Origin of the sequence: Pseudomonas sp. DD1 (assembly GCF_044510355.1) — a bacterium.
Lineage (GTDB): Bacteria > Pseudomonadota > Gammaproteobacteria > Pseudomonadales > Pseudomonadaceae > Aquipseudomonas > Aquipseudomonas shahriarae.
Genome location: NZ_MSAJ01000037.1, coordinates 230,686 through 288,356 on the forward strand (window position 1 = coordinate 230,686; position 57,671 = coordinate 288,356).

At 61.7% G+C, this 57,671-nt stretch carries 27 protein-coding genes (2 of these 27 only partly in view); 13 read left to right on the forward strand and 14 right to left on the reverse strand.

The genetic code is table 11. From position 1 onward, the window contains the following. Positions 1–9,318, forward strand: partial view of a non-ribosomal peptide synthase/polyketide synthase gene (locus PSFL_RS24105; protein ID WP_397470572.1) — the 3' portion only. It extends 2,490 nt beyond the left edge of the window; 9,318 of the gene's 11,808 nt are visible here — the last part of the coding sequence; its start codon lies off the left edge, out of view; its stop codon occupies positions 9,316–9,318. Positions 9,319–9,375: 57 nt separating this feature from the next. Next, positions 9,376–10,338, forward strand: a complete 963-nt coding sequence (locus PSFL_RS24110) for an alpha/beta hydrolase (protein WP_057439093.1) — start codon at positions 9,376–9,378, stop codon at positions 10,336–10,338. A 76-nt stretch (positions 10,339–10,414) separates the two neighbouring features. Here PSFL_RS24110 and PSFL_RS24115 read toward each other — a convergent pair whose 3' ends face one another. The 7 genes from PSFL_RS24115 to PSFL_RS24145 all read right to left on the reverse strand — a co-directional run bounded on the left by PSFL_RS24115 (position 10,415) and on the right by PSFL_RS24145 (position 38,678). Then, positions 10,415–12,949 carry a TonB-dependent siderophore receptor gene (locus PSFL_RS24115; protein WP_397470573.1) on the reverse strand — a complete coding sequence of 845 codons (2,535 nt, stop codon included), beginning with the start codon at positions 12,947–12,949 and terminating at the stop codon, positions 10,415–10,417. 310 nt (positions 12,950–13,259) lie between these two features. Then, the gene (locus PSFL_RS24120; protein ID WP_181818292.1) at positions 13,260–15,785 is read right to left on the reverse strand and encodes a TonB-dependent siderophore receptor; all 2,526 of its coding nucleotides are present in this window, start codon (positions 15,783–15,785) and stop codon (positions 13,260–13,262) included. Between the two features lie 107 nt (positions 15,786–15,892). Further along, a complete protein-coding gene (locus PSFL_RS24125; RefSeq protein WP_397470574.1) occupies positions 15,893–16,837 on the reverse strand; it encodes a FecR family protein in 945 nt (314 codons plus the stop codon). Beyond that, complete coding sequence (locus PSFL_RS24130; RefSeq protein WP_225923851.1) at positions 16,834–17,340, reverse strand: RNA polymerase sigma factor; 507 nt, start codon at positions 17,338–17,340, stop codon at positions 16,834–16,836. Before PSFL_RS24130 ends, PSFL_RS24125 begins: the two co-directional genes overlap by 4 nt. A gap of 125 nt (positions 17,341–17,465) precedes the next feature. Then, positions 17,466–20,636 carry an amino acid adenylation domain-containing protein gene (locus tag PSFL_RS24135; RefSeq protein WP_397470575.1) on the reverse strand — a complete coding sequence of 1,057 codons (3,171 nt, stop codon included), beginning with the start codon at positions 20,634–20,636 and terminating at the stop codon, positions 17,466–17,468. After that, positions 20,633–26,425, reverse strand: coding sequence for an amino acid adenylation domain-containing protein (locus PSFL_RS24140; protein WP_397470576.1), 5,793 nt, complete (start codon positions 26,423–26,425; stop codon positions 20,633–20,635). Before PSFL_RS24140 ends, PSFL_RS24135 begins: the two co-directional genes overlap by 4 nt. Next, a complete protein-coding gene (locus PSFL_RS24145) occupies positions 26,376–38,678 on the reverse strand; it encodes a non-ribosomal peptide synthase/polyketide synthase (protein WP_397470577.1) in 12,303 nt (4,100 codons plus the stop codon). Before PSFL_RS24145 ends, PSFL_RS24140 begins: the two co-directional genes overlap by 50 nt. A gap of 196 nt (positions 38,679–38,874) precedes the next feature. Between PSFL_RS24145 and PSFL_RS24150 the strand changes: the two genes are divergently transcribed. Next, positions 38,875–39,126: a type II toxin-antitoxin system HicA family toxin gene (locus PSFL_RS24150; protein ID WP_169990413.1), complete on the forward strand. Its 252-nt coding sequence runs from the start codon at positions 38,875–38,877 to the stop codon at positions 39,124–39,126. Continuing rightward, a complete protein-coding gene (locus tag PSFL_RS24155; protein WP_057439100.1) occupies positions 39,123–39,488 on the forward strand; it encodes a type II toxin-antitoxin system HicB family antitoxin in 366 nt (121 codons plus the stop codon). Before PSFL_RS24150 ends, PSFL_RS24155 begins: the two co-directional genes overlap by 4 nt. Position 39,489: 1 nt before the next feature. On the opposite strand, the gene PSFL_RS24160 is transcribed toward PSFL_RS24155, so the two are convergent. Then, positions 39,490–40,662: an MFS transporter gene (locus PSFL_RS24160; protein ID WP_057439101.1), complete on the reverse strand. Its 1,173-nt coding sequence runs from the start codon at positions 40,660–40,662 to the stop codon at positions 39,490–39,492. A 142-nt stretch (positions 40,663–40,804) separates the two neighbouring features. Between PSFL_RS24160 and PSFL_RS24165 the strand changes: the two genes are divergently transcribed. Further along, positions 40,805–41,389 carry a TetR/AcrR family transcriptional regulator gene (locus PSFL_RS24165; RefSeq protein ID WP_170045250.1) on the forward strand — a complete coding sequence of 195 codons (585 nt, stop codon included), beginning with the start codon at positions 40,805–40,807 and terminating at the stop codon, positions 41,387–41,389. Between the two features lie 33 nt (positions 41,390–41,422). Here the strand turns inward: PSFL_RS24165 and PSFL_RS24170 are convergent, their stop codons facing one another. The 4 genes from PSFL_RS24170 to PSFL_RS24185 all read right to left on the reverse strand — a co-directional run bounded on the left by PSFL_RS24170 (position 41,423) and on the right by PSFL_RS24185 (position 46,420). Continuing rightward, positions 41,423–42,943: an MDR family MFS transporter gene (locus PSFL_RS24170; RefSeq protein WP_397470578.1), complete on the reverse strand. Its 1,521-nt coding sequence runs from the start codon at positions 42,941–42,943 to the stop codon at positions 41,423–41,425. Continuing rightward, positions 42,933–44,084 carry an HlyD family secretion protein gene (locus PSFL_RS24175; protein WP_057439103.1) on the reverse strand — a complete coding sequence of 384 codons (1,152 nt, stop codon included), beginning with the start codon at positions 44,082–44,084 and terminating at the stop codon, positions 42,933–42,935. Before PSFL_RS24175 ends, PSFL_RS24170 begins: the two co-directional genes overlap by 11 nt. After that, a complete protein-coding gene (locus tag PSFL_RS24180) occupies positions 44,081–45,559 on the reverse strand; it encodes an efflux transporter outer membrane subunit (protein ID WP_397470579.1) in 1,479 nt (492 codons plus the stop codon). Before PSFL_RS24180 ends, PSFL_RS24175 begins: the two co-directional genes overlap by 4 nt. A 114-nt stretch (positions 45,560–45,673) precedes the next feature. After that, positions 45,674–46,420 (reverse strand): helix-turn-helix transcriptional regulator, encoded by a 747-nt coding sequence (locus tag PSFL_RS24185; RefSeq protein WP_057439104.1) that lies wholly within the window; start codon positions 46,418–46,420, stop codon positions 45,674–45,676. Between the two features lie 162 nt (positions 46,421–46,582). Between PSFL_RS24185 and PSFL_RS24190 the strand changes: the two genes are divergently transcribed. The 4 genes from PSFL_RS24190 (at position 46,583) to PSFL_RS24205 (ending at position 50,952) form a co-directional block, all read left to right on the forward strand. After that, entirely contained in the window at positions 46,583–47,383 is an 801-nt protein-coding gene (locus PSFL_RS24190; protein WP_057439105.1) for a glucose 1-dehydrogenase, read from the forward strand. Continuing rightward, a complete protein-coding gene (locus PSFL_RS24195) occupies positions 47,376–49,202 on the forward strand; it encodes a glycoside hydrolase family 15 protein (protein WP_170045254.1) in 1,827 nt (608 codons plus the stop codon). The genes PSFL_RS24190 and PSFL_RS24195 overlap by 8 nt, the downstream gene beginning before the upstream one ends. Positions 49,203–49,409: 207 nt before the next feature. Next, positions 49,410–49,982 (forward strand): GNAT family N-acetyltransferase, encoded by a 573-nt coding sequence (locus PSFL_RS24200; protein ID WP_397470580.1) that lies wholly within the window; start codon positions 49,410–49,412, stop codon positions 49,980–49,982. A gap of 37 nt (positions 49,983–50,019) precedes the next feature. Then, entirely contained in the window at positions 50,020–50,952 is a 933-nt protein-coding gene (locus tag PSFL_RS24205; RefSeq protein WP_397470581.1) for an alpha/beta fold hydrolase, read from the forward strand. Here PSFL_RS24205 and PSFL_RS24210 read toward each other — a convergent pair. Beyond that, positions 50,922–51,890, reverse strand: a complete 969-nt coding sequence (locus PSFL_RS24210) for a GlxA family transcriptional regulator (protein WP_115127916.1) — start codon at positions 51,888–51,890, stop codon at positions 50,922–50,924. The two genes, PSFL_RS24205 and PSFL_RS24210, sit on opposite strands and share 31 nt — an antisense overlap. A 90-nt stretch (positions 51,891–51,980) precedes the next feature. On the opposite strand from PSFL_RS24210, the gene inhA reads away from it, so the two are divergent. Continuing rightward, on the forward strand, positions 51,981–52,661 hold the full coding sequence (gene inhA / locus PSFL_RS24215; protein ID WP_115127915.1) for an isonitrile hydratase: 681 nt from the start codon (positions 51,981–51,983) through the stop codon (positions 52,659–52,661). A gap of 263 nt (positions 52,662–52,924) precedes the next feature. Here the strand turns inward: inhA and PSFL_RS24220 are convergent, their stop codons facing one another. Continuing rightward, the gene (locus tag PSFL_RS24220) at positions 52,925–53,554 is read right to left on the reverse strand and encodes a LysE family translocator (RefSeq protein WP_057959064.1); all 630 of its coding nucleotides are present in this window, start codon (positions 53,552–53,554) and stop codon (positions 52,925–52,927) included. A gap of 159 nt (positions 53,555–53,713) precedes the next feature. On the opposite strand from PSFL_RS24220, the gene PSFL_RS24225 reads away from it, so the two are divergent. The 3 genes from PSFL_RS24225 to PSFL_RS24235 form a co-directional block, all read left to right on the forward strand. Then, positions 53,714–54,229, forward strand: coding sequence for a sigma-70 family RNA polymerase sigma factor (locus PSFL_RS24225; protein WP_057959063.1), 516 nt, complete (start codon positions 53,714–53,716; stop codon positions 54,227–54,229). After that, a complete protein-coding gene (locus tag PSFL_RS24230; RefSeq protein WP_397470582.1) occupies positions 54,216–55,184 on the forward strand; it encodes a FecR domain-containing protein in 969 nt (322 codons plus the stop codon). The genes PSFL_RS24225 and PSFL_RS24230 overlap by 14 nt, the downstream gene beginning before the upstream one ends. A 98-nt stretch (positions 55,185–55,282) precedes the next feature. Further along, positions 55,283–57,671, forward strand: partial view of a TonB-dependent siderophore receptor gene (locus PSFL_RS24235; protein WP_397470583.1) — the 5' portion only. Its footprint extends 95 nt past the window's final position; the window shows 2,389 of its 2,484 coding nt (coding positions 1–2,389); its start codon is at positions 55,283–55,285; its stop codon lies off the right edge, out of view.

A 57,671-nucleotide genomic window follows, 5' to 3' on the forward strand; every position in this document is an offset into this window, starting at 1 on the left:
GCCAACACCGTACTGTTTCTGCTGGACGATGATCTGGGTACAGTGCCCATAGGCGTAGGGGCCGAACTGTTGATCGGTGGTGAAGGTTTGGCTCGCGGTTACTTCCAGCGGCCGGCACTGACCGCAGAGCGCTTCGTGCCCAATCCATTCGGGGCTCCAGGAGAACGCCTGTACCGCACCGGAGACCTGACACGTTACCGTAACGACGGCATTATCGAATACATAAGCCGCCTCGATCACCAAGTGAAAATCCGGGGCTTTCGTATCGAACTAGGCGAGATCGAAGCGAGATTACTCGAGCACCATGACGTTCGCGAAGCCGCTGTTCTGGCACAGGAGGGGCCGGGCGGGACTCAACTGGTGGCTTACCTCGTCCCCAATTCGCTGTCGGTTGAAAGCGAGCTGCGTCAAACCCTCAAGTTGCATCTCAAGCATGGCCTGGCGGATTACATGGTCCCGCCTCATTGGGTATTTTTACCAACCCTGCCACTCACCCCCAACGGCAAGCTTGATCGCAAGGCTCTGCCTAGCCCTGACGCAGATCAACTGCGAAAAAACTATATAGCACCGCAAAACGAAGTAGAACGAACGGTGGCCAATATCTGGGCAGAAGTGTTGAAGCTCAACCAAGTCGATATGACGGATGACTTCTTCGAATTGGGCGGCCACTCATTATTAGCGACCCGGGTAGTTTCCCGTGTCCGTCGGGCGCTCAAGTGCGATGTATCCCTGAAAAGCCTGTTCGAACACAGTGAGCTACAGGCCTTCGTGACAGCGCTTGAGGCTTCATCCTCTGATCACTCCCAACTGATACCACAAGAGCGCGGCAGTTCTCTGCCATTGTCATACGCCCAAGAACGTCAATGGTTCCTCTGGCAGTTGGACCCTGATAGTGCGGCCTATCATATTCCCGCAGCGTTGCGTCTGAAGGGTGAGCTCGACATCCCGGCTCTGGAACGCAGTTTCAGCTCGCTGATCGAGCGCCATGAGTCCTTGCGCACCACATTTATACTTGAGGGCGAACACGCCGTCCAAGTCATCGCCCAGGCCACACCACTGAGCATCAAGCTGGATACGTTGGTATCCATCAACGAGCCAGAACAAGCTATCAGGAAGTACGTTGAAACGCAGATTCAAGAACTCTTCGACCTGCAGTCAGGACCACTACTGCGGGTGAAACTGCTGCAATTGGCTACGGACGACCATGTGCTGATTATCGTTCAGCATCATATCGTCTCCGACGCCTGGTCGATGCAAGTCATGGTGCGTGAGTTGATTGAGCTGTATGCCGGACAGAGCCTGGGGCTGAATGTAACGCTGCCAGCATTGCCGGTGCAGTATGCCGACTACGCGATCTGGCAGCGCCAATGGATGAACGCCGGTGAGCGCGAACGTCAACTCGCGTATTGGTCACAGCAACTGGGAGGTGAACAAACACTGCTGGAACTACCACTAGACCATCCTCGCCCGATGGAGCAGAGCTTTCGTGGCGCGAAGGTGGAGTTTGCCTTATCCGACACCCTGAGTTTGTCACTCAAACAGCTCGCCAAACAACTGAACGTGACGCCGTTCATGCTATTGCTCGCGTCGTTCCAGACGCTATTGCATCGCTATAGTCGACAATCCGAAATTTGCGTTGGGGTGCCTATCGCCAATCGCAATCGCCTGGAAATAGAAGGACTCATCGGCTTCTTCGTTAATACCCAGGTACTTAAAGCCATTATTGATGGCCAGTTGCCGTTTAGCGAGTTCGTGCAACAGGTCAAGCGCACGGCGTTGCAGGCACAAGCACATCAAGATCTGCCTTTCGAGCACTTGGTCGAGGCATTGCGCCCGGAACGGGCCCTGAGTCACAGCCCGTTGTTCCAGGTTCTATTCAATCATCAAAACAGCGGACAATTATCCAAGGAACACCTGACGAAACTCTCCGTTGAAAGCCTCCCATGGGAGACCCAGACCGCGCAGTTTGATCTGACCCTCAATACCTTCGAGTCGGTTGATGGCTTTTCCGCTGCACTAACTTACGCCACCGACCTGTTTGAGCCGGCAACCATCGAGCGTATGGTCAACCATTGGCAAACATTGTTACACGCTATTGTCAAATCGCCCCAAAAGCGTATCGGCGAGCTGATGCTATACACTGCCAGCGACCTGCAACTGACGCTTGAAGAATGGAACCCTGGCATCACGCAATATCCGGCGACTGGCTGCCTGCATCAGCTCATCGAAACTCATGCCGCGCATGCCCCGCACGCCATAGCGCTGACGTTGGGCACGCACCAGTTAAGCTACGAACAACTCAACACCCGCGCGAATCAGTTGGCCCATCAACTGATCGAGCAGGGCGTAGGTCCCGATGTCATGGTAGGGCTTGCTAGCGAGCGCAGTCTTGAGATGGTCGTAGGTTTGCTGGCAATTCTCAAGGCAGGCGGTGCCTATGTGCCACTTGACCCGGCTTACCCAACTGATCGGCTTGCCTACATGATCCAGGATAGCGGCCTGACATTGGTACTTATGCAGGCGGTCCTGCGTGAACAGATCCCTGTTCCGTCCAATGTCCGCACCCTGCTGCTGGAGTCTGACAAGCTCATTCACTACAGTGTGGAAAACCCACGGATCAAGATAGAGGCAGAAAATCTCGCCTACGTCATCTACACCTCGGGCTCTACCGGTCACCCTAAGGGCGCCCTACTTGCCCACCACAATGTGCTGCGACTCTTCAGCGCCTGCGAGAGCGAGTTTTCCTTCAGCGCCCAGGATGTCTGGTGTCTGTTCCATTCCTACGCCTTCGATTTTTCGGTTTGGGAGATTTTTGGCGCGTTGCTGTATGGAGGACGACTGGTAATAGTGCCCCATGAGGTCAGCCGCTCACCGGAGGACTTCCATGCACTGTTGTGCGAACAGCAGGTCAGCGTACTCAACCAAACACCTTCGGCGTTCAAGCAATTGATGCAAAGCGCCTGTGAAACACAGGCCACAGACAAAAAACTGGCACTACGTTACGTCATATTTGGCGGTGAGGCGCTCGAAATCCAGAGCCTGCGCCCTTGGTTCGAGAAGTTCGGTGATCGCTCACCGCAATTGATCAACATGTACGGCATTACCGAAACCACAGTGCATGTGACCTATCGACCTATCAACCTGGCCGACCTGTCGAACGACACCACCAGCCCAATTGGGCGGCCACTGCGTGACCTGTCTTGGTATTTGCTGGATGCCGACCTCAATCCTGTAGCCAAAGGCTGCATCGGCGAGCTGTACGTAGGCGGCGCAGGACTGGCGCGTGGCTATCTCAACCGTACGGACCTGAGTGCAACGCGTTTTATCGCTGATCCGTTTTCCCACGACGGCGCGCGCCTCTACCGCACCGGAGACTTGGCTCGCTACCGGGCGGATGGGGTGATCGAATACATCGGGCGTATTGACCACCAGGTAAAAATTCGCGGTTTCCGTATTGAGCTTGGGGAAATCGAAGCCGTCTTATCGAGCCTGGAGGCTGTACGTCAAGTTGTCGTTCTGGCGCAAAAGGGTCAAAGCGGACAGGTGCAACTCGTTGCCTATATCGTCCCAAGCCACACAACAACCCAGGACATCATGCGTGAAACCTTAAAGGTGCACCTGAAAGAGAACTTGCCTGATTACATGGTGCCAAGCCACCTGCTGTTCTTGCCGCAGTTGCCGCTGACGGCCAACGGAAAACTCGACCGCAAGGCCCTGCCCTCGCCGGATAGCGGCCTGCTGCAACAAACCTACATCGCGCCACGAAGCGAGATGGAGCAACGTATTGCTGCGATTTGGCAGGATGTCCTCAAGCTCGAAAGAATCGGCATGAGCGACAACTTCTTCGAGCTAGGCGGTGACTCGATCATCTCCATCCAGGTCGTCAGTCGCGCCCGCCAGGCAGGTATTGGCTTTACTCCAAAAGAGCTGTTCCAGCATCAGACTATCGAGGGCTTGGCTCGGGTAGCAAAGGTTGGCACCCAGGCTGTATCGGTCGACCAAGGAGCCGTCAGCGGACCTGCACTGCTGCTACCGATTCAACAAATGTTCTTCGAGACCGAAATACCCGAACGCCATCATTGGAACCAGTCGGTATTGCTCAAACCGAACACTTCACTGCAGGTTGGTTTGCTGGAAAGTGCCCTACAAGTGCTGATCGAGCATCACGATGCGCTTCGCCTAGTTTTCCTGGAAAACAATCAGGGTTGGCAAGCAAGCTTCCTGAACAGTGGCGAAGTCCCGGCGGTGCTTCGACAGGTAGTTGCACGGGATCCTGATGAGATTGACCGGATCTGCACCGAGGCGCAGCGTAGCCTGGACCTAAGCAAAGGCCCGCTGCTGCGTGCGCTGTTGATTGATCTGAACGATGGCAGTCAGCGTTTGCTATTGGCAGTTCACCATCTGGTGGTTGACGGTGTTTCCTGGCGCATCCTGTTTGAGGATCTGCAATCCACCTACCAACAACTGCAAAACGCACAACCGCTGACATTACCCAGCAGAACCAGTTCGGTGCAATCCTGGGGCGAGCGACTACGCAAGCATGCCCACAGCGATGCCTTGCGCCAACAACTGCCCTACTGGCAAGAACAACTTTCCGACGCCGCTGTGGCCTTACCTTGCCATGACGACACTGGCAGCCTGGAGCGCACTCATAGCCGGGGGGTACAGACCCGATTGGACGCTCAACTCACGCGTCGATTACTGCAAGATGCCCCGGCTGCGTATCGTACCCAGATCAATGATCTACTACTTACTGCACTGGCCCGCGTCATTGCACGGTGGACCGCGCGTCCCGACTGCGTGATCCAACTTGAAGGCCATGGTCGTGAAGATTTGTTTGACGACATCGACCTGACCCGTACTGTCGGCTGGTTCACCAGTATTTTCCCGGTAAGACTATCTACGACCGACGACTTGGGTGAGTCCATTATCGGTGTCAAAGAACAACTGCGCCGCATTCCCGACAAGGGTACTGGCTACTCCGCACTACGTTATCTCGGTGATGAGCGGACACGTCTATCGTTGAGCGCACTGCCTACTCCGCGACTCACCTTCAACTACCTGGGGCAGTTCGACAGTAGTTTTGACAACACTGAAGGTGCGCTTTTTGCACCATGCAATGACAGCGCTGGCGCAGAACGCAGTCCAAAGGCCCCACTGGATAACTGGTTGAGCATCAACGGCCAAGTGTATGGCGGTGAACTAAGTCTTAACTGGGGCTTCAGCGTAAAGATGTTCAATGAAAGCACTATTAAGCACTTGGCAGATGATTACGCCGACGAGCTGAAAGCCATCATTGAGTATTGCTGCAATGGTATCCATTCAGGCGTCACGCCATCTGATTTCCCACTCGCAGAGCTCAGCCAGCAGCAACTGAATGCATTACCTGTACCCTCGCAAGACGTCGAGGACATCTATCCCCTCTCCCCGATGCAGCAAGGGATACTGTTCCATACACAAGAGTCGCCGGAAGCTGCACTTTACATCAACCAAATGTCGGTCCCTGTCGAAGGTCTGGACAGTAGCCGTTTCATCAATGCCTGGAACAGTGTGATCCAGCACCATGAAATCCTGCGAACCGGTTTCTGGTCCTCCAGCGATTTGGCTGAACCGCTGCAAATTATTTACCGCCAGGCTAGTTTGCCCGCTCAGATCATTGATTGGCAGAATCTAGCCGTCTCGCCGCAAGACCTTGAGCAATTAGCCAAGGCCGATCTAGAAAAAGGCTTTGATTTATTACACGCACCACTGATCAGACTGACATTGATCAAGCTCGATGAAAAACGGATGCATCTTATCTGGACCAGTCATCACATATTGATGGACGGCTGGAGCAGTTCTCGTCTGCTGGGTGAAGTGTTCCAGATCTATAATGGCCAGACTCCAGCCGCCAAGCGCGGAAGCTATCGGGATTACATCCAGTGGTTGAGAACTCAGTCCCAGGCCAACCTGGAAACCTTCTGGAGAGGCAAGCTCCAAGGGTTCAGCGGCCCGACGAGCCTGACCAACAGCATCGCGCCGCGCGCACAATCGGACCTCGAAGGTCATGCGGCGCTATATATGATTTGGGACACGGAGCGGACCCAGCACCTGCGGGAGTACGCGCAGCGCCTGCGTGTTACGCCCAACACGCTAATCCAGGCCACGTGGTTGTTACTCTTGCAGCGCTACACCGGACAAGCCACCGTATGCTTCGGCGCCACCGTCGCTGGCAGACCAGCGAGTTTGCGCGGAGCCGATGAAATGCTCGGGTTGTTCATCAATACCCTTCCTATTATCCAGACTCCAGAGCCAACGTCATCCGTCTGGCAGTGGCTACAAGCGCTGCAAAACTACAATCTAGAGATACGCGATCACGAACATGCTTCTCTCGCCGACGCGCAGCGCTGGTTGGGCCAGGGCGGAACGCCGCTGTTCGACAGCATCGTGGTGTTCGAGAACTACCCGGTGGATGAGCGCTTGCAAGAGGCCGAGCACAACCAGTTACGTTTCGGCAAAATCAGCACCCGCGACGTCACCAACTTTGCAATGGACTTGGCCATCAATCTGGGCAACACCCTCACAATCGAGTTCCTGTACCTGCGCAATCGTTTCACCCCAGAAGCTACGGAACAGATCCGCACAAGCTTCGAAACCCTGCTATGCGCGATGCTCGACAACCCGGATGCAACGCTGGGCAGCCTGAACATGCTCAGCAACAACGAGCAGCAACGCCTCAGCCAACGCAACACCCTGGCGCCTTTGCAGGAGACGCTGCCGCTGCTGGCCGAAGTCATCCGAAACCACGCAGTGGCCACCCCAGGCGCCGTCGCGGTGGTGTGCGCCGAAACCCAGTTGAGCTATGGGCAACTGGAGTCCCGCGCGAACCGACTCGCCCATCACCTGATCGCCCAAGGGATAGGCCCGGAGAGTTTTGTCGGGATTGCCCTGGAGCGTTCGGTGGACGTCATCGTCGCGTTCTACGCGGTCATGAAAACCGGTGGTGCCTATGTACCACTGGATATCGACTATCCCCAGGAGCGCGTGCAATGGATCGTCGAAGACTCCGCCATGAGTTTGTTGATCACCCACGAAAGCCTGCATTCGCGCTTCAATCAACCGTGGGCTCCGACACTGATAGCACTCGACGGCCTGAGCCTGGACAGTCAGCCCGACCACTGCCCTGCCAGCGCCGTACTGGATGACAATCTTGCCTACCTGATCTACACCTCCGGCTCCACCGGTAAGCCCAAAGGTGTGGCGGTCAGCCACGGGCAGATCCGCATGCATTGCCAAGCCATTGCCCGGCGCTACGACATGGATGCCAGTACCCGCGAATTGCTGTTTATGTCGTTTGCCTTCGACGGTGCTCAGGAGCGTTGGCTCTCGACGTTGGCCAGCGGCGCTCGTTTGGTAGTGCGCGACAATCGGCTGTGGACCCCTGAAGAAACCTGGCAAGCCCTGCATCAGCACGCCATCAGCATCGCCTGCTTCCCACCGGCCTATCTGCAACAACTCGCTGAGTTTGCCCAGACTCAGGAACAGGCCCCACCACCGGTACGTATCTACTGCTTTGGCGGTGATGCGGTAGCCGACGCCAACTTCGAACTGGTCAAGCGCGCACTCAAGCCGCAGTACTTAACCAACGGTTACGGGCCGACTGAAACCGTGGTGACCCCACTGCTGTGGAAAGTCCCGGTAGACGCCGTGTGTGGCGCGGTTTATGCGCCGATCGGCAAGCGTGTCGGCGAACGTACCCTGTATGTGCTGGACGATGCCCTCAATGCTGTGCCGGACGGCATAGCCGGTGAGCTGTATATCGGCGGCGAAGGCGTCGCGCGCGGTTATCACCAACGGCCCGGATTGAGCGCCGAGCGTTTTGTCGCCGACCCGTTCTCAACCACCGGCGCACGCCTGTACCGCACCGGCGACCTGGTGCGCCAGCGTGCAGACGGGGTGATTGATTACCTCGGTCGCTTGGACAATCAGGTAAAAATCCGTGGTTTTCGCATCGAAATGGGAGAGATCGAAGCGCGTCTGCGTGATCTTTCCGATGTTCAGGACGCTGTAGTGGTTGCCCGGGAAACTGCCGGTGGCAAACAACTGATCGGCTATGTGGTCGCCAGCGACGTGGCCGGCCTCGGTGAGCGCCTGCGTGGCGAACTGCAACAGGATCTGCCGGACTATATGGTGCCTGTGCAAATCCTCGTACTGGAGCGCTTCCCACTCAACCCCAACGGCAAACTAGATCGCCATGCCCTGCCCGACCCGGACTTCAAGGGACGCCAGTTCATCGCCCCGCGCAACGCGCTGGAAAAAGCCTTGGCAGCGATCTGGCAAGAGGTGTTGGAGGTAGAGCAAGTCGGGATCACCGACAACTTCTTCGAGCTGGGCGGCGACTCGCTACGGGTGCTTAAAGTGTTGTCCAAAGTGCGTAGTCAACCGGAACTGGGGCTGAGCCTCAAGCTGCGCGACATGATGGGCAAACCGACCATTGCCGAACTGTCGGGCTACACCCCGAGCGAGCAGAACCTAGACCCGCTGTTGCTGCTCAACAATCGTGTGGCCAATGCTGCGCCGCTGTTCTGCCTGCACGCCGGTTTCGGCACGGTATTCGACTACGAGCCCCTGGCACGGCGTCTGGACGGCCAGCGCAGTGTCTATGGCCTGCAATGCCGAATGCTGCTGGACCGCGATTGGGAGGATGAATCCTTGCAGGCCATGGCCATCGACTACGCCCAGTACATCCGGCAGAAACAGGCCGATGGTCCGTACCACCTATTGGGCTGGTCCCTCGGTGGCCCATTGGCGTTACTGGTGGCGCAGGAGCTGGAAAGCCAGGGCCAAGTCGTGGAGTTCGTAGGGTTGGTCGATGCCTTCACCCCGACTGCAGAACAGACGCAGCCTGAGGACGACTGGAGCGATGACTTGCGCGGTTTCCTCGCAGTCATCTTCGATGTGGCTGGCGAGCGTTTACCGGCGATTGAAATTCCGGCGGGCAGCGACATTGCGCGCCTGGAACAGTTGATCGCCTCGGTGCAAAGCAATGTCGCTGGCGACTCGGCATACAGTAGCATCAGCACCGAAGAGTTGGCCCATACGTTTATCGTGGCGATGAAACTCAAGGCGTTGTCCGCACAATTGCAGATCCTGCCAGATACCAGCTGCCGTCCCCATTGCTGGTGGGCCAGCACGCCGCAAGCGGACTTCATCAGCCCGGTGCCTGGAGCACTGAGCGACGAACTGATTGCCGCTGGTCACTACGACATCCTGAAAAACCCGGACTGGCTCCATGACCTGCTGCAGCAACTGCCGCAAAACGAAGCCGTGACCAACTGAACCCAACGCCGCCCCTGCACAGGGGCGGCACTGTATTGAATCAATAAGGAACACGTAATGCCCCTGGACCCCGATCTCGAAGGTTTTCTGGAGTTGGCTGAAATGGGCCGCCTGAGTGGCAAGAGTCAGCCCATGCATGCCTTGAGTGTGAGTCAGGCACGGCAGGAGTTCGAGATGAGCTCGCAGATCCTCGACCCTTCGCCGCCCGCCAGCCTGACGATTACAACCTTGCACATCCCGACACGCGACGGCGCAAAGATAGAAGCCCGGCTATATCGCTCGGCACATCATGCCCAACCTTCACAACCGAGCATTCTGTATTTCCACGGCGGCGGCTACGTGGTCGGCAGCCTTGACTCCCATGACTCGATTTGCCGCCGCCTGGCATCAAGCGGACGCCATGCGGTCCTGGCCCCGGCTTATCGGCTGGCTCCGGAGCATCCGTTCCCCACGGCCGTCAACGATGCCCTGGATTGCGCCAACTGGCTGGCTCGCGAGGCGCACACCCTGAATCTGGACCCGGACAATGTCAGTGTCGCCGGCGACAGTGCCGGCGCCACCCTGGCCACGGTACTGGCCATCAGCGCCGTGCAGACACCCGAACACCTTGCGCTAAAACCCAAGACCCAGTTGCTGTTTTACCCGGTGGCCGACACTCAGCGTACGCGTCCTTCCCACCAGTTGTATGCCGAAGGCTACCTGCTGGAAAGCGATACCTTGCAGTGGTTCTATCGACATTACACTCCCGACGCTGAGCAACGCGGTGACTGGCGTACATCACCGTTGTTGGCAAAAGGCCTTGGGCCGCTGGCACCGGCCTACGTTAGCCTGGCCGAATATGACCCGTTGTATGACGAAGGCTTGGAGTATGCGCAGTTGCTACGCGCCACTGGGACGGATGTCACCTTGTTGACCCAGGGTGGGTTGACCCATGACTTTCTGCGGATGTCTGGAATCAGTACTGACATCGGCGTGATTTACATGGCTGTCGAAGGTTGGTTGGAAGAGCACACGGCCTGAACGTATGACCTTACTGTGGACACAAGGCACAAAAAAGGGACATCTCGCGATGTCCCTTTTTCGTTTCAAACCGCGCTTACCAGAAGGTACCGCGCAGGGTCAGCATGTGGTTGCGCTCGTCACCGTACCAGTTGCCCGATGCCGAAGATCCCAGTTTGCTGTAGTACTTCTTATCAAAGAGGTTGTTGGCGTTGTAGATCACACTCCAGTTCTCATTGACACGATATTCGGCCATGGAGTCCCATACGGCGTAACCCGCCTGAACGTACTTATAGTTCTGCTCCACATCGTTCACGAAGGTAGTCCCACTGACGTAGGTAGCGCTTTGCAAGTTAACACCACCTCCGACTTTCACGTCGTTGAATATGCCCGGCAAACGGTAGGTTGACCACAGTTTGATCTGATGTTTTGGCGTAATGCTGCTGAATACCTTCGCCGCAGTGCGGTTACGATTGTGGTTATACGTATAGCCCGCCAGAACGTTCCAGTCCGGCAGGACTTCACCGGTAAACTCCATGTCGACGCCTTTGCTGACGACCTTGCCCTGAGGCAAGTAGCAGCAGTTGCCGCCAAACAGAACACTAGACTCTTCGTAGCGAGGATCCAACACTGCCTCGTTGTTACGCGAGGTGTAGTACAACGCAAAGGAAGTATTGATGGCTCCGCCCCACAACTCGCCCTTGACGCCGGTCTCGTAGGTCTTGCCGGTTATAGGCTCCATCGAACTGCCCGGCAATGGTCCCTGCATCGTGCTTTGTTGGGGCTTGAAGATTTCGGAGTAGCTGGCATAGGTCGACCATTCATCCGTCAGGTCATAGACGATACCGCCATAAGGAACCAGTTTGGTTGCTTCGCGGGTCGATACATCCGACTGCACCTTCCAGGCTCCATTTTCGATCGCCTGGTACAACTGATCAAATTTGTACCGCTGCGCACGAGCACCGATGATCAAGTGAAGTGGGTCCGCCAGTTGCAAGCGCAACGTCGAGTACAGGCCATACTGGGTCTGACTGTTGGGACTGTAGTTACGAATAAAGTTCTTGTCTGTTCCTGGTTGTGGCCAGGGTGTCGCATCCGGGTCAAATACATTGACCGGATTACCCGCCCCGTTGGACGAGGCAGTCCCCTCCCACTGGCTGGTGATTTTCTGATGATCCATGCCGACCAGCAGCTCGTGCTCCAAGCCTGCGTACACGAATTTCCCTGCTAGGTTTACATCGAGAAGCTTCTGATCGCTGCGATACTGATTGTTGGTACCTCCGGTTTTAGGCCCCGTGAGTGTTACCGGATCGACAGCACCAAAGCTGAAAGCCGCCTTCGAAAACCCGGAATCCAGCGTTTGGGTATATGAAACATTAAGCTTCCAGTCATCGTTAAGCTCATGGTCGACCTTGGCAAAAATTTCTTGGGATCGCCCGTCCAGATACGACCATTTTTGGGTCAAGCTAGTACTTCTGGACAGACCAAGGTCCTTGCCATTCACATCGCGCGGCAAACCGATCCCCGATCCCGTTTCATGAATACGCTCCGAGCGTCCACCCAAGGTCAATCGTGTATCCGGGAGGATATCGGCTTCCAGAATCCCGTAGAAAATCGGCTTCTCTGTACCACGATCATCCACCATGTACTGACGATCCGTGTAAGCCGCGACCATCCGGCCACGCAGCTTGCCATCAAAGCCCAATGGCCCTGTGACATCCATTTGGGTGCGGTAGTTGTCCCAACTGCCCGCCGACATATCGACTTTCAACTGATAGGCATCCAGCGGACGTTTGCGCACCAGGTTGATCATGCCGCCCGGATCGCCCGTACCGCCAAAGAGACCGGAAGCACCACGCAGGACCTCAACATGGTCGAACTCAACCAGATCGTAGTTTTTGTTGGAATAGAAACTGCCCGACGTAGTGCCTAATGCCATCGGGGCAGCACCGTCGATTTGAATGTTTTCAATCTTGAAACCGCGCGACGAGAAATCCGACAAACGGAAGTTGTTGTTAGTGACCGTGATACCCGGCGTCACTTTCATGGCTTCAGCCAGGTCAGTCATGCGTTTTTCGTCAATAACCTGCGACGTCACCACCGACACCGACTGTGGCGTCTGCCGCAGACTGGTCGGGGTCTTCGAACCGATACTGGTCAAGCCGGTGGTGTAGGAGCCGGAGTTTTCCGTCATCTCCCCCATGCCCTGGCCCTGGATGGTGGTGGCACCCAGTTCAAGGGCTGAACTCGTACCATTTTCGGGACCGAGAATGACCGTATTGTTTTCAACCCGGAAAGTCAGGCCCGCGCCTTTCAGCAATGCTTCAAGAGCGGCCTCGGGCTCCAGGGTGCCTTTGACGGCAGTGGACTTCTTGTCCGCGACCATCTCCGGCCCAAAAAGTACTTGCAGGCCGGTCTGCTTACCTAGCTCGGTCAGAGCCTTGTCCAGGGACTGGGCTGGCACATTGACCTGGATTGGTTGAGCGAACGCTCCAGTGGAGACACTGAGTGCCAACCCCAGGACCGCCACCGATACGCCATTGCGGCAGGAAGCCAGGGGGGTGTGGAAGAGTTTTTGCCTGAACCTTGTACTTGCGCGCGTCATTGTTTTGTTTAACCCCAGAGATGTCATTAATGTCGAAGGCCTCCCACTCTTCGGGCGGAATGGCCTGAATATAGTTAAACCGTCCGGACTCCACTCCCTGTTGCAGAGGGACGGTTTTGACTTGAATCGGTGTCGAGCCATTAATGAACGTTTGGGAGAAAAATAATTTAGAAGGATTCTCAATCACTTTGTAACAGCAGCAAAAACCTTGCCTTCGGCCGACACTTTATCTTGTCAGGCACCCTGGGAAACTCTCACCTTTAAATCATTCGAGAGCCTGGCGCACGCAAAAAAAATCACCTCAGGTGAGGTGATTTTTTACGGCGACGGAGAAAGCCTAGAACGTACCCCGCACAGTCAGCATGTAGTTGCGCGGCTCACCGTAGTAATTGCCGTACTCGGAAGTTTTCAGGGTCTCGAAGTACTTGCGGTCAAACAGGTTGTTGCCATTGAGGGCGACGGTCCAGTTCTCATCGACTTTGTATTCGACCATGGCGTCCCATACGGCGTAGCCGCCTTGAGCAAAGTCAAAAGGCGTCTCACGGGAAACGTCATAGTAGTTACCTGTAGGATTCTTTCCATCAATCCGATAAGCAGTACCGCTGGCATAACTGGCGCTCTGCACATTGACACCACCGCCGACCTTCCAGTCGGAAAGGCGATCAGGCAGGGTATAGACGGTCCACAATTTGGCCAAATGCTTAGGAGTAACCGTCGTGAGGAAAGTATCTTTGGTGCCATTCTCGATAAGGTTCAGGGTATATCCCCCCATCACCATCCAACCAGGTGCTATCTCGCCGTTCGCCTCAAGCTCGACACCCTTACTGATAATCTCGCCTTCAGCCAAGTAACAGCAACTGCCGCCATATAGAACGGCCTGTCGTGGATACCTCGGGTCCTCAATCGCTTCTTTTTCACGCTTGGTGTAGAACACCGCGGCTGAAACGTTCAGCGTCCCGCCGTAGAGCTCACCTTTAATACCTGTCTCGTATGTCTTGCCAACCATCGGTTCCAGTACTGTGCCGGAAGTCACTGGGCCTTGCAGTTGATGAGCCTGGGGCTTGAAGATTTCCGAATAGCTGGCGTACACCGACCATTCATCATCGAGGGCATATACCAAACCACCGAAGGGCACCAGTTTAGTGGGTTCACGATGATTACTCTGGGACTCAAGGCCCCATGCGCCCGTATCAGCATTTACGGCCATGTAGGTCTGTTCGAACTTATAGCGCTGCACCCTGGCCCCGATTATCAGCTTAAGCGGATCCGTCAGCTGTAAACGCAAGGTCGAGTACAGACCATATTGCCTACGGGTATTGGGGCTGTAATCACGCTCAAGCTTGTTGCCAATGCTGTCGGAAGGTAAAGGCGTGAGGTCTGGATTGTAGACATCAATAGGATAGAAGCCCTGCATAGCTTTCGTTGAGCGCCAGCGACTGGTCACCTTCTGCACATCAGCACCGATTAGCAGTTCATGCTCACGATTGAACGCCGTAAATTTCCCGGACACGTTGCCATCGAACAGCGTCTGCTCACTCCAGCTTTTAATGTAACTCCCTCCCCAGGTCGCACCTTCAAGCGTTACCGGATCAGGTGAGCCCCACAGGAACGCACCTTTGGTCTCGGATTTATCAAAGGTACTGGTCAAGGACACATTGAGCTTCCAGTCGTCAGCCAGTTCCTGGTCGTACTTGGCGAAGATTTCTTGGGAACTGTTATCGCTATAGGCCCAGTTCGGCGAGTACCAAGTGCTGCGGCTGAGCTTCAAGTCCTGCCCGGTGCTGAAGCGCGGCAGCCCGTCGCCAGTACCATTTTCATGAATCTTCTCGTAGCGCCCCCCAACGGTAACCCGGACCGTATCCGATACATCGGCCTCCAACACCCCGTAGATGAAAGGCTTCTCGGTACTACGGTGATCCATGAAGTACTGCCGGTCGGTATTGGCGACCACAACACGTCCGCGAAGCTTGCCATCAAAGGCCATTGGCCCCGTCACGTCGACTTCAGTACGGTAGTTGTCCCACGAACCTGCCGACGTATTGAACTTGAGCTGGAAGTAATCCAGCGGGCGCTTACGCACGGCGTTGATGATGCCGCCCGGATCGCCGGTGCCGCCAAACAGGCCAGATGCCCCCTTCAAAATTTCGATATGGTCGAACTCAGCCATGTCATACGTTTTGTTGGCGTAGAAGGTACCGATACCAGAACCGATATCCATCGGCGAGGCACCATCAATCTGAATGTTATCAATACGAAAACCACGAGAGATGAACTGCGGTAGACGATAATTGGCGTTTTTGACGGTGATGCCCGGAGTGCGTCGCATCGCATCGGACAGATCGACAATGCGCCGGTCTTCCAGAAGCTGCTGGGTGATGACAGACACCGACTGCGGCGTGTCCTTCAAACTCGTAGGCGTTTTGGAACCGGCGCTGACAAGGCCGCTGGTATAAGACCCCGAATTCTCCGTCATCTCCCCCATCCCCTGCCCCTGAATGGTGGTAGCCCCCAACTCCAACGCCCCACCCTGTACCGGTGCCTTCTCAATCAAAATCACATCATCACTCAATCGGGCGACCAAGCCGCTGTTCAGCAACAACCGATCAAGCCCCTGCTGCACCGGGTAGTTCCCCCTCAACCCGTCCGACTGCTGACCGGCCACCAATTCGCTGACAACCATCAACCGCAACCCGGACTGCTCGGCAAAGCGCGTCAATACCTGGTCAAGTTGACCGGCCTCGATAGCGTAGGTCCGGCTGTCGCTCTTCTGCTGCTGCGCCGCCTGTGCCGGCAGGCTCATACCCACGGCACTGGCCGTGGCAAGTGCCAGGCTCAAGGCGGTGTGCCTGATCAGATGCTGCATAACGCTCCCCTTGCTGAAATCAGCCAAATAAAAATCAATCTCAACAGGAAAGACGTCAACCCTCTGAAACCCGACAGCGGCGGCAAGTGTATTTTTTGCAAGCTGAGTTACTGTCGCGGCGAGTCGTCGCGCTCGATCACGGTCAGCCACGGCAGCAAGCGCACCCGCAGCGGCAAGGTGCGTTGCAGCAGTTTCAATTGGGCGTCGGTGTCGTCGGTGGCGATGATGCCGGTCACGGGCAGGTCGCGCAGGCCGCTGTCACGGACCCAGATTACGCCGCGATGGTAGCGGCCAAGTTGCTCCAGCACATCACCCAGGGGCTGGCGGTTGAACACCAGTTTGTCGCGGCGCCAGGCCGTGGCGGTGCCGACGTCGACTGGCTGGGTACGCGAGAGACCTTCCGGGCCGTATTGCACGGCCTGACCGGCCTCGACATCGGTGGTCTGTGGATCGTCGTCCAATGTCACGCGCACCGTGTGTTCGGTGACGACCATCCGCACCTGCTCGCCTTCGCGCCGCACGTCGAAGCCGGTGCCCAGCGCACGCAGGCTGCCACGGCCGGCGCGTACTTCGAATGGACGCTGGGCATCGAGGGCGACCTGGACAAAGAGCTCCCCGGTATAGAGATGCAGCACACGACGATTACCGTGCATTTCGATATCCACACGCGTGCGTGGCGCCAGTTCCAGGTGTGAGCCGTCGGCCAGTGTCACACGGCGGTGCTCACCCAGGCCGGTCACCTGGTCCGCCATCCAGCCTTGTTGCTCCGCCTGCCAGGACAAACCGCCTGCCAGGCTCAACGCGACGACAAGTCCCAGTTGCAGCAAGCGGCGTGACGACGCGGGCGGACGCTCCAGTGCGCTGCCCAGGCTCTCCCACAACCGCTCCGCCGCCTGGGCGGCGCGTTGGTGCTCCGCGGAGGTTTCGCACCACTGCAGGTAGGCGTCCCAAGACGGTGCCTCGGCACTGCCCGAATGCAGGTCGACCAGCCACTGCAACGCTTGCTCGGTCAGCAGCGGCGAAGGTTTACTCGGGGCAGGGTCGCGTGTCACTCGGTCATCCCGAGGCGACGGGCACAGTGCAGCACGGCACTCATGATGTATTTGCTGACCATGCTGGGGGAAACCCCAAGCTGCTGGGCGATGGCGGCATGGCCCAATCCATCGAGGCGATTGAGTAACAAGGCCTGGCGGCTGTTCTCGGACAATTCACTCAACGCCTGATGCAACAGTTGCAACTGCTGGCGCATTTCCACCAGTGCCGCAGGCCCCGGGCACGGATCCAGCAGTTCGTGCTGCACATCCTCCAGCGAGTCCATCGGCCCGCGCCGCGTACGGCTGCGCCCAAGGTCAATGATCAGGTTGCGCAACACGCGAATCAGGAAAAACCGTGGGTTGATGATCGTATGGGTGCGCTGCTGTCGATCCAGGCCAACGTAACGCACGAATGCGTCCTGAGCGAGATCGGCAGCCATCTCCCTGTCGCCCAGGCGACGGTAGGCAATCTGCTGCAGTTCGCGATGATAGAGGCGAAACAACCGGTCCAGATTATCCAACGCACACTCCATGAGCATCCGTGTGCAGGGCACACATAGGGGGCGCTAGACTACAATTTATGAGAATCGTTCGCAACAGCATAAAACTTGCGAGCGCTGACTGACTGGCAGCGCCCGCAACCGTTTTAGCTCTGCACCGCCGCCTGTTGGCGCGCCTTCTCCAGCAGCGCGGCCTTTTCCTCTGGACTCATTGCGTCCAGCCGCAAACGTGCCTGGGCCAGTTTCTCCAACTGGCCTGGGCTATCTTCCTGGGCGCGCAAGGCCTGGGCCAGTGCGCCGGGACTTGGGTGATCGAACACGATGCCGGGGTGGACTTCGCAGTGCAGCAGTTTGCGAATCCCGGCGACCAGCTTGATCACCAGCAGCGAATGGCCACCGGCGGCGAAGAAGTCGCGGTCGCGGCTCAAGCGTTCGCGCCCCAGCAACTGGGCCATGCGACTGGCCAGCAAGGTTTCAAGGGCGTCCATGGGCTCGATGAAGGTGTCGTCTTCTTCGACCAACTCCAGATTCTGCAAGGCCTGGCGGTCGACTTTGCCGTTGCCCAGGCGCGGCATGTGCTGCACCACCTGGTACTGGTGCGGCACCATCACCGCCGGCAAGCGCTCAGCCATTTGCTGCTTGAGGGTTTGCAGCCAATCCGCAGGCGCGTCCTGGCTCGGCAGTACAAAGGCGACCGGCTCATCGTGCGCCAGCAGCACCACGGCTTCGCTCACGCCTGGCACGCGCAGCAGTTGTTGTTCGATTTCTGCCAGTTCGATACGGAACCCGCGCACCTTAACCTGATGGTCACGCCGGCCATACAGCGCGATACCGCCTTGTGGCAGGTAGCGGGCCAGGTCGCCGCTGCGGTACAACCGTTCGCCAGGGTTAAACGGACTGTTGATAAACGCTGCATCGGTCTGCGCCGGGTCATTCAGGTAGCCACGGCACAATTGCTGGCCGCCGATATACAGCTCACCCAGTTCGCCGCAGGCCACCAGTTGCAGGCCCTCGTTGAGGACGAACAACTGGTTGTTGGGCAATACCCGAGTCAGGGGAATGGCCAGGTCTTGCAAGTCGTCCGGGCTGATTGTATGCACGGCGACGCCAACGGTGGTTTCGGTGGGCCCGTAGTGATTGAACAGACGGCAATCGGCGCGCAGGTTGAAGATGCGCGCAACCGTCCCCTGACCGATGGCTTCGCCGCCGAGGATCAGGGTGGCCGGCACCTTCGGCTGCGGTGCTTCGAGCAAGGCGGCAAGATGGGACGGCACGATTTTCAGGCAATCAATGCCCTGGGTGTCGATGAAGGCTGCGAAGGCTTCGGGATCCTGCATCGTCACCTCGTCAGCGATATGCAAGGTGGCGCCGTTGTACAGCGCACCAAACAGGCTGGTGTTACCCAGGTCCGCCGCGACAGTGGAGCCTTGGGCGAAGTGCCGGCAAGCAGCCAGCTCCAGTTCACTGCTGACGCCCGCGACGTAATTGAGCAATTGCCGATGCTCGACCACCACGCCCTTGGGCACCCCGGTGGTGCCGGAGGTAAACAGTACATAAGCGGCGTCCTGGCCTTGCAGGGTTGCACTAGGTCCTTGCGCCAGCGGTTGCTGCACCTTTTGATCGAGGTCCAGTACTGCGCAACCGACTGCATCCAAAGCCACACCCTGGGTGACCAGTAGTTGCGCACCGGCCTGTTCCACCAGTTGGGCCTGGCGCGCCACTGGCCAGTTCGGGTCCAGCGGCAGATAGGCAGCGCCTGTGCGCCAGGTCGCAAGAATAGTCAGCACCTGGGCCACGCCGGGCGGCAAGGCCAGGGCGACGATGCTGCCGGGGGCTACACCCTTTTGACGCAGACGGCTGGATAATTGACGCACGCCGGCATCCAACTCGGCGTAGGTCAGCGACTGCTGCCCCGCGACCAATGCCAACGCGTCCGGGGTGATTTCGGCCCAATTGAGAATATGCTCAGGCAACAGCACCCGCTCTTCCAGCACTTGCGGCGCGGGATTGAACGCCAGCAGGCGTTGGCGTTCCGCCTCACCCAACAGGCTCAGGGTTGCGATGGCCGCGTCCGGCTGCTCCAGCAGACTGCCCAATAGCACTTGATACTGCGCCAGCAGCGTCTGCATCGCGGCCTGGCTATAAACGGCAGCGGCATAGTCCAGCGACAGGCCGGAGACAGCGCCGCCCTCCTCCATATCGACATTCAGCGCGAGTTCAAACAGCGGCCGAAGATCAGCACTGTAGGCGCCGCTCCAGGTGCATGTCCCCACTGTGCGCGCTGCCGGTTCCTGCCGCACACCAAAACCATGGGTCAGCGGCAGGCCGGCGTCGAGCGGCGCATATTCTTGCCAGGTGCCATGGGTCTCCAGCACACCGGTCAGCTCAGCCAACACACGCGTGAACGATGCTGTCGGCGCCAGGTTCAGGTTCAACGGCAGGGTTCTTTCCAGCAGGCCCACGGTGGGTGCGAAGAACTCATAGTCCTGGCGCGCGTCATGCCGCAGGCCCGCGACAAAACCTTCGCGCCCACTGACGCGCGCCAGCAGCACCCACCAGGCTGCTTGCAATAGCGTGGTCACCGGCGTGTTGTGCTGGGCTGCCAGTTGGCTCAGGCGCTCCAGCATACGTGGGTCGAGGGCGGCAGTCAGTGTCTGCCCACCGGCCTTGCCCGGCGCAGTGTCCGCGTAGCGCACCGGCAACTCCGGTGCCAGCACCCCAGTGCTCGGCAGGCAGGCTTGCCAATAGGCCTTGGCAGTATCGGCATCTTCGTCGAGCACTACTTCGGCATGCCACTCCAGGTACTGGGCAAACTGCCCCAGCTCCTCATCCACGGCGCAACTGCCCTGCTCATACGCCGTACACAGGTCTTGATAAAGAATCCCCAGGCTCGCCTGATCCCCCACAAAACCCGCCAAGCCCAGGGTCAATTGCCAGTGTTGCGCGTCGATACGCTGCAACAGACCCTCGAAAAACACCCCGGACGCCAGGCTCACCGGGCGTTGGCACCACTGCACCAAGACCTGCGCGGTGTCGCTGGACTCATCCACCGCCAATGCCACATTCGCCGCACCGGCCTCAAAGAACTGCCGCAGGCCACGATAACCGGGCGCCGTCGCCAATCGGGTGAGCAGCGCGGTGTGACGCTGGCTCAAACCGTTTAAAGCCGCTTGCAGGCGTGAAACGTCGAGCGCGCCCTTGATCTGGATATGCAACAGGTGCGCGATATCACCCCAGCTCGCACCGTCCTGTGCGTCCAGCACCCGCTGTTGTTGTTCCGGGAGCAGCGCCAGGCCTGCATCGTTAAGCGTACTCATGCCTCAGTCCCTTCAGTTTGCATACGTGTAGAGGGCGTTACCGTTTCCAGGTCGCGCCGCTCGATCATTTCACCCATGGCCACGACGATTTTGCGTGGGCCTTCAAAGGGGTCGCGGGCGTGGGCGGCAAGCATGTTGTCCAGCAGGATCACATCGCCCTTGCGCCAGTCAAAACGCACCGCACAGGCCTCGTAGAGTTCGCCCAGGAGTTGCATCACCGCGTCTTCAATCGGGCTGCCATCGCCGTAGTACACGTGGCGCGGCATCCGCTCGGGACCGAACAGGCCCAGCAGGTCGTCGCGCACGTCAGGGTCCAGGCAGTAGATGTGGTGCAGTTGCACCTGGTTGAAGAAGGTTTTCTCGCCCGTGGTCGGGTGGGTGATGATCGCCGGGCACGGGGTGCGGATTTGCAGTTCGTCGTTGTCCAGCCAGGTCCATTGAATGCCAGCCAGCGCGCAGCGCTGCTCGACCTGGGCGCGGTCTTCGGTCTTGAAAAAATGCTGCCAGGACACGTCGAGCTTATCGGCGAAGGTGCGCACATACAGCAGGCCCTTGCTTTCGAATGTATCGCGCAACGCTTGCGGCAAACGCAGGTACATCTGCCGGCAATCGACCACCGGCGTGGCACCGCCCACGGGCGACGGTTGCTCGCAGAAGAACAGTTGCTTGCGCGGCCAGCGATCCTGATGCGAGCTCTCGTTGTGGAACAGGATCATTTTCTTTTCCGGGTACGGCGTAGAGCGGTAGGTGTTCTTGCCGCCCTCTTTCTTCGGCAAGTCGCCGTACTGGCCGTACAGGCCCGGCTGGACTGCTTCGGCAAAGGCCTCGAAATCGTGGATATCACGCATGGCAAAGCCTCGGAACAGGATCCCCGCATGCCGCGCCAACTTCTCCTCGACCAAGGCGCGATTGGCCTGGACCCACGTCACCAGGTCGAGCCCCGGATCATTGGGCTCCATCAGCAACGGGAACACCTGGTCGGCGTTCAACAGCGATTCACGCATCGCCGGCAGCGGGGCTCTGGCCACCGGGCTCGACGGTTTCTTGAGGAACTTGCCCAGTTTGTCGGCTTTCGGGCTGGCAGGTGCGGCAGGAGCAACAGCGGTATTCGACGGCATGATGATGTCCCCTAATCGGATGTCTGGATCCATGACAATCTGTTGAAGAATTCCCATCCAGGCGCTCACAAGCTCGGTAATGCGCTCTTGTTTGAATAAGTCATTGGCGTACTGCCAGGTGCCTTGCCACTGCCCGGCTTCTTCGTCGATGAACAACGCCATGTCGAACTTGGAATAGCCGCCCAGGCTGGGCACCACCTCCACGGCAATGTCCGCCAGGCCAGCGCTGTGCACCGGCAGGTTGTTCATCACAAACAGCACTTGCACCAAGGGGTTGAAGCCCCGGTGCCGGGGCACGTTGCTGGCTTCGGCGATCATGTCCAGGGGCAGGTCCTGATGCTCGAATGCCGTGAGGGAGGTTTCCCGCGCAGCAGCGAGGAAATCACTGAACCGGGCCTTTGCGTCGAAGCGCGAACGCAGGGGCAGGATATTCACGAAGAAACCAATCAAGCTTTCCAGCTCGGCATGCTGGCGCCCCGCGACATCAGCGCCCACCAGCAAGTCGTCGCTGGTGCCCAGGCGATGCAGCAACACCTGGAATGCCGCCAGCAAGGTGGTGTAAGGCGTAACGCCGTGGCGGCCGGACAAGCCTTTGAGTGCCTCGCCCAATGCCGGCGGCACGCTGAACGACTCGCTGGAGCCTTCAAAAGACGGTACTGGCGGCCGTGGAAAATCAGTGGGTAACAGGAGTTGGCCGGGATGACCGGCCAGGGCGTCCTTCCAGTAGCGGGCCTGTTGCTGCAAGACCCCGGCCTGCTCCAGCGCCAGTTGCCATTGGGCATAGTCGCTGTATTGCACCGGCAGCGGCGGCAAGTCGATGCCACGGCCGTGCTTGAGCGCGGCGTAGTGTTGCACCAGTTCACCCACCAGCACCGCCATCGACCAACCATCGGAAATGATGTGGTGCATCGAATACAGCAGCACATGCTCATGGGCACCCAGGCGCAGGATCTGCCCACGCAACAGCGGCGCTTGTGCCAGGTTGATCGGGTGTCGGGTGTTGTCCAGCGTGGCCTGGGCGACCTGGGCTTCCTGTTCGATACGGTCCAGGTGCGACAGGTCGACCAGGGCGAAGTCCAGTGCCACCTCTGGCGAAATCACCGCCAATGGATCGCCGTCATCGTCTGCGACATAGGCGGTGCGCAGCACTTCATGACGCTGCACCACGCACTTGAGGCTTTCGATCAGCAACGGCACCGAGACTTCGCCACGCAAGCGCAACGCCAGCGGCATGCCGTACGCGCCGTTGCCGGCCGAAAACTGTTCGGCCACCCACAAGCGGCGCTGGGCCAGGGACAAGGGCGCAGTGCTGCGCGGCCCATGGGCGCGCAAGGCGATCTGCGCCGGTTGCGCGGCCGAGCGGCCCGCCAACACGGCGGCAAAGTCTTCCAACACCGGAGCATTGAACAGGTCCCGCAAGCCAGGGTCGCTGGCCAGGGTTTGCTTGAGCCGCGCAATCACCTGGGTGGCCAGCAGCGAGTGCCCGCCCAGTTCGAAGAAGTTGTCGCTCACCCCCACCTGCGCCAGACCCAGCACCTGTTGCCAGACCTCGGCAATCTGCTGCTCCAAGACATTGCGCGGCGCGATATAGTGCTGCTGCAAGGCACTGGCATCCGGCGCGGGCAACGCCTTGCGATCGAGCTTGCCGTTGGGAGTCAGCGGCAGGCTGGCGAGGAATACCCAATGGCTGGGCACCATGTACTCCGGCAGGTCGCCCTTGAGCTGACGCTTGCACGCCTCACGCAGCGCCTGTTCATCGCTGACCGCTTGCACGGCAACCACGTACGCCACCAACTGCGAATGGCCAGCGACGTCCCGCACCACCACGGCGGCTTCGCGCACTTGCGGTTGCTCCAACAGCCGCGCCTCGATTTCCCCCAGTTCGATCCGCAACCCACGGATTTTTACCTGGTGATCCACGCGGCCGATGTACTCGATCACCCCGTCCGCGCGGTAGCGCGCCAGGTCGCCGGTGCGGTACAGGCGCGTACCGGGAGCGCCAAATGGATCGGGCAGGAAGCGTTCGGCGGTGAGTGCCGGGCGCTGGAAGTAACCCCGCGCCAGGCCATCGCCGCCAATCAACAATTCACCCGCCACCCCGACCGGCACCGGCGCCAGGTTATCGTCGAGGATATACAGGCTGGTATTGGCAATCGGCCCGCCCAGCCACGGCTGAGGCTGGGTTGGCGTGAGCGGGTACTGCGCCGACCAGATGGTGGTCTCGGTCGGCCCGTAGAGGTTCCACACCTGGGGCGAAAGCGCCAAAAGGCGGGTCGCCAGTTCCAGGGGTAGCGCCTCACCGCCGCACAGCAGTTTGCAACCCTTGAGCTCATCGGCCTGCGGGTGATCGAGCAGCATGCGCCAGGTCGAGGGCGTGGCCTGCAACACGCTGATGCGCTGCTGTTTGACCAGGGCAAGCAAGGCTTGCGGGTCGAGGTTGATGTCCTGCCCGGTCAGCACCAGGGTTGCGCCAGCCAACAGTGGCCCATAGATTTCCAGGCCGAAAATATCGAACGAAAAGGTGGTCAGCGACAGCAGCCGGTCATTGGCATCCAGGCCCGGCTGGCGGGCCATGCTGCACACAAAGTTGGTCAGGGCGCCATGGCGCACCATCACGCCTTTGGGCTTGCCGGTGGAGCCGGAGGTGTAGATCACGTAGGCCAGGTGTTCGGCCGTGGTGCGCGGCAGCGGGTTTTCGCAGCTGTAGCCATCGAGCCACGCATCCGGTTGGTCCAGGGCCAGGGCACTGACCCCGGCCGGGATCGGCAAGCGCGCCAGCAACGGTGCCTGGGTCAGCAGCAGGGCCAGGCCGCTGTCTTGCATCATGTAGGCCAGGCGTTCCTCGGGGTACGCCGGGTCCAGCGGCACATAGGCGCCACCGGCCTTGAGAATCGCCAGCAGCCCGACCACCAGGTCAACGCTGCGTTGCACCGCAATTCCCACCAGTACATCAGGGCCGACACCGGCCGCGATCAGGCGATGGGCCAGGCGGTTGGCCTGCTGGTTGAGTCGGGCAAAGGTCAATGACTGGGTGTCGAAGACCAATGCTACGGCATCCGGGGTGCGGGCGGCCTGGGCTTCGATCAGGTGGTGGATGGCGCTGTCGCGAGGGTAGTCGGCAGTGCTGGCGTTCCAGGTTTGCAACGCCAGGCGCTGTTCAGTGGCGTTGAGCATCGGCAGTTGACCGATGCGCTGCCGTGGATCATCGACCATGCCCTGCAACAATCTCTGCCAATGCCGCGCCATGCGTTCGACGGTCGAGGCGTCAAAGATATCGGTGGCATAGGTGAGGACCGCCGACAGGCCATCAGGGCCGTCGAAGGTATTGAGGGTCAGGTCAAACGGCGCACTGAGGTTCTCCGAGTCGACTGGCGTGCACAGCAATCCGCCCAGGGGTTGGCCATCGGCAAACCGGCCAGTTTCCATCTGATGGTTAAACATCACCTGGAACAGCGGAGTGTGCAGGCTGTTGCGCTCGGGCTGCAGCGCCTCCACCAACTGCTCGAACGGCAGGTCTTGCCAGGTCTGGGCCTCGTGGGCCGCCGCCTTGACCGTCTGCACAAAGTCCGCAAAGGGCTGCTGGCTGTCGAGCGTGGCCTGCATCACCTGGGTATTGACGAAAAAGCCGATGACCCGCTCGGTCTCGGCCCGGTTGCGGTTGGCGGTGGGTACGCCGACGCGAATGTCAGACTGGCCGCTGTAGCGGTGCAACAGCACCTGGAACGACGCCAGCAACAACATGAACGGGCTCACCCCTTGCTGCTGCGCCAGGCCCTTGAGGCCGTCGCTCAAGGCACGATCCAACGCCAGCGGCAGCGTCGCCCCACGCTGGTCCGGTGGCCCCAGGCGTGGGCGATCCACCGGTAGTTCAAGCAAGACGTGCTCGCTGCCCAATTTACCGCGCCAGTAATCCAGTTGCCGGCGCCCTTCCCCGGCCTCCAGCCATTGCCGTTGCCAGGCGGCATAGTCAGCGTATTGAATGATCGGTGCCGGCAACGCGCAAGGCGTGCCCGTGACCTGGGCAATGTACAGCGCCAGCAGCTCATCGATCATGATCTGCATCGACCAGCCATCGGTGATGATGTGGTGCAACGTCAGTACCAACACGTGCTCATCGTCCGCCAGGCGCAACACTGCGGCGCGCAGCAGCAGATCGTGTTCCAGATCGAACGGCTGGCTGCTCTGCACCCGGACAAACGCCTTGATTACGGACTCGGGGTCGCCTGCCGGGGCAGCCTGCACCGCAAGCTCCACGGCTTCGATGGGCCGCATGATGCATCGCACCTGCTCGCCTTGCTGCACAAATCCGGCGCGCAGCCCTTCATGGCGCGCCAGCACCTGCGACAGGCTGCGTTGCAGCGCCTCGACATCCAGCTCCCCCTTCAAATGCAGCGCCGTACAGATGTTGTAGGCACTGCCCGTTGGGTCGAACTGCCAGAGAAACCATTGCCGCTGCTGGGCATACGACAGTTGCTGGGGCCCGGCTTCGCTAGCCGGCACAATCGGGAAACGCGCGACGTTGACGCCCTGCTGCTCCAGCTTGCGGAACAGTTGCGCACGCTTGGGTGCGCTCAAGTCCTTGATGCGCGCCACCAGTTCTGCGGTTTTGGCCCCGCCTTGCTTAAGCATTGGTTTCCTCCAGGTTTTCCTGCTCCAGCTCATCAAGGGCATCGAAGATCAGGTCAAAGTCATCATCCAGGCCATCGTCCCGGGTCGCATCGACCAGCGATTGGGCCAAGGCCCCGAGGCTGTCCTGCGCGTAAAAGTCCTTCACGGCCACGTCTACCCCAAGCACTGCCCGCACACGGGACAGCATCACCACCACTTGCAGGGAGTGCCCGCCCAGGTCGAAGAAGTTGTCGCCAAGCCCCACGCGCTCGACCTTGAGCACCTCTTGCCAGATCCCGGCCAGTTGCTGCTCAAGTTCCGAAACCGGCGCCACATAGGCTTTTTGCGTCTGGCTGACATCCGGTGCCGGCAAGGCCTTGCGGTCCAGTTTGCCGTTGGGGGTCAAGGGCATCTGCGCAACGAACACCAGGTGCGCAGGGATCATGTAGTCGGCCAGATGCTGCTTGAGCCCGGCCTTGATCGACTCGCGCAACGCCGTATGTTGCTCGGTGCTGTCCGTCGATTCGGCGAGCACTACGTAACCCACCAGTTGCGGGCCGCTGGGTCCATCGAGGGCCACCACGGCCGCTTCGCGCACAGCATCCTGGGCCTGGATGCGCGCTTCGATTTCCCCCAGTTCGATCCGGAAGCCGCGAATTTTCACCTGGTGGTCCAAGCGCCCGAGGTATTCGATCACCCCTTCGGCGCGATAGCGCGCCAGGTCGCCGGTGCGGTACAAGCGCTGGCCGGGCGCACCGAACGGGTCGGGCAGGAAACGTTCGGCAGTCAGGCCTGGGCGCTGGAAGTAGCCGCGCGCCAGGCCATCACCGCCGATCAACAGCTCGCCGGGCACGCCGACCGGGGCCAAGGCACCGTCCTGGCTGACGATGTACAGGCCGGTGTTGTCGATCGGCCGCCCCAGCCATGGCTGGCCGTCGAGACGATGGGCGGCTGACCAAATGGTGGTTTCGGTTGGCCCATAGAGGTTCCATACCGCTCCACCGAGGGCGAGCATGCGTGCCGCCAGTTCATCGGCCAGGGCTTCGCCACCGCAGAGCAAGGTGCAGCCCTGCAACGCCGCCACCTGCGGGCTGTCGAGCAACATGCGCCAGGTCGAGGGCGTGGCTTGCAGGGTGTTGACACGCTGGGTAGCCACGGTGGCGAGGATCGCGTCCGGGTCGAGGGTGGTGTCTTTGTCCACCAACACCGCACAGGCGCCAACGGTCAGCGGCAGGTAGATCTCCAGGCCGAAGATATCGAACGAGAAGGTGGTCAGAGACAGGATCCGCTCTCCCACCGCAAGCCCCGGCTGGCGGGCCATGCTCGCAATGAAGTTGCCCAGGGCGCCATGGGGCACCATTACCCCTTTGGGCTTGCCGGTTGAACCGGAGGTGTAGATTGCATAGGCAAGGTTGCCCGGCCCGGCCGATGGCTGCGGGTTGTGGCTCGGATAGCCCGCGAACCAGCCCGCCTCACCCTCCAGCACCAGCGCCTGGACACCGCCTGGAATTGGCAGCGCCCCCAGCAGTGGCGCCTGGGTAATCAGCAACATCAGGCCGCTGTCTTGCATCATGTACGCCAGGCGATCAGCCGGGTATGCCGGGTCCAGCGGCACATAGGCGCCACCGGCCTTGAGGATCGCCAGCAGGCTGATGATCATCGGCAAGCCGCGCTCCACCGCGATCCCCACCAGACGATCCGGCCCGACACCTTCGGCCAGCAACCGATGCGCCAGTTGGTTGGCCTGTTCGTTGAGCTCGCGATAGGTCAGCGACTGCTGGCCGAACACCAGGGCGACGGCATCGGGAGCGCGCTCAGCCTGGGCCTCGAACAGTTGGTGAATGCATTGCCCGCGCGGGTAATCGACCGCCGCCGGGTTCCATTGCGCGACCATCTGTTGTTGCCGCGCAGCGCCTTGCATCGACAAATCACCCAGCGCCAGCTCGGGCTGATCGAGCATACCCAGCAGCACGTGGCTGAAATGCCCGCTGAGCTCGCTGATGGTGTCGGCGCTAAAGTGCCCATGGCTATAGCGGTAATGCACACTCAGGGTCTGCCCCAGACTGACCGACAGGCTCAACGGATAATGGGTCTGTTCATGACTCTGCACTTCGCCGAACACCAAGCCTTGCGGCGCGCCGCGCTTGAGGGTTTCGGCCACCGGGTAGTTCTCAAATACCAGCAGGCTGTCGAACAGTGCGTCACCGCTCTGCCCGGCCCAACGCTGGATATCGAACAACGGCGTGTGCTCATGCTCGCGCAGGGCCAGGTTTTGTCCCTGCACGACCTGTAACCATTGGCTGACGGTTTGCTCGGCGCGCGGGCTGGCAACCACCGGCAAGGTATTGATGAACAGCCCAACCTGCTGCTCGATACCCGGCAAGTCAGCCGGGCGACCGGCGACCGTGGCACCAAACGCCACGCAGTCCTGCCCAGTGTAGCGCTGCAACAGCAACAGCCACGCGGCCTGCACCAAGGTGTTGGAGGTGACTTTTTGCTGGCGGGCAAACTCGCTCAGGCGGCGGGTTTGCTCCCCATCCAACATCAAGTGATGGTCGCCGTGACCGGCGGCGGCCTGCCCCTGGCCACTGACCGTCTGTGCCAGCAGGGTCGGCTCCTCCAGTGCCGTCAGATTGGCGCTCCAGAATTGTTCACTGGCCTGTTGATCCTGGCGTTGCAGCCAGGCGATGTAATCGCGATAGAGCCCAACGGACGGCCCCGGCGCCTGGCCGTCATAACGCTGCAGCACCTCACCCAGGAGTTGGGAGTTGCTCCAGCCGTCCATCAGGATGTGATGGTTGGTGTAAAGCAGTTCGCAACGACGGTCATCCAGGCGCACCAGTACCAGGCGTAATAGCCCAGGCCGGTTCAAGTCAAAACCCTGGGCCAATTCGGCAGCAGCCAGCGCTTGCAGCGCAACTGATTGATCGTCGCGCGCGCGCCAGTCGAGCACGGTAAAGGGCACATCAAGCTGCTTGTGCACCACCTGCATCGGCTGCGGCAAACCGCCCTGCCAGGCAAAGGCCGTGCGCAGAATGGCGTGCCCATCGACCACCGCCTGCCACGCTGCGCGAAAGCGTTCTGGGTCCAGGCCGTCCACCGATACTTGCATCTGATTGACGTAATCGCCGCCGCTTTGCTCCAGCAAGCTGTGGAACAACATGCCTTGCTGCATGGCCGAGAGCGGGTAGATGTCTTCGATGGCTTCAGGCGCGCCGGCAAGCACATCCACGTGGGCCTGTGTCAACGCCGCCAGCGGGAAGTCGGACGGTGTCACGCCGTGATGGCCGGTTGTGGTGCAGTGCTCGATCACAGCCTTGAGCTCTACAGCCAGGGCATCGGCCAGTGGCTGGATGGTCGCTGCGTCGAACATCTGCTGGCTGAACGTCCAGCCCAGGCACAATTGGCCTTCAAATACCTGGCCGTTGAGGGTCAACCAGTTACCCAGTGGTGCGTCCGGATGCTGCTCAACCCCGGCATGCTCGCCACTGGGCAAAAACAACGCCGTTTGCTCGCCTTCAACGGTGCTGTCGAATTGGCCCAGATAGTTGAAGGTGATACGCGGCGCCGGCAGTGCCGCCAGGGTTTGCTGCACGGCAGCGTCACCCAGGTAACGCAAGGCGCCAAAGCCTGCGCCCCGGTTGGGAATGGCGCGCAGTTGTTCCTTGACCTGCTTGATTGAATCTCCCAGCGCCTCGGCAGGCGCCAGACGCACCGGGAACAGGCTGGTGAACCAACCCACGGTGCGGGTCAGGTCCTGATTGTCGAACAGCTCTTCACGGCCATGGCCTTCGAGCTGGATCAGCACCTCGCTGCGTCCCGTCCAGCGCGTGATGACTCGCGCCAGCGCGGTCAGCAGCAGATCGTTGACCTGGGTGCGGTAGGCCGCTGGCGCATCCTGCAACAGGCGCCGGGTCAGCTCGGCATTCAGGCGTGTATCAAGCGTGACGCCGTCGCGACTGCGCAAGCTGGCATCCGGCTTGGCGCCCGGCAGATGGTTGTCGGTTGCGCCCAGTGATTGCCAAAACGAAATCTCGGCTTGCAGCGCGGGACTGCGGGCAAGACCTTGCAGTTGCTCGGCCCAGGTTTTGAACGCGGTGGTCTTGGCCGGTAAGCCCAGGGCGGGCTGACGGTAAGCGTCCTGCAGATCTTGCAAGAGGATGCGCCATGACACGCCGTCGACTACCAGGTGGTGAATCGCCACCAGTAAGCGCTGGCTGCCATCGGCACGCTCAAACAACACCGCGCGCAGCAGCGGGCCTTGTTGCAGGTCCAGGCTGGCCTGGGCCTGATCGGCCACCGCCTGGAGCTGGGCATCATCGTTGACCCGATGCTGCCACAGCAGCTCAGGGTTCGACGCCTCGCCATGGCTGGCGACCCACTGCTCGCCGTCGCGGTAGAAATTCAGGCGCAAGGCATCGTGATGGGCGACCAGCGCCTGCAAGGCCTGGGCGAGTCGTGCGCCGTCCAGGGGTTGCTGGGGCGCAAGCAGCACGGATTGGTTCCAGTGATGGCGCTGGGGAACATCCTCCTCGAAGAACGCCTGCTGCACCGCCAGCAACGGCATGACGCCGGCCACCGGCCCTTGGTCGATGGTCGGCACGCCTTCACCGCTGCGCGTTACGCTGGCCAAACCTTGAATCGTTTGCTGCTCGAACAACGCTTTGGCAGTGAAGTGCAGCCCCGCCTGACGGGCGCGGCTGACCACCTGCATCGACAGGATCGAATCGCCTCCCAGCTCGAAGAAGTTGTCGTTCAAACCCACGCGCGGCAGGTTCAACACTGTTTGCCAGATATCGGCCAGTTGCTGTTGCAGCGCCGTGACCGGTGCCACGTAGTCCTGTTGCAACAGGCTGGCGTCCGGTGCCGGCAGGGCCTTGCGGTCGAGTTTGCCGTTGGAGGTCAGTGGCAAGTGGTCGAGCACCATCCAATGGGTCGGCACCATGTAGTCCGGCATGCTCGCCTTGAGACTGGCCTTGAGGCGCTCGCACAACGAGCGCTCGGCCTTCGCCGGTACGATATAGGCCACCAGTTGCTGGGTGCTTGCGCCTTGATGGGCCAGGACCACCGCGTCACGCACACCGGATTGTTGCAACAGGCGCGATTCGATTTCGCCCAGCTCGATGCGAAAACCACGGATCTTCACCTGATGGTCGATCCGCCCGCAGTAATGCACCACGCCCGCCGCGTCGCGGCGCGCAAGATCGCCAGTGCGATACACGCGGCTGCCGGCCACGGCGGCTAAAGGATCGGGAATAAAACGCTCGGCGGTCAGTGCCGGACGCTGGTGATAACCCTGGGCCAAACCTTCACAGGCGGCGAGACACAACTCACCCACCACGTCATCGGGCACCGGGTTGGCGTCGCGGTCGAGCACATACAGCGCTCGCCCCGGTAAGGCACGACCAATCGGTACGCCATTGGCTTCATCGATATCCTCGAGCTGGCACAAGTGGGTGCTGGACACTACCGTGGCTTCGGTCGGGCCGTAGGTATTGAGCAAGCGCACGCCGCCAAGGCCTGCGGCGTGCCAGAGCTTGAGCCCCTCCACCGACATCGCCTCACCCCCCACGTGCACCTGGCGCAGTCGTCCGCGACTGCGCTGCGGGTCCGCCGCCCAGTCCTGGGCCAGCAGGAACCAATAGGCTGCCGGCAAATCGGCCAAGGTCACGCCGTGTTCGATGATCTGCTCGTACAAGGTCGCCGTGTCCCAGGTTTCATCGCCGCGCAGCACCAGGCAGGCGCCTTCGCACAGCGGCGGGAAGCACTGTTCGACAAAACCGTCGAAGCTGAATGTTGCAAATTGCAGTACCCGTTCCTGGGGCGTGAGTTGTGAGTACTCGGCGGCTATCGTGCAGAATTCGCGCAGCGCGCCATGGGCGATGGACACGCCCTTGGGCTGCCCGGTGGAACCGGAGGTGTAGATCACATAGGCCAGATGCTCGGCCTGCGCCAGGTTGGCCAGGTTGGCCAGGTTGGTGCGTGGGTAGTCGCGCTCCGAACCGTCGAGCAGCAGGCACGGCACGCGTGCATCGGCCAGGACGTCGTCGAGTACGCCGGGTTGGCGCAGCAGCAGGTCCATTGCGCTGTCATCAATCATGTAGGCCAGGCGCTGGGCTGGGTAATCGGGGTCCAGTGGCACGTAGGCGGCGCCTGCCTTGAGGATCGCCAACAGGCTGGCAATCATCGCCCCACCGCGACGCACCGCCAGCCCGACGCGCTGGCCGGGCATTACGCCCTGCTCACGCAAGCGATGGGCCAGGCAGTTGGCGCGCTCGTTGAGCTCGGCATAGGTCCAGCGCTCGTCACCGCTGATCAAGGCCAGGGCATCCGGGGTCGCTGCCGCGCGGCGTTCGATACGCTGGTGCGCCAGCAGCGGGTCGAGTGCCGGCTGTACTGCGGTTTGCTCCAGGGTTGGCTCGCGCAGGCTCAGGTTGCCCAGTGCTTGCTGGTTATCCTCAACAAACTGCGCAAGCAGTTGCAGCAGGCTTGTGCCGATAACACGTATCTGCTGCGGGCTGAAATCGGCCCGGGCGTAGCTGAAGTCCAGGCTCAGGGTTTCACCCAACTCGATGCCCAGGGTCAGCGGATAGCTGGTCTGTTCATGGTTGTGCAGCCCGCTGAAGCTCAAGCCGGCCGGCGCACCGGCTTGCAGCGCCTGGGACACCGGATAGTTTTCAAACACCAGTAAGGTGTCGAACAGCGCACTACCAGGCTGCCCGGCCCAGCGTTGAATGTCGTACAGCGGTGTGTGCTCATGCTCACGCAGGAGCACACTGTGCGCCTGCACGTGCTGCAGCCAGTTGGCGACGCTATGGGTGGTATCCGGGCTGCAAATGATCGGCAAGGTATTGATAAACAACCCGACCTGCTGCTCGATCCCGGCTAAATGAGCCGGACGCCCGGCCACTGTGGCGCCAAAAGCCACGCTCGACTGGCCGCAATAACGTTGCAGCAAAACCGCCCATGCCGCTTGCAACAGGGTATTGAAGGTGACCTTGTTGTGCCGGGCAAACTCACCCAGGCGCGCGGTGGTGGTGGCGTCCAGCAGTACGTGGTGACTGGCATGGCCACTGCCCTCGCGCGGCGCCGGCAAGGCGTTGCCAAGCAAGGTCGGCGCGGGCAGCGCTTGCAGTTGCACGCGCCAGAATTGCTCGCTGGCGCCGGCGTCCTGCGCCAGCAGCCAACCCACATAGTCGGCATAACGCCCGGTGGCCGGTGGCGGCACTTGTCCGGCGTACCGCTGCAAGACCTCCCCCAGCAGTTGGGCATTGCTCCAGCCATCCATCAGGATGTGGTGGCTGGTGTAGATCAGCTCATAACGCCGGGCCGCCAGCGGTACTAGCACCAGGCGCAACAACGGCGCCTGGTGCAGGTCGAAGCCTTGTTCGCGCTGTTCAAGGGCCAAACGATCGAGGTCGTCAGGAACGCTCTCCAGCACTGTCAGCGGCAATTGCACCGAGCGCTGGATCGCTTGCATCGCCTGCGCCTGGCCTTCCCAGACACATCGTGCGCGAAGCACTTCATGGCGCTCCAGCACCGCCTCCCAGCACTGGGCAAACCGCACCACGTCCAGGCCTTCAATGGTCAGGCGCAGTTGATTGATGTAGGCGCCGGGCTCGGCATCGTAGGCGCTGTGGAACAGCATGCCCTGCTGCATCGGCGACAGCGGATAGAGGTCCTCGATCTGCGCCAATGGCAGGCCCAGGCCTTCCAGTTGTGCCTGGTCGAGGCTGACCAGCGGGAAGTCCGAAGGCGTCGCGCCGCCCTGTTGTGGATCGAGGCAGTGTTCAATCAGTTCGTGCAAGGTGCGCGCGCAGCTGTCCACCAGGGCCTGGATGGTGTCCCGACGAAAGACTTCGCCACTGAAGCTCCAGCCCAGTTCCAGTTCACCGGCGTAGACCCGCCCTTCCACACTCAGCCAGTTGGCCAAGGGTGCGTCCAGGCTCTGGGCCTGGCCGCCGCCTTCGCTGGCCGGTACGAACAACGCATCCTCACCAAATTGCTGGTCGAACTGCCCCAGGTAATTGAAGGTAATCCTTGGCTGGGCCAGGACCGCCAGTTCATTGGCCGCCGCGCCGTAGCGCAACACACCGTAGCCAATGCCCTTGTTGGGCACCTGGCGCAACTGTTCCTTGATCGCCTTGAGGGTGGCGCCCAGCTCGACGCTTGGCGTCAGGCGCAACGGGTAGAGGCTGGTGAACCAGCCCACGGTGCGAGTCAGGTCGATGTCATCGAACAGCTCTTCACGACCGTGGCCTTCCAGCTGGATCAGCGCCGAAGGGTGTCCGGTCCATTGGCAAATCGTGCGCGCCAGGGCCGCCAGCAACAGGTCGTTGACCTGAGTACGGTACGCCGCTGGCGCCTGTTGCAGCAGTTGACGGGTTTGCTCGCGGTCCAGGCGCCAGCGGATATGTTCAGCCACTGCCTGGGTTTGCCGGCCCTGCGGGTTATCCCGGGGCAAGTCGTTTGCCACGCCCTGCAATTGTTCGCGCCAGTACGCCAACTCAGCCAGCAGCGCCGGGCTGCGGCTGTAGTCGTCCAAGCGTACTGCCCACTGCTGGTAGGCGCTGGTCTTGTGCGCCGTGGTCAGCGGTTGGCCGGCCACGCCTTGGCCGTAGCCGCGCTGCAAGTCTTCCAGCAACACACGCCAGGACACCCCATCCACCACGAGGTGATGCAGCACCAGCAACAGGCGCTGGCTGCCGTCGGCCATGTCCACGAGCAAGGCCCGCATCAACGGGCCGTGCTCCAGGTCCAGGCTGGCCTGGGCGAGATCACAGTGCTCACGCAATTCCTCGACGCTGGCGGCCTGGCGCTGCCACAACTCCACAGTTGCCGACGGGGCATGAGTCTGTTCCCAGCCCTCCCCGCGCTCGACAAAGCGCAGACGCAAGGCATCGTGTTGCGCCACCAGCGCCTGCAACGCGCCAGCCAGTGCTGTGACGTCTACCGGCTGACGCGGAGTCAGCAGCAGCGACTGGTTCCAGTGCTGGCGTGTGGGAATATCCTCGGCAAAGAACCATTGCTGCACCGGGGTCAACAGCACCGGCCCCTGGACCGGGCCTTGCTCGATGGCCAGCGCCGACACTTCACGCGCGGCAGCGGCCAGGCTGCGTAGGGTCTGGTGGCGGAACAGGTCGCTGGGCGCCAGTTGCAAACCGGCCTGGCGGGCACGGCTGACCACCTGGATCGACACGATGGAGTCGCCGCCCAGTTCGAAAAAGTTGTCATCCAGGCCAATCTGCGACTGCCCAAGAATGTCTTGCCAGATCCCGGCAAGCAGCAGTTGCCGTGGATCCTGCGGCGCACTGAACGCCTGCACCTTGGCCTCACCGGCCCGCGGCAGCGCCTTGCGGTCCAGCTTGCCATTGGGGGTCGAGGGAAACTGTGCCAAGGCCATGGTCACCGTTGGCAGCATGTATTCAGGCAAAGTTTCGGCCAGGTACGCATGCAACGTTTGCGTGAATACCTCGTGATCCTGGGGCATTGCTGTCGGCACCACGTAGGCCACCAGCAAGCGTCCATCCTGGGCGATCACCAGTGCTTCCTTGATTTGCGGGTGACTGAGCAGGCGCGCTTCGATCTCCCCCAGCTCAATCCGCAGGCCACGGATCTTCACTTGATGGTCGATCCGCCCGACGTACTCGATCACGCCATCGGCGCGATAGCGGGTCAGGTCGCCAGTGCGGTACAGCCGTTCGCCAGTACTGGAGAACGGGTTGGGTACGTATTTTTCGGCAGTCATCGCGGCCCGGCCCAGATAGCCCCGGGTGAGCCCGGCGCCGGCCAGGTGCAGCTCGGCAGCCACCCCGGTAGGCACCGGTTGCAGGTCGGCATCGAGGATATAACCCTGGGTGTTGCTCAACGGCCGGCCAATGGACGGCTGGCCCAAGGCTTCGCGAGGGGTCCAGGTGGAATAGGTGGTGTCTTCGGACGGGCCGTACAGATCAAAGACCTGCTTGATCGACGGTTGCTGATAGAGGCGGTCCACGAGGGATTGCTTGAGCGGCTCGCCGGCCAGGTTGATGATGCGCACACTCTCGGGGATCTGCCCGGCACGCTGCAAGGCATTGATGGCCGAGGGTACGGTGTTGATCAGGCGCACCTGGTCACGGGCCGGCAGCTCGGGCAGTTCCAGGGCATTGCGGGCAAGGATCAGCGAGCCGCCGTTGGCCAGGGTGACGAAAATCTCCCACACCGAGAGGTCGAAACACACCGAAGTGGAAGCCAGCACACCCTGGATATCTTCGCGACTGTAGACCTGCTGCGACCAGTGGATCAGTGCCAGTACGTTGCCATGGGCAATGGCTACGCCCTTGGGCTTGCCGGTGGAGCCGGAGGTGTAGATCACGTAGGCCAGGTTGTTGGGCGCAACCTGGGTGACCGGTGCGCTCAACGGGTAGCCAGCCAGTTGATCCATCTGCAACACCTGGGCCTGGGTCTGAGGCAAGTCGGCGAGCAGCTCGGCCTCGGTCAGCAGCACCTGAGCGCGACTGTCTTGCAGCATGTAGGCGACGCGGTCAGCCGGGTAATCCGGGTCCAGCGGCACATAGGCGCCGCCGGCCTTGAGCACGCCAAGCAAGGCAACGATCAAGGCGTCGGTGCGCTGCATGGCCACGCCAACGCGCACTTCGGGGCCAACGCCCAGCTCGATCAGCTTGTGCGCCAGTTGATTGGCCTGGCCGTCCAATTGGCGATAACTCAGAGTCTTGCTGCCAAAGGTCAGGGCCAGAGCGTCGGGCTGGCGCTCCACCTGCTCGGCGATCAGTCGATGGATGCTGCGCGCTTGCGGGTACTCAGAGGCGGTGGCGTTCCAGCCATGAATTTGCTGCTGATAGTCGCTGGCGTCGAGCATCGGCAACTCAGCCACGCGCTGCTGTACGTTGTCGATCATGCCGCCGAGCAGGTGGCTCCAGTGGCGGGCCATACGCTCGATGGTGGCGGGCGTGAACAGGTCGGTGGCGAAGGTCAATGCAGCGCGCAGGGTGCCGCCCTTTTCCCAGGTGTCGAGGCTGAGGTCGAACTGAGTGGTGCGGCTCTGCCACTCGACCAGGCTCAGGGAGAGTCCGGATTCCAGCACCAGCGCTTCTAGGTCTGCCACTTGTGGCTGGTGGTTGTAGAGCACCTGGAACAGTGGCGTGTGGCTCAGGCTGCGCTCCGGCTTGAGCGCCTCGACCAGGCGCTCGAACGGCAGGTCCTGGTGGGCCTGGGCGCCATTGACCACATCCTTGAGCACCTGCAACAGGTCGCTGACCCGCGCCTGCCCATCAACGTGGGCAGCCATGACTTGAGTGTTGACGAACAGCCCGATCAGGCCCTCGGTTTCACCGCGATGCCGGTTGGCAATCGGCACGCCTACCCGCAGGTCAGTCTGGCCGGTGTAGCGAAACAGCAGGATCTTGAACGCTGCCAGCAGCACGGTGAACAACGATACGTTCTGCTGGCGAGCCAACAACCGCGCACCGTCGGCCAAGGCTGCCGGCAAGACGAACTCATAGCGCTGGCCCTGATGGCTGGCCACGGCTGGGCGTGCAAAGTCCGTTGGCAACTCCAGCACCGGGTGTTCATCGCCCAACTGTTCGCGCCAGTAATCCAGCTGCCGCGCCTGCTCCCCCGCTTCCAGCCAGCGGCGCTGCCACAAGGCGTAGTCGCTGTACTGGATCGGCAGGTCTGGCAGTTGTGGCGACTGGTTGCGTTCAAAGGCGTCATAGCATCGGATGAACTCGTCGATCAGCACGTTCATCGACCAGCCGTCCGAGACGATGTGATGCAGGGTCAGCAGCAACACATGCTCTTGCTCGGCGAGTTTGAGCAATTGCACGCGCAGCAAGGGGCCATTGGCCAGGTCGAAGGGTTGCAGCGATTGCGCGGTGGCGGCAGCCATCACCGCCTGTTCGCGCTCAGCCGGCGGCAAGTTGCCAAGATCCAGTGGTTCAATCGCTAACGCAAGCTGGCAGGGCACTTGCACCAGGCGCTCATCGGCCTGGCGCTGGAACACTGTGCGCAGGGTTTCATGCCGCGCGATCAGGCTGGCAAACGCCTGCTCGATGGCCGGCAGGCTCAAGGTGCCCTTTAGACGCACCGCTCCCGGCAGGTTATAGGCTGCGCTGGCAGGATCCAGTTGCCAGAGAAACCACATACGCTGCTGGGCGTAGGACAACGCCTGGCGATCCTCGGCCTCGACCTGGGCCGGAATCGGAAAACGCGAGAAGTCGATCCCTTCCTTTTGCAGCGCCTGGAGGAACAACTGGCGTTTTTCCAGGGGCAACCCGATAAACCGGCGAGCAAGTTTCAAGGAGTCTTCAGCGTTCATTTCTTGGGATCCGGAGCAATAGGCAGGAAGCACAAAGGCACGTCGTCCCTATAAAACGAATCCAGGCGGGAAAAATTAGCGCAGGCGATTGCAGTCATCGGGCGTTACATCAAACCCGGGAGAAGTCCGCGAAGCGGCCCTATCATTGACGGAGCACTGTATTTGCAACTACATTTAGTTACACGCAGGGAACGCCGTGTCCAAAAATGAAAAGCTGCTCGCCAAACTGCTTAACCTGCAGATGGCATTTACCTGGCCTGAGCTCGTGACATTGTTAGGCGGGCTGGGTTACCGACAAATCGAAGGGGCTGGGAGCCGCGTCAAGTTCGACATAGGCGACCCGAGTGCAATGATCACCTTGCACAAGCCCAACCCTGGCAATGAACTGAAGTACTACATTCGGCGCCAGATCATTGAACAGTTGGAATCAGGAGGCTTGATTCAGTGAGCAACCAGTTGAAACACAAAGGTTACATCGGCTCCATAGAAGCCAGCGTCGAGGACAATTGCCTGTTCGGCAAGCTGCTGTTTATCCGCTCCCTGGTCAGTTACGAAGGGCAGACCGTGGCCCAATTGGAGGCCGCCTTTCGCGAGGCCGTGGAGGATTATCTGGCTACTTGCCAGACCCTGGGCCAGGCACCGGAAAAGCCCTGCAAAGGCTCCTTCAATGTACGGGTCGGCCATGATCTGCACCTGGCTGCGGCCCTGGCGGCGACGCAGAAAAAGGTCACGCTCAACGACCTGACACGCCAGGCGCTGAACGAGTTCCTGCGCCATCACCGTACAGACAGCCACCCCGCCCTGGGGTGACTCATCCCAGGCGGCGGTAGCCCAATAAAGCGGACACCAGCACCACTGCCCCGGCCATCAGCGCCACCCAGAACCCGCTGGCGGCGCCAAAGTGGTCGATCATCCAGCCGGAACTCGCGGCACCGATGGCCACGCCGATACTCAAGCCGGTGATCAGCCAGGTCATGCCTTCGGTCAGGCGGCTGGGTGGCACGACCTGCTCCACCAGCGCCATGGACACAATCAAGGTCGGGGCAAAAAACAGCCCGGACACAAACACCGCCAATGCCAGCCCGAGGATATCCCCCACCCACAGCAGTGGCAGGGTTGTCAGGGCAGTGGCCAGGCCACAGAGCAGGAACTGCCGGGGCAAGGGCATGTTCAGCTTCAGCGCACCGAAGGCCAGCCCCGCCAGGCACGAGCCGATGGCATACACCGACAGCACGATACTCGCGGCAGCCGGCTGGCCCTGGTGCTGGGCGAACGCCACGCTGACCACGTCTACCACCCCGACAATGGTGCCCATGGCCATCAGTAGGATTATCAACACCAGCACCGACGGCTGGGTGATCAACCAACTGCCCTGGTGCTCAAGCTGCGCGTGAATCGCAGGCTCGGTCTGTTTTTGCAGGACAAAGGCGGTCACACCAACCGCCAACAGGATCGCCCCCACCAGCGGCCCCGCCTCGGGAAACAGCAGCACACACAATCCCACCGACAGCGGCGGGCCGAGGATAAAGCACACCTCGTCGAGCACCGATTCCAGGGCAAAGGCTGTTTGCAAACGTGGCTGGCCACGGTAGATCTCGGTCCAGCGCGCCCGCACCATGGCCGACATGTTGGGCATGCAACCGGCCAGGGCGGCAAAGATAAACAGGGTCCAGTCCGGCGCCTGCAAACGGGTACACAGCAACAGCAGCAGCAACGCCCCACCGCCGATCATGGCTGCCGCCGGCAAGACGCGGCCCTGGCCATAACGGTCTACCAGTCGCGAAACCTGCGGTGCGCAAAAGGCCGTGGCCAGGGCAAATGTTGCCGCCACCGCGCCCGCTAACCCATAACCGCCACGCAGTTGGGACAACATGGTGATCAGCCCGATACCGGTCATGGATATCGGCATGCGAGCGAGCATGCCGGCCGATACAAAAGCCCTGGAACCTGGCGCCTGGAACAGCTCGGCGTAGGGGTTTGCCATGGTGCGTGACCTCTTGCTGGGAGCCCTGGAGCTTGCCATTCAATGCAATCCGGGGAAAAGATATACGGTGCGTATGTGACAAATCATGAGTAACATACGCGGCGTATGTCAACCACTCACCCGCAACTAGCGAGCGTTTTCCATGAGCCGAGCCCGCGCCGAGATGATTGAAGAAACCCGCGCCCGCCTGTTGGCCAGCGCCCGCCATGCCTTTGCCACCCAAGGCTTTGCCAATACCTCGATGGATGATTTCACCGCCCGCGCCGGCCTTACCCGTGGGGCGCTGTACCATCACTTTGGCGACAAGAAAGGACTGCTGGCCGCGGTGGTCGCGCAACTCGACAGCGAAATGGATGACCGTCTGCAACAAATCAGCACTCAGGCCAACAACCCCTGGGACGGTTTTTGCGAGCGCTGTCGCGCCTACCTGCACATGGCCCAGGACCCCGAGATCCAGCGGATCGTGCTGCAAGATGCACCGGCGGTGCTGGGGGCAGACCTGGGGGCCCAGCAGCACTGCATCGAATCATTGCGTCGGCTGCTGGATGAATTGATGCAGGCCGGGCTTATCGAGCATGCCCCCAGCCTGGCACTGGCCCGGTTGATCAATGGCAGCCTGGTAGATACGGCGCAATGGATTGCCCATGCCGAACGCCCGGACGAATGCCTGGAGCAAGCGCTGCAAGGCCTGGAGTTGCTGCTGCGGGGGCTGAAACCCCATCGCTGAGTTGCTCGCCACAACACGAACCCGCGACAGCCATCAAGTGCGACGAAGCAGCAACGCCGCCACCGCACACAAGGTCAGCGCCACACACGCCAGGTAGAACGCGTCGCTGTAAGCCATCAAAAATGCCTGGTGCCGCACGCTCTGGTCGAGCAACCCCAGCACTTGCTGCTGCTCCGGCCATTGCTCCTGCAACAAGCCGCCGTTCGGCAAATGTTGCTGTAAAGCCGGTTCGAAAATGCTCAGCGACTCACCAATACGCGCCGAATGCACCTGCTCGCGCACCACCACCAGTTGCGCCAGCAGGGCCGTGCCCACCGCGCCGCCCAGGTTGCGCAACATCGAGAACACCGCCGAAGCCGAGCCGGACTGTGCCTTGGCCAGCCCATGCACCGCCAGCACCGACAGCGCCACCATGATCAGCGGCTGGCCAATGCCGCGCACCACGATCGAGGGAATGATCACGTTGCTGGCGCTGTCTGCCGACAAGTGCGCGCCCATCCAGCAGCCCAGGGCCATGATCGCAAAACCGGAGGCCACGAGAATTTTTGCGCTCAACCACTTCATCAGTCGTGGCAGGAACGGCGCCAGCACCAGTTGCACCAGGCCATAGGCAATCAGGCTGACGCCAATTTCGCTGGCGTTGTAGCCCTGCATCTGTGACAGGTAATTGGGCACCAGGAATACCAGGCCGTACGTGCTGGCACCGAAGATAAACATCGCCACACTGGCCACGCCAAAGTTGTAGTGCGCCAACAGCCGCAGATTGATAAAGCTTTTGCGGCCCCACAATTGCCGGCTGACAAAGCCCACCAGGCCCATCGCCGCCGCCACGCTCATCCAGCCGATAAACGCCGAACCGAACCAATCCTTGCGCCCGCCCTCCTCCAACACGATCTGCAACGCCCCCAGGCCCAGGACCATGCAGGCGATGCCCAACCAGTCGCCCTGGCGCAACAGCCCAAGGTTCATCGGCTGGCGATCAATGGACCAGGCCACTGCCGCCAACAGCGCGATACCGGGAAACAGTTGCAGGTAGAAGATCCAGCGCCACGAATACACATCGGTCAGCCAGCCACCAATGGACGGCCCTGCGGCCTGGGCCACACTGTTGGCCAGGCTGAACAGGGCCATGCCCAGGGGGATCTTGCTGGCGGGCAGTTCAGTGATGATCAACTGGAACGACAACGGAATCAGCACCGCCCCCGCCGCCCCCTGAATGACCCGGATGACGATCATCACCGGCAGGTTCGGCGCCATCGAACAGGCCACCGAGGCCACCAGGAATACCCCGGAGCCCCACAGCATCACCCGCCGCAACGAGAACACCTGCACCAGCCACGCGGTGAGCGGGATCATGATGATTTCCGCCACCAGATAGGCCGTGGAAATCCACGAGCCCTCCTCGAACGTGGCCCCCAGCGCACCTTCGATTTCCGGCAGGGCGGCGCTGGTGACATGCACATTCATGCCGGCCATGAAGCAGCCGAACAAACCACCGATCACCGCGACCCAGGCGCGAAACGAAACGTTCGAGGTGCGCCCATCAGCCTCCATGGGAACCGTCCTGCTGGCTGGCCGGGCGGGTGTCCACCGTGGCGATCACGGACATCCCCGGCAAGATCACGGGTGCATTCGTCTCGTCGGCCACCAGGCGGATCTTCACCGCAAAGCGCTGCACGATCTTGGTGAAATTGCCGGTGGCGTTGTCCGGGGGCAACAAGGCGAACACCGCACCGGAACCGGGGGCGATGCTTTCGATCTGGCCGCGCCAGTGCTGGCCGGAAAAACTGTCCACCGCGATATCGACCGCCTGCCCCGGCGCCATGTGCTGCAACTGGGTTTCCTTGTAGTTGGCGATCACATAGGCCTGTGCCACCGGCACCACCGCCAACAAAGGCAGACCCGGCATCACATACTGCTGGCGGCGGACCTTGCGCTGACCCACTACGCCGTCGAACGGCGCGCGGATCGCTGTGTCATTCAAGGCATTCTGGGCCAGGGCCAGGTTGGCCTGGGCCTCGCCCACCCGGGCCTGGGATTCGGCGATCCGCGCCTTCGCCTGCTGGCGGCGCGCCTGCAGCACCTGGCACTGGGCTTGCTGCCGGGCCACTTGGGCACGGGCTTCGGTCACCGCTGCCAATGCCTTGGCCCGCCCGGCGCTGGCGGTTTCCAGGCGCTCGCGGGTGGCGATCTGTTGATCCACCAGATCGCGGTAGCGCTGGAAGTCCAGGCGCGCACGATGGGCCTCGGCCTCGCTGCTATGCAGTGCAGCCTGGGCCTGGGCGATACGTTGCTGCTGCTCGTCGAGCCGTGCGTCGAGAGTAGTCAGGCTGGACTGGCGGGCGTTCGCCGCCGCCCGGGCTTGCTGCAACCGTGCCTGGGTGCTGCGCAGCTGCTCGACAAAATCACGCTCATCCAGGCGCACCAGCACATCCCCGGCCTTGACCGGCTGGTTGTCCTCCACCAGCACCTGGGCCACATAGCCGGCAATCCGCGGGCTGACGGCGACCCAATCGGCGCGCACGTAGGCGTCGTCGGTCTCTTCCAGAAATCGCCCCAACTGCCACCAATACGCGGCAAACAGCCCCGCCCCCAACAGCGTCACCAGTGATGCGCCCGTCAGCAGGGCGCGGCGATGGCGCTGCATCAAGCTGGGAGTGGATGGCAGGATCGCGGGTTCAACAGCCTGGTTCATGGCTTGGCTCCAAGGGCAGCAAGGGGTAAGGGTTGAGGTTGATCATTGCGTTGCCAGCCACCGCCGAGCGCCTGGAACAGGTCGATCTGGCGGTTGATCAAGCGCAGGTCGGCCTGGGCGACGCGGGCCTGGAGGTTGACCAGATTGCGCTCGCTGTCCAGCAGTTGCAGGGCATCAAGGGCTCCGGCCCGATAGCTGCGGGTGGCCAGCTCATGGGCCTGCTGGCTGTTGTCCAGCGCGGCCTGCAGGGCTTGGCGGCGCTGTTGTTCGCCCTGGTACAGCGCCAGGGCTTGTTCGACTTGTTTCAAGGCACGCAGTACCGTGCCGTCGAAACGCGCCTGGGCCTCGCGCGCCTGGGCCCGGCGCTGGCTCACTTGGGCCTGGGCAACGCCGCGCTGGGGAAAGCGCCAGGACAGCAACGGCCCCACGGAGTACACCAGCGCTTCACTGGTCCCCAGCTTGCCCAGGCTGCTCGCGGAGGACTCCAGCGCGGCCCCGAAGGTCACCCGTGGATACAACTCGGCGCGAGCGACACCGATGGCCAGCGTGGCCGCTTGCAGTTGGCGCTCGGCACGGCGGATATCGGCCCGCCGCTGCACCAGCGCCCAGCCATCGCCCACGGGCAGCGGCGCCTGCAATTGTGGGCGCCGGGCACAGGTTTGCCGGGCCACCTCCAGGGGCGGCACGCCACTGAGCACCGCCAGCTCATACAGGGCCGCCTGATAGCGCGCAGTCAACATCGGCAGCGGCGCACGGGTTTCTTCCAGCAGGCCATTGAGGCGCGCCAGGTCCAGCGCCGTCGCCGCGCCGGCCTTCTGCAGTCTGCGAGTGACGTCGACACTGCGCTCCAACACCTGCACCGAATGACGCTGCACCTGGCGGCTGAACGCATAGACACAGGCCTGGCCATAGGCCCGGGTGGTCTGCGCGGCCACGGTCACCCGCCATTCGTCTTCCAGCGCCCGCGCCGCATCCGCATCGGCACGGGCGGCGGCCAGGCGATAACGCACCTCGCCCCAGAGGTCGAGGGTGTAGCTCAGGGAGAATCCAGGGGCGTGGCTCCACTGGGCCTCGGCCCGCTCATCGCGGGCCTGGGCCAGGGTCTGGTCGTCTCGGCTGCGGCCGTAGCCGACGCCGTAGGTCAGAAGAGTCGAGGGTTGGCGTTCGCCATCTACCTGCTCCAGGTGCGCCAATAGCGCGTCGACATGGGCGGCGGCGGCGGCAAGGTCCTGGTTATGGTTCAGGGCCTGCTCTACAAGCCGGTCCAATTGCGGGTCACGGTAAAGCTGCCACCAGCGCTCGGGCAGCGGTTGGGCCGCTGACCCGCTGGACAATTGCGGCGCCGCCCGGGCCGTCAACTGCGCTGCGGGCTCGTCGGGCAGGCCACGGCATCCGGCTAGCGCACCCAGCAGAAGCAGGGTCAGGACTGCCGGGGGGCGACTGCTGGTGGAGGGATGAACGACAAGGCTGGGCATCACAAAGCTCGCTGAAGAATGAGCTTTGCAGATTAGGCATGCGCCCTGGCGGATTCGCCCGCGCCAGGGCCATGTATCGTCGCCAAACGGACAATTGGGTTACATGAAGCAACATCAGGCCTGGGGACGAAAATGACTCGGCGGATAACCCAGCGAGCGGCGAAACATCGCGCTGAACGCACTCGGGCTCTGATAACCATGTTCCAGCGCCACCTCCAGGATCGAGGCGCCCTGGGCCAGCAGCTTCAGGCTCAGGGCCAGACGCGCACGCTTGCGCCATTCGCCAAAGCTCATGCCCAGTTCCCGCTGGAAAATCCGGCTCAGGGTGCGCGCACTCATGTTCAGGGTGTCGGCCCAGGATTCCAGGCTGCTGTCATCGGCCGGGTTGCGGATAAACCGGGTACACAACCTGGCCAGGCGGGCTTCGCCAGGCACCGGCACATGCATGGCCACCACCGGCGCGGCCAGCAGCTCCATGCGGATCACTTCCACCATGGCCTGCAAGCGTGGGCTGTTGACTTCACCGGCGATCAGCGTCGCCGCCACGATCAGCTCGCGCAGCAGTGCCGAGACCTCGATCACCTGGCAGGTGCGGCCCAGGCTCGGCTCGACCTCGGGCATCAGGAACAGGGTGCGCATATGCACTTCGCCGGCCATGCGAATCTCGTGGGGCGTCCCGGCGGGTACCCACAACGCATGCCCGGACGGCACCAGCCAACTGCCCTGGGCCGTACTGACCACCATCACCCCGGTGACGCCGTGGATCAATTGCGCCTGGGTATGACAATGGGGATGGACCACTTCGTCGTTGCGGTAGTTGTCGGCATAAGCCTCAAGCCAAGGCCGGTGCACAGTTGTCATGGGCTGCGTCTCACGTCGTTAAGCCACTGATTCTAACTAAAAGCCCGCTGGCGAAAACGATAGATATAGACAGCCATCGTCGCATTCCAGACAGGCCACTGAACTTGTGCCCCGCGCCGTCAGTCAGCTGAATGGACTTCTGGAATAAAGGCTGGATGGACAATGCGCATCTCGTTGGAACAACAAGTCGCCGTAGTCACCGGCGCCAGCTCCGGCATTGGCGCGGGGGCCGCCAGGGCGCTGGCTGCGGCCGGCGCGGCAGTCGTGGTGAACTACAACAGCCAGGCAGAACCCGCCCAGGCCCTGGCCGCGCAGATCAACCAGGCCGGTGGCCGGGCCCTGGCGATCGGCGCCGATGTGTCCAGGGAAGCCGATGTCGAACGCCTGTTCGCGCAGACCCTCGACGCCTTCGGCCACCTCGACATCCTGGTGGCCAACTCGGGCCTGCAAAAAGACGCCGCCATCAGCGACATGACCCTTGAGGAGTGGAACGCGGTGATTGGCGTCAACCTCACCGGCCAGTTCCTCTGCGCCCGCGCCGCCCTGCGTATTTTTAACCGCCAGGGCGTGCGAGCAGGCGTATCCCGGGCCGCCGGCAAGATCATCCATATGAGTTCGGTGCACCAGTTGATCCCCTGGGCCGGCCACGTCAATTACGCGGCCTCCAAGGGCGGCGTCGAGATGCTGATGCGCAGCCTCGCCCAGGAAGTCAGCCACCAACGGATCCGCATCAACGGCATCGCGCCGGGGGCGATCCGCACCGCCATCAACCGCGCTGCCACCGAGGGCGATGCCGAACAGCAGTTGCTGAAATTGATCCCCTATGGCCGCGTCGGCGACGTCGAAGATGTGGCCAACGCCGTGGTCTGGCTGGCCAGTGATGCCTCCGACTATGTGGTGGGCAGCACCTTGTTTATCGACGGCGGCATGAGTCTCTACCCGGAGTTCAAAGACAATGGTTGATCTGAAAAACGAAGCGCAAAGCGCCATCGACGCCCACGGCATTATCGGTGACATGCGCAGTGCGGCGCTGATCAACGACCAGGGCAGCATCGACTTTTTCTGCTGGCCGGAATTCGACAGCCCGTCGATCTTCTGCTCGCTCCTGGACTCCCCCGCCGCCGGGATTTTCCAGTTGACCCCGGACCTGCCCCAGGCGCGCCGGGAACAGATCTACCTGCCGGATACCAATGTCCTGCAAACCCGCTGGCTGAGTGATGACGCCGTGGTGGAAATCACCGACCTGCTGAGTATCAGCGATGACGTTGATGACCTGCCCCTGCTGATCCGCCGGGTGCGCGTGGTGAGCGGCAAGGCCACCCTGCACCTGCGCTGCGCGGTGCGCCATGACTATGCCCGGGCACCCACTCGGGCCACCGCCGATAACGCTGATGTGTGCTTCGAGGCGCCGGGCCTGCCTGGGTTGCGCCTGGCCAGCAGCGTGCCGTTGCAGATCGCAGATGACGCCGCCGTCGCCTGCTTTACCCTGGACCAGGACCAGGGGGCCGAATTTGTCCTTGGCGGCCGGGAAGACATACGCGTGGCCAGCGACGGTACCGACCTGCACCTGCAGCACACCCTGAAATTCTGGCGCGGCTGGCTGGCCCAGTCCAACTACCGCGGCCGCTGGCGGGAAATGGTCAATCGCTCGGCCCTGGCCCTGAAGCTGCTGACCTCGCGCAAACACGGCGCGATCCTCGCAGCGGCCACCTTCGGCCTGCCGGAAGCCCCCGGCGGCGAACGCAATTGGGATTACCGCTACACCTGGATCCGCGACGCCTCGTTCACCGTCTACGCCTTTATGCGCCTGGGTTTTGTCCAGGAAGCCAATGACTACATGCGCTGGTTGCGCGGGCGCGTCAGCGACTGTTGCGGGCAACCGATGAAAATCAACATCCTGTATGGCATCGACGGCCGCCAGCAATTGCCGGAAACCGAGCTGAGCCACCTCAGCGGCCACGGCGGCGCGCAACCGGTGCGCATTGGCAACGAGGCCTTTGACCAGGTGCAGCTGGATATTTTCGGCGAACTGATGGACGCGGTGTACCTGGTCAACAAGTACGGCGAAGCCATCTCCCATGAGGGCTGGAAACACACCCTGGAAGTAGTGGACCAAGTGTGCGAAACCTGGAACCAGAAAGACGTCGGCATCTGGGAAATGCGTGGCGAGCAACATCACTTCCTGCATTCGCGGCTGATGTGCTGGGTGGCACTCGACCGCGCGATCCGCCTGGCCTCCAAGCGCTCGCTGCCGGCACCGTTCGCCCGCTGGGACCAGACCCGCCAGGCGATTTATGAAGATATCTGGAGCAACTTCTGGAACGCAGAACGCGGGCATTTCGTGCAGCACATCGGCAGCACTGCCCTGGATGGTTCGATGCTGTTGATGCCGCTGGTGCGTTTTGTGGCGGCCACCGACCCGCGCTGGTTATCGACCCTGGATGCCATCCAGAAAAGCCTGGTGCGCGATGGCATGGTCTACCGCTACCGCAATGACGACAGTCAAATTGACGGTTTGCAAGGCACAGAGGGGGCGTTTACCGCCTGTTCATTCTGGTACGTCGAATGCCTGGCCCGCGCGGGGCAAGTAGAAAAGGCCCATCTGGAATTCGAGCAACTGCTGCGCTATGCCAACCCGCTGGGGCTGTATGCCGAGGAATTCGACAGCCAGGCGCGACATCTGGGGAATACACCGCAGGCATTGAGCCATTTGGCCTTGATCAGCGCGGCGACGTTTCTGGATCGCAAGTTGAGCGGGGAGAAAACCGTGTGGCAACCTTGAGAATCAAGCAGCGAAGTGAAACCCTTGTAGGCGCTATCAGGCAACCTCAACATTGGCTGTACTGACGTGATCGCAGCCTCGCTAACGCTCGACAGCTCCCACCTTTGATCTTTGCGACCTTGAGCGAGCTATCTGCCTGCCTCCTCCTGTATTCAAGGAACGAATATGAACCCGCCCCTGGCGCCCGAAAATGTTCAGTCAATACCTATGCCAACCGCACCACACCACGTGGATATTTTCCCCACCCTGCACACCGAACGCTTGCGGCTCCGGGAGTTGACCCCCCACGACGCCTCGGCGCTGTTTGCGATCTATCGCGATGCCGAGGCCATGCCTTGGTTTGGCATCGACCCCATGACCGACATATCCCAGGCCCACGCCCTGATCGCCACCTTCGCCCACTGGCGAACCCAGGCCAATCCGGGCACGCGCTGGGGTCTGGAATACGCCGGTGAGTTGATGGGCACCTGCGGGCTGTTCAAATGGAATCGCCAGTGGAACAGCTGCGCCCTCGCCTGCGAACTGGCGCCGTCAGCCAGGGGCAGCGGATTGATGAGCGAGGCTTTGCGCAGCGTGCTCGACTGGGGCTTTGCGCAGATGCAACTGCACCGTGTCGAAGCGCTGGTCCATCCGCGTAACCTGCCGTCCCAGGCACTGCTGGGCCGGCTGGGCTTTACCCGCGAAGGCGTGCTGCGCGAGGCCGGGTTTTGGGCCGGTGGCTACCAGGATCTGCACGTGTTTTCGCTGCTGGCCCATGAACACGTAAAGGTTTCGCGCTAAAGTCCAGGCTCCCTGCTGTGACCCGAACGGAGTCCCAATGAGCCCCTCGATCGCGCTGCTGTATATCCGCACTCCCATGCTCGATATCGCCTACGAAGCCCATGGCCCGGCCGACGGTGAAGTGGTGATTCTGCTGCACGGTTTTCCCTATGACCCTCGCGGCTACGATGCCATCGCGCCGGTGTTGGCCGAGGCCGGTTATCGCGTGCTGGTGCCTTACCTGCGCGGCTACGGCCCGACCCGGTTTGTGCACGCCCAGGTGATGCGCTCCGGCCAACAGGCGGCGCTGGCCAAGGATCTGCTGGACTTCATGGATGCCCTGGCCATCGACCAGGCCGCCCTCGCCGGTTATGACTGGGGTGGGCGCGCCGCGTGCATTGTCGCGGCGCTTTGGCCCGAGCGCGTGCGCTGCCTGGTCACTGGCGACGGTTACAACATCCAGGACATCGCAAAGTCCATCCAGCCCCGCGCGCCAGTCACCGAGCATCGGTTGTGGTACCAGTTTTACTTCCACACCCAACGGGGCGTCGATGGCCTGACCGCCAACCGCCGCGAGTTGTGCGAACTGTTGTGGTCGCTCTGGTCGCCCTCCTGGGCTGCGGGGCCGAGCCTTTACCCGCAGACGGCACCCTCGTTTGATAACCCGGACTTTGTGGAGGTGGTAATCAACTCCTATCGCCATCGCTTCATGTATGCCGAGGGTGATCCGGCGCTGGAAGTGATTGAACAGGCGCTGGTGCAACCACCGCCGATTTCGGTGCCCACCATTTCGCTGTGCGGTGCCGACGACGGTGTCGGCCCGGCTCCCGAGGTGGATGACGACGTGGGTAATTTCAGCGGATTCTATCGGCGCCGGGTGCTCGCCGGGGTGGGCCACAATATTCCCCAGGAAGCACCACAGGCCACGCTCGATGCACTGTTTGAACTGCTTGAACAGACTCAGGCCGGCGCCGAAAACCGCTCGCGATAAAGCTGCGGGGTGATCGACAAGGCGCGGATAAAACTGCGGCGCATGGTTTCTTCGCTGCCAAAGCCACATTGCGCGGCGATGCGTTTGATTGCCACGGCGCTGTCGGCCAGTTGCCGGCGTGCGGTTTCCACGCGGATCAGTTCCACCGCCCGGGCCGGGGTCTGGCCGGTTTCGGCGCGGTAATGGCGTACGAAGCTGCGTTCGCTCATGCCGCACGCGGCCGCCAGGGTCGCGATGTTCAAGTCCAGGTGCAGGTGCTCGGCAATCCACCCATGCAATTCGCTGAAGCGGCTGCCGCCCTTTTGCAGGGACAGGGTGACGCTGAACTGCGACTGGCCACCGGGGCGCTTGAGAAACACCACCAGGTGCCGCGCCACTTCCAGGGCCACCGCGCGGCCCAGGTCCTGTTCCACCAGGGCCAGGCACAAGTCGATGCCGGCCGTGACGCCCGCCGAGGTCCAGAGCGAGCCCTGCTGGATAAAGATCGGGTTGGCCTCGACCTGCAACCTGGGGTATTTGCGCGCCAGTTCCTCGCAGCGCGTCCAGTGGGTGGCGACCCGACAGCCATCGAGCAGGCCACTGGCGGCCAGCAGAAAGGCGCCGGTGCACACCGAAGTCATGCGCCGCGAGTGCCTGGCTTTTTGCCGGACCCACTCCACCAGTTGCGGATCCTCGGCCGCCCCATACACGCCCCAGCCGCCAGCAATCACCAGGGTGTCGCAGGGCGTGTCGGCGCCAGGCAACGGCTCGGCCACCAGGGCCAGGCCGGCGGAGGTCATCACCGGCTCGGCCTGGGCGGCAATCACGTTGACCGCATAGGGCAACGGCAAGCCTTGCTGGCGCGCCAGGTCGTTGGCCGAGGCAAACACTTGCAACGGTCCGGTGACGTCGAGCACCTGCACATTGGCAAAGGCGAGCACATGGATGATTTTCGGCATGATTGGCGTGATTAGTGGGCTCAATGGCGTATGCGCCAAAGCCTAGGCCACTAGAGTGAAGCCGTCCATCCCTCTTCCTGGAGTTTGACCATGACCTTGCAGATCGGCTTTGTGTTGTTCCCCGGTATTCAGCAACTGGACCTCACCGGCCCTTACGACGTGCTGGCGTCGTTGCCGGAGGTGCGACTGCATCTGATTTGGAAAGACCTGGCGCCGATCACTTCCAGCAGCGGGTTGGTGCTGTCGCCGACCACCACCTACGACGACTGCCCCACCCTGGATGTGATCTGCGTGCCGGGCGGCTCGGGGGTTGGGCCATTGATGGAAGATGAGCCGACCCTGGACTTTCTGCGGGCGCAATCCCAGACCGCACGTTATGTGACGTCGGTGTGTACCGGCTCGCTGGTGCTGGGCGCTGCGGGTTTGCTGCGCGGGCGGCGGGCCACCACGCATTGGGCCTACCACGACATGCTGGCCACCCTCGGCGCCACGCCGGTGCAGGAGCGCGTGGTGCGCGACGGCAACCTGTTTACCGGGGGAGGCATCACTGCGGGGATCGACTTTGCCCTGACCCTGGCCGCCGAGCTGTACAGCGAGGCGGCGGCGCAGTTGGTGCAGTTGCAGCTTGAATATGCGCCGGCCCCGCCCTTCAATGCCGGCCGCCCGGACACTGCACCACAGCAGGTACTGGACGAGGCGAATAAGCGCACCGCTGAATCACGCAAGACCCGGGGCGAAATTGCCGCACGGGCGGCGGCGCGACTGGGCTGAAGGCCGAACTATTTTCCCCTGTGGGAGCGGGCTTGCTCGCGAAAACGTCCGCCCAGCAAACATTGATGTTGACTGACCCACTGCTTTCGCGAGCAAGCCCGCTCCCACAGGGGGTGTGCGTCGGGGCAGAAGCTTGGGCCACACCACAAATCAAAGGTGGGAGCTGGCTTGCCTGCGATGACGGTATACCAGCCGCCAAAAATAGTGGCTGAACCGCCGCCATCGCGGGCAAGCCCGCTCCCACAAGGAGAGGCACCTGCCGTCTACAAGGTGCGTGGCATCAGCGCCAGGCGCACGGCCAATACGGTCAGCACCGTGGCCAACCCCCATTTCTGCAAGCCGGCGGTTCTTTTACTGCCGGCGAAAAACCGGCTGATCGCCCCGCCAAAAACCCCGAGCACGGCATGAAACACCCCGGCAATCAGCGTCAGGACCAGGCCCAACTGCACCAATTGCAGGGCAATGGGCCCGGCCTCGGGCTTGACGAACTGCGGCAGGAACACCATGAAAAACAGCAGCGCCTTGGGGTTGAGCAGGCTATTGAGCATGGCGCGCATAAACACCCCGCCCAGGCGTACCCGCACAACCTGGGCGGTGTCCAGGGATGGCTTTTTTTGCAGGGTCTTGAACGCCAGCCACAGCAGGTAGACCACGCCGGCATAGCGAATCAGGTCAAAGGCCGGCGGCCAACTGGCCACCAGGGCGGTGACGCCGGTGGCGGTCAAGGCGGTCAGCAGCAGGTCCGCCACCCCGATCCCCAACCCGGCCGCCACTCCACCCCGCCAGCCATAGCTCACGCCATGACTGATGACAAAGGCCATGTTCGGCCCGGGCGACAGCAGCAACAGCAGCACGGAACCAGAGAAAACCGCGAGGGTTGCGAGATCGATCATGCTCAACTCATCCGCCAGGGAAAACCCAAGATTAGTCTCACCGCGCCCCCCGCGACCAGCCTCCAGGCACAACACCTGAAGATAGGTGATTGCCCAATGCCACGGGCCACGTCTAGAATGCGAACCGTTATCAATTAAGACGCCTGCGCCAGGACGACTATGTCGAGCGAATACCCAGCGGATCATGCGGCAATCGGCCAGCTCTACCAGGCCCACCATTCCTGGTTGCATGGCTGGTTGAAGCGGCGCACCGGTTGTCGCGAGCATGCCGCCGACCTGGCCCAGGAAACCTTCGTCCGCCTGCTCAATAGCCGCAAGCAGCACAGTTTGCTGCAACCCCGGGCCTACCTGAGCAGCATTGCCCGCAGCCTGATGATCGACCAGTATCGGCGGCGCGAACTGGAACGCGCCTACCTCGACAGCCTGGCCCATTTCCCCGAACACCAAGCCCCTTCGCCAGAAACCCGTCTGCTGATCCTCGACAGCCTGGAGCGCATTGACCGCCTGCTCGACCAACTCAAGCCACGGGTGCGCGAAGCCTTTTTGCTGGCGCAACTGGACGGCCTGACCTGCCCGCAGATCGCCCAACGCCTGGGCGTGTCCAAGGCCACCGTGGAGCGCGACCTGGCCAAGGCCCTGCACGCCTGTTATCGGTTGCGCTATGCCGACTGCTGACCCGCGCCTGGTGGACCAGGCCATCCAATGGATGATCAAGCTGCGTTTCAACACCACCGATGACGCCAGCACCGCCGCGTTTGAACGCTGGCTGGCCAGCAGCGCCGAACACCAACTGGCCTGGCAGCGGGTCGCGACGATGAATGATGATTTTCGCCATCTGCCCGCCCAACTCGGTCGCCAGACCCTGGACAGCGCGCGCCGACGAATCAGCCGCCGCGAGGGTTTGAAGCTGCTGGGCCTGGTGGCCGGGGCCGCCGGATTGACCTGGCTGGGCCGCGACTACACGCCGCTGCCGGGGCTGCTGGCCGAGTACCGCACGGCCACCGGAGAGCAGCGCTGGATCAGCCTGGATGACGGCAGCCGTATCCAACTCAACAGCGCGAGCGCCATCGACACTGCGTTCAACCGCGAACGGCGCCTGGTGCAGCTACGCCAGGGCGAGATGCTGATTGATACCGGCAGAGATGGTCGTTCGCCCCGACCCTTCTGGGTACAGACCCACAACGGTTATCTGCGGGCCCTCGGTACGCGCTTTATGGTCCGCGAAGAACCCCAGGGCACGCTGCTCGCGGTGCAACAGGGCCAGGTCGCGGTGTTTGCCGGGCACGCATCGGGCGCTGCCCGGCAAGTCGTCGCGTCCGGCGAACAGGTGTTGTTCAACCGCCTCGCAATTTATCCGCCACCCGCCACTGGCCTCGACCCCTGGGCCTGGAGCGACGGCGTGATCAGCGCGCGCAATATGCGCCTGGATGACTTCCTCAGCGAACTGGGTCGCTACCGCCACGGCGTGTTGCGTTGCAGCGAGGCCGTCGCCGGCCTGCGTGTGTCCGGCACTTATCAGGTGGGCGACACCGATCAGGTGCTGGCGTTGGTGGCCCAGGCATTACCGGTCAGTGTCACTTACCGCAGCCGCTATTGGGTCACGGTCACCCCGCGCACCGCCCGCTCCTGAAAAATAAATGAGGTGAATTCTCATTGCCGTTCGACCTGTAAGGAAAGGCCGATCAACAGGCCCGTTCTGTCCACTTCCTTCAGGAGCAACCCGCGGTCATGCAAGCGTTCCCCTCAAAAAAATCCCCCCTGCGCCAAGCCGTCAATGCCGCCCTGCTGGGTGCCTGCCTGGCAAGTGCCCTGCCCGGCGGCGCCCTGGCCCAGGAGCCGGCACGCGACAGCCAGACCCGCGCCTGGAACATTGCTCCTGGCCCACTGTCCAGCGCCCTGGACCAATTCGCCCGTCAGGCCGGCATCAGCCTGTCTTTTGACGCCAACAGCGTGGCCGGCAAGCACAGCGCGGGCCTCACCGGCGCACTCGACAGCGAGCAGGCCCTCGGCCAACTGCTCCAGGACCAAGGCCTGCAAGCCCAGCGCCAAAGCGACAACAGCTGGTTACTGCTCCCGTCGGTGGGTGAATCCGGCGCGCTGAACCTTGGCGCCACCACCGTCACCGGCGAACGCCTGGGGGCCACCACCGAAGGCAGCGGTTCCTACACCACCGGCGCGGTGACCATCGGCAAGGGCCAGCACAGCCTGCGGGAAACCCCGCAATCGGTGAGTGTGATGACCCGCAAGTTGATGGATGACCAGAACATCCACACCATCGACCAATTGCTGGAGCGCACGCCGGGGATCACCACCTACGAATCGCCCATGGGCGGCAAGTATTTCTATTCCCGCGGCTTCAAGATGCTCGGGCAGTACCAGTACGACGGCGTGCCGCTGGATATGGGCAAGGACTATGTCCAGGCCGACAGCTTCACCGCAAACATGGCGCTGTATGACCGGGTGGAAGTGCTCAAGGGCGCCGCCGGCATGCTCAAGGGGGCCGGCACCGCCAGTGGCGCGGTGAATTTCGTGCGCAAGCGGCCCCAGGACAAGCCCACCACCAGCCTCACGCTGTCGGCCGGCACCTGGGACAACTACCGCGCCGAAGTGGATACCGGCGGCCCGCTGAACGACAGCGGCACCGTGCGCGGCCGGGCAGTGGTCAGCCAGCAGAATCGCGGTTCGTACATGGATATTGCCAAGCGCCAGGACCAGGCTATCTACACCGCCCTGGACATGGATATCAGCCCCGACACCACCCTCGGTTTCGGCGCCAGCTACGAAGACGTCGACGCCACGCCGTGCTGGGGCGGCATCCCGCGCTACAGCGACGGCAAGAGCATCGGCCTGAGCCGCTCCACCTGCCTGGGCCAGTCCTGGAACGACTGGCAAAGCCGGCGCACCACGCTGTTCGCCGACCTGACCCACCACTTCAATGACGACTGGAAACTCAAGGTCAGCGCCGTTCACAGCCGCAACCTGCAAGACATCAAATACGCCGCCAGCGAAGGCACCGTGGCCTATGGCGATCCGGCCCCCACGGCCAACAGCTACGCCGCCCTGTTTGACTACGATCACAAGGACTATGGCCTGGACGCCTACATCGACGGCAAGTTCGAAGCCTTTGGCCTGGAGCATGAGCTGATCCTCGGCGCCAACGGCAGCCGTGGCAGCCAGGACGATGTGTACGCGATCCGCAACCTGCCCCAGCGCCAGACCATCTACCAGCCCAACCATCACTTCCCGGAGCCGGCCGACGACACGTTCTGGCCGAACATGTACCGCGGCGGCACGGTCAAGGAGACCGCCACCCAGTACGGCACCTACGCCACCCTGCGCCTGCGGCTGGCCGAGCCGTTGCTACTGGTGGTCGGCAGCCGCGTCAGTTGGTTTGAAAACCGCCGCCAGTCCAACAACCTGGCCTGGGGCGAGTGGAGCGTGCAGGATGCTCGCACCAAGGAAACCGGTGAAGTCACGCCCTTTGCCGCGCTGATCTATGACCTCAACGACAACCTCTCGATCTATACCAGCTACGCCGATATCTTCCAGCCACAAAGCTCCTACGCCACCGTCAGCGGCGCGGCCCTGAAGCCGAAGATCGGTGAGAACTACGAGCTGGGGATCAAGGGCGAATGGTTCGACGGGCGCCTCAACAGCTCCCTGGCACTGTTCCGCGCGATCGAGAAAAACGCTGCCGAGACCGACTACATCGCCCACTGCGGCACCTCGGCCGACGGCTTCTGCTACAGCGACACCGGCAAGGTCCGCGCCCAGGGCGTCGAGGCCGAGATCAGCGGCGAACTGCTTGAACGCTTGCAAGTCTTCGGCGGCTACACCTACACCCAGACCAAAACCCTGAACAATATCGACAGCCAGGCCGAGGGCCGGGCCTCCACCAGCTACGTGCCACGCCATATGTTCCGGCTGTGGGGCGATTACCAATTGGATGGTGCCCTGTCGAAATGGACAATGGGCAGCGGCGTCAGCGCCCAAAGCAGCAACTATCGGGTCCAGACCATCAAGCTGGAACAACCCGGCTACGCCTTGTGGAGCGCGCGCCTGGCGTATCGGGTCGATAACACCTGGACCGTGGCGTTGAACGGCAACAACCTGTTCG

Coding starts and splice junctions, on each gene's coding strand:
- PSFL_RS24110 (WP_057439093.1), top strand. CDS start 9,376: ATGCCCCTGGACCCCGATCTCGAAGGTTTTCTGGAGTTGGCTGAAATG.
- PSFL_RS24115 (WP_397470573.1), bottom strand. CDS start 12,949: ATGACATCTCTGGGGTTAAACAAAACAATGACGCGCGCAAGTACAAGG.
- PSFL_RS24120 (WP_181818292.1), bottom strand. CDS start 15,785: ATGCAGCATCTGATCAGGCACACCGCCTTGAGCCTGGCACTTGCCACG.
- PSFL_RS24135 (WP_397470575.1), bottom strand. CDS start 20,636: ATGAGTACGCTTAACGATGCAGGCCTGGCGCTGCTCCCGGAACAACAA.
- PSFL_RS24140 (WP_397470576.1), bottom strand. CDS start 26,425: ATGCCCTTGATGAGCTGGAGCAGGAAAACCTGGAGGAAACCAATGCTT.
- PSFL_RS24145 (WP_397470577.1), bottom strand. CDS start 38,678: ATGAACGCTGAAGACTCCTTGAAACTTGCTCGCCGGTTTATCGGGTTG.
- PSFL_RS24160 (WP_057439101.1), bottom strand. CDS start 40,662: ATGGCAAACCCCTACGCCGAGCTGTTCCAGGCGCCAGGTTCCAGGGCT.
- PSFL_RS24165 (WP_170045250.1), top strand. CDS start 40,805: ATGAGCCGAGCCCGCGCCGAGATGATTGAAGAAACCCGCGCCCGCCTG.
- PSFL_RS24170 (WP_397470578.1), bottom strand. CDS start 42,943: ATGGAGGCTGATGGGCGCACCTCGAACGTTTCGTTTCGCGCCTGGGTC.
- PSFL_RS24175 (WP_057439103.1), bottom strand. CDS start 44,084: ATGAACCAGGCTGTTGAACCCGCGATCCTGCCATCCACTCCCAGCTTG.
- PSFL_RS24180 (WP_397470579.1), bottom strand. CDS start 45,559: ATGCCCAGCCTTGTCGTTCATCCCTCCACCAGCAGTCGCCCCCCGGCA.
- PSFL_RS24185 (WP_057439104.1), bottom strand. CDS start 46,420: ATGACAACTGTGCACCGGCCTTGGCTTGAGGCTTATGCCGACAACTAC.
- PSFL_RS24190 (WP_057439105.1), top strand. CDS start 46,583: ATGCGCATCTCGTTGGAACAACAAGTCGCCGTAGTCACCGGCGCCAGC.
- PSFL_RS24195 (WP_170045254.1), top strand. CDS start 47,376: ATGGTTGATCTGAAAAACGAAGCGCAAAGCGCCATCGACGCCCACGGC.
- PSFL_RS24200 (WP_397470580.1), top strand. CDS start 49,410: ATGCCAACCGCACCACACCACGTGGATATTTTCCCCACCCTGCACACC.
- PSFL_RS24205 (WP_397470581.1), top strand. CDS start 50,020: ATGAGCCCCTCGATCGCGCTGCTGTATATCCGCACTCCCATGCTCGAT.
- PSFL_RS24210 (WP_115127916.1), bottom strand. CDS start 51,890: ATGCCGAAAATCATCCATGTGCTCGCCTTTGCCAATGTGCAGGTGCTC.
- inhA (WP_115127915.1), top strand. CDS start 51,981: ATGACCTTGCAGATCGGCTTTGTGTTGTTCCCCGGTATTCAGCAACTG.
- PSFL_RS24220 (WP_057959064.1), bottom strand. CDS start 53,554: ATGATCGATCTCGCAACCCTCGCGGTTTTCTCTGGTTCCGTGCTGCTG.
- PSFL_RS24225 (WP_057959063.1), top strand. CDS start 53,714: ATGTCGAGCGAATACCCAGCGGATCATGCGGCAATCGGCCAGCTCTAC.
- PSFL_RS24230 (WP_397470582.1), top strand. CDS start 54,216: ATGCCGACTGCTGACCCGCGCCTGGTGGACCAGGCCATCCAATGGATG.